Below are 57,671 nucleotides of genomic sequence, written 5' to 3' on the forward strand. Positions count from 1 at the left end.
TAATACATCGTAATTAATAATTTTATATGTTTCATAGTTTTTCAACATATAGTGAATGAAATTACTTCCAATACATCCAGCTCCACCTGTTACTAATATATTCATAAACAACTCTCCTACTTAAAAACTATCTTCATATTCCTGAAGTAATGGTAATATCCGATCCTTATCGGACAAAATAGGGTTTGTTACCGGCCATGGAATTGCTAATTCTCTATCTTCCCAAAGTACACCCGAATCGTGATCAGCACTATAATACTCATCTACTTTATACATAACAATTGTATGCGGAGCAAGCGTACAAAATCCATGAGCAAATCCTTTCGGCACTAATAATTGCCTATGATTATCCGCACTTAAAATATAACCTCTCCACTTTTTAAATGTAGGTGATTCTATTCGTAAATCAACGATAACATCATAAATCACACCTTGCATAACTTGAATGAGTTTCGTTTGTGCTTTCGGCTCCTTCGTTACATATATCTATAGAACTTCCGTCTCGGTTGCTGATTCAGTTGAAGATTTCCTAACGTCATTTCCAGTTATTTCGAGTAACACTTTACTTACCGTAACATTTCAAATATCATTCCTGATACACATGTACGTCTTTCTCATTGTTTGGATATAATTATAAAAGAGCTAAATCATTAGCCTATTCTACGAAAATAAAGTGAAACTTTAATCAGTGGGGGTTTTGTTCACCCCCCACTGATTATTAGCCTTCACCAATCGGGCTTTTACGGGCAGTTGATCTCCCACCTAACTAACTTCTGTGCTTTACAGCCGAATTTTGAGGTGGGAGTCTTACTGCCCACAAATAGCGGGATAAAAATATATGAGCGATATGTGAATCCACGTATAGCTCATGCATTCATTTTAAACTATGCGATACAACAACTAAAATCCACTAATATAAAGAGCAGTAGAAAGGAATACATACAGTGAAAGACACGAATCCTCAATATCAAATAGACTACATATTAATATTTATTTTATTTGCCATTGGGACTGTTAGTTGCTTCGCTATTGCAAGTGCGCAACCTTCTTTACCACCAATTTTGCAAAACATAAACTTTGTACTAAAACAAATCCAATGGTACATCATTGGATTTGTTGCAATCGCTGTCATTATGATTATCGATTTCGATCGCTATAAACAAATTGCATGGTATTTGTATGGATTTGCAATCGTACTTCTTATTGGCCTAGAACTTCAAGTTCCAGGTGCCGTTACAATTAAAGGGGCTACCGCATGGTACAGCCTTCCAGGCATCGGAAACTTTCAACCTTCTGAGATTATGAAATTATTCTTAATTATCGTCATTGGACGAATTATAGCGAATCATAATGAGAAATACTTTTTCCGGACAAATCGTGAAGATTTTATTTTACTCGGAAAAATATTCGCAGCTAGTTTACCTCCACTACTTCTAATCGCAAAAGAACCTGATTTAGGAAACACACTGGTTATTTCGGCGATGCTCGCAGCGATGGTTTTAGTTTCTGGTATACGTTGGCGCTTTATTTTCGGATTAACTTCCGGTGTTTTCGTCATAGGCTCTACCTTAACATATATTTATTTCACACATACAGAGTTCTTTAAAGGGCACATTCTAAAAGAATATCAATTAAACCGCTTCTACGGTTGGCTAGCACCTTATGAATATGACGCACAAGGATTCCAATTAAGACAAGCATTTTTAGCTGCGGGATCAGGAGAAATGCAAGGAAAAGGATGGGAAAATGGACAAGTATATTTCCCGGAACCACACACAGATTTTATTTTCACAAATGTCGCTGAACAATTCGGTTTTTTAGGAGCAAGTGTCATTATTTCACTTTTTTTCTTACTTATTTACCGAATGATTCATATCGCTTTAGAAAGCAATGAACCGTTCGGTAGTTACATTTGCGCTGGTACAATCGGAATGTTTACTTTCCAGGTATTTCAAAACATCGGGATGACAATCGGTTTACTCCCTATTACAGGGATAACGTTACCTCTTATGAGTTATGGTGGGAGTTCACTGCTCACATATATGATCGCTATTGGATTTATTTTAAACGTGCGGTCAAGAACTAAAATCTTTATGTTTAAATGAACCATATCGAAAAACGGTATGGTTTTTTTCTATGTCCATTTTAGATATACTAATAAAAAAATGAGTTGGAGGTTTAAATATGAAATATGACATTATAGGTGATATTCACGGGTGTTTCCAAGAGTTTCAAGATTTAACAACGAAACTAGGATATAGCTGGGATAGCGGTCTCCCCATTCATAACGCAAAACGAAAACTCGCATTCGTTGGTGATATTACGGACCGCGGCCCCCATTCACTACGTATGATTGAAATTGTATGGGAACTCGTAATAAATAGAAAAGATGCTTATTATGCTCCTGGAAATCACTGTAATAAATTGTATCGTTATTTCCTTGGGCGTAATGTTACAATCGCTCATGGGCTCGAAACAACGGTTGCAGAATATGAAGCATTGCCTTCTCATAAGCAACAAATAATAAAAGAAAAATTCATTACTCTTTACGAACAATCACCGCTATATCACATACTGGATGAAAAGAAATTAATCGTATGTCACGCTGGCATTCGGCAAGATTTCATAGGAAGACAAGATAAAAAAGTACAAACATTTGTATTATATGGTGATATTACAGGAGAAAAACATCCTGACGGCTCACCTGTCCGCCGAGATTGGGCGAAAGAGTATACAGGTGCAACATGGATTATATATGGACATACACCTGTCAATGAACCTCGCTTTGTAAATCATACAGTCAATATTGATACCGGCGCGGTTTTTGGTGGTAAGCTGACCGGACTACGTTATCCTGAAATGGAGGCAATTTCCATCCCTTCTTCTCTACCTTATGTCCCTGAAAAATTCCGCCCAATTTCATAATTCCCTTTACCTTTGTATAATTCATTCCCAGTACGTATAAAGGATGATTTCCAGGCGGATTTCTCTTTAAAAATTAGTAATACCGTAAGAAAAGGTGCCATAAAGTGCATCTTTTTTTTATTACACGGCATATACTGTCGCAGGAGGTGACGGAATGAAGAGAAAACCATCTAAACAAAACAGAAACTTTTTCCCTTTATACCAGCCCATGTACGGAATTAACAACTGGTGCAGCATACGAGCTGCGGCTATTGAAAAGATAGAAGAACGAGAGGAAATAAAGAAAGGAAAAACGAGAGAAATGTATATTTCTTTAGAGAGTGCTGTTATGAAACAAATTATCGAGAATAGAAAAAGAACGGCACTACAAAAAAAGAAACATCTTTCTCCTAACAATGAGCCTATACTTGAGTCAGGCAGTTCGCAAGAGAATATAAAAAAAGAAATTCCTGAAGCAATGAATGAAAAAATTCAAGCTGATATTCCTGAAACAATAAAAGAAAAAAAACAAGCTAATATTCCCAAAGTAATGAATGAGAAAATGCAAACTGATATTCCTGAAACAATAAAAGAAAAAAAACAAGCTAATATTCCCAAAGTAATGAATGAGAAAATGCAAACTGATATTCCTGAAGCAATAAAAGAAAAAAAACAAGCTAATATTCCCGAAGTAATGAATGAAAAAATACAACCCGAAATAACTTCTAATATTATACAGCAAGTAAAAAAAATAAAAGAAGTATTAACTTTAACCGATGACACAAAAAAAGAAGAGCCTACTATCACTCAATCTCACATACCTTCACCTACTCCTTCAAAGAATAAAAAAGTGGCGAGATATGCATTTAAGGAGGGCCTTCACTCTACAGCTGACGGAATCGCCTCACATGCCGAAGGATTTCTTACACAAGCAATGGGTCCCTTTTCTCATGCAGAAGGGACAAAAACAAAAGCAACTGGACATAGTTCGCATAGTGAAGGAAGTGAAACGACAGCAGGCGGCTCTTATTCTCACGCGGAAGGAAAACATATGATTTCTTTAGGCGAAGCAGCACATGCAGAAGGAACCGCAACTATCGCTAACGGGTTCTCATCTCATGCGGAAGGAAATCATACATCAACAGCTAATTTTGCCGGTAGCCATATTATGGGGAAATTTGGTACAGCCGAAGAGGCTTATTCATGGTTTATTGCAAATGGTACAAATGAAACCGCTCATAATATAGGTGCAAAATGGCTTGCTCATAATGGAGAAATGTATATCGATGGCGCTTCTTACAATGCAAGCGGAACTGATTATGCACAAATGTTTGAAACAGCAGATCATAACCCTATTGATGTCGGTTATTTCGTTACATTTAGTAGTGAAGAAAAAATTCGTATAGCTACTTCAAACGATTCATTCATATTAGGAATATCTAGTGCTACACCCGCTCTCATAGGAAATAGCGGTGCTTTAAGTTGGGCAAAGCGCTATAAAACAGATAGCTTCGGAAAACGTCAATATACACGTACGGACACGCAAGAAATACTGCCTCTTTTAAATACAGAATGGGATCCAGCTTGCAAGTATATATCAAGACGAAATCGCACCGAGTGGCTTCCTATCGGATTAATTGGACAAATGTTAGTACGTGATGACGGTACTTGCGAAACACACGGATATTGTCGTCCAAATGATGACGGCATTGCTACAAAAGCTGAAAGTGGCTTTTTCGTTATAAAACGTACTAGTGAGAATCAAATTCTAATATTATTCCGCTAAGAAAAAAGGGAACAAAATTCTTATTGTATTAAGAATTTTGTTCCCTTTTAATTGTTATGTAAAGCATGTTGCATATCATCTGGAATGCTGGAAGTAAAAGTCATTTCCTTTTCTAAAATAGGATGATAAAACGTCAAAGACGTACTATGAAGCGCTTGGCGTTTCATCACATCTCTTTGTCCCCCGTATAAATCGTCTCCAAGTAGCGGATGTCCTATATGCGCCATATGTACACGGATTTGATGTGTTCTTCCTGTCTCGAGCTCAAGCGCTACACGCGTCTTATTAGGAAAACTCTCCCTTACTTTAAAATGAGTAACAGCTCTTTGACCATCCTCACAGACAGTTCGCTCGATTATGCTATCCGCTTTTCGTCCGATTGGTGCGTCAATCGTCCCTACCTCTTCTAAAATCATTCCATGAACGATCGCTTCATACGTTCGTTTCACCCCTTTTTGTTGATGCTGCTTTGATAAAAGATGGTGAACGAATCGATTTTTCGCAATTAACATAAGCCCTGAAGTATCACGGTCTAGTCGCGTCACAATGTGCACTGTACTTGCGAGATGTTGTTTATCATAATGATATAAAAGAGCATTCGCAACACTTCCTGACGGATGCTCCCTAGACGGAATCGTTGACATATAAGCCTCTTTATTCATAACAAGCACTGCATCATCTTCATATACAATGCATAAAGGGATATTTTCCGCTATCATCCCTTCACTTCTTTCCTCCACTGGAAAGAAGACTTGTAACTCTTCACCTGCTTGTAACTTATGACGAACACTCGCATGTTCACCGTTCACTTCAATTGCTCCGCCATGAAACTTTATATCCGTTAATGCAGCTTTAGAAATCCCCTTTGTTTTTAAAAATTCTCTAACTAAGATTCCTTCTGCTACAGATTGTATAGTCCATTTCAATGTAAATCTGTTCAAATATATAAACCCTCTCTATTTATCTGCAACAAACGAGTCACGGACACGTTTCCAAAATGGGAACGGACGAAAACGAACAAACCGCACTTTCTCGTTCGCAACGCGATACTGGATTGATTTCACATCTTGATGAACCATCGTTAAATGATCCACCGTAATTTGCAAGTTCATTCCTGCAGCCGGCTTCAAAACGCATGTATGATGCTTCGGCAGTACGAGCGGCGAGCCTACTGTACGAAACACACGGTTGTTAATGGATGCCATTTCTGCAATTTGAATCGCTTCAATAGACGGGTGAATAATTGCTCCGCCAAGCGCTTTATTATACGCCGTACTTCCTGAAGGAGTAGAAATACAAAGACCATCTCCGCGAAACGTTTCAAAATACTCTCCGCGTATTTCCACTTCTGTTACTAATGTACCTTCTGCACTTTTTACAGTCGCTTCATTCATCGCCAAATACTGTGACTCTTTACTACCATTCACATAGCGAATAATCACTTCTAAAAGCGGGTATTCAACCACTTGGAATGGCGTTTTAGCGATTGCAATCACTAACTTTTCTACTTCTGTCGGTAACCAATCTGCATAGAAACCTAAATGACCTGTATGTACACCAACAAATGCGGTTTCATCTAATCGATTATAGTAACGATGAAATGCATATAAAAGCGTTCCATCTCCCCCAACAGAAATTACAATATCGGGTTCCTTTTCATCCATTATAAATCCAAAATCTAGCAAGTACTCTTTCATCGTACTTGCAAGTGTATCTGATGATTGATCTCCCTTTGACATAATTGCAAATTTCATCGCCCAACACCCTTTAGTTTATGATTCAGAATCTTTCGTTTCTTGCTTTCGTGAAAAAATCTTTTGCGCTTCTTGAATTTCAAGACGAATGGAAGACATTTCTTCATCTAATAAAAATGCCGCTTCCGCTGCACGTTGTAAGCGTATTTTAATATCTTCAGGAAAACGTCCACTATATTTGTAATTTAGAGAATGCTCAATCGTTGCCCAAAAATTCATTGCTAACGTACGTATTTGAATTTCAACTAATACTTTTTTTTCTCCCTGTATCGTTTGAACAGGATAACTAATGACAACGTGGTAAGAGCGATAGCCGCTGTCTTTCTTTTGCGTGACATAATCACGTTCTTCCACAATTTCAAAATCATTTCGTTTTCGAAGATATTCTACAACAGGCTTAATCTCATCAACAAATTGACACATCATTCGAAGGCCCGCGATGTCCTGCATATCTTCTCTTAGCCGATCAAGCGGTACATTTCTCTTCTCCGCTTTATCAATAATACTTGCAACCGACTTTACCCTTCCTGTTACAAACTCAATTGGAGAATGCTCCGTTAACATTGCAAATTGAGTACGCATTCCTTTTAGTTTCACTTTCAGCTCTGCCACCGCTTGATGGTAAGGCGCTAAAAATTCTTCCCAATTACGATTCATTTCAACCACCACCAAAATCAATCCATTTGCTTATAGAAACACTTTTTCTACAGCAGTTACTAATTCTTCTCCGTAATTCGCATTACCTTCAATATTTTCAACTAAATATTCTACTTCTTCTTTTAATCCTTCTAATTCCATTTCAACATCATTCACGCGAATAAACATCGCTGTATCTTTATTCATCGCTTCATGCATTGCTTCCCAGCATGTATGCGGAATGCTTACATAAATGAAAGATGTTTCGTTTTCTAAGATATATAAAAATGATAAATTGTCTGAGTCTACAAGTACGTGATTACGCGTACTTAACTCCTTTACCTCTATTTCAGTATTTTCCGCACAAAAAATAAGAGCATTCTCTCTCATTTCTACGCTCTTAACTTGGATTTTATTTTGCATGCTCGAACTCCTCCATCTCAACTTCCTGTCTTACTTAACAGTATTATTGTATCATAACATGGACGCAAACAAATAAAACATTGAACCAAATTTGTGAAAAAGCGATAATGTGTAAAGAATTATTTTTCAAAAGGAGCGCATACAATGACACAAGAGATTGAAATTGAATTTAAAAATATGGTTACAGAGGACGAATTCCAAACATTGTGCAAATCTTTTTCTATTGAAGCATTTACAAAACAAGTGAATCACTACTTTGAAACGCCTCACTTTTCTTTAAAAGATGCGGGCTCTGCACTTCGTATTCGTCATAAAGATGGAACTTATACATTAACATTAAAGCAACCTGCTGAAATTGGTTTATTAGAAACTCATCAGTCTGTAACAGAGAAAGAAGCTAACCTTATGATGGAAACAAACACAATTATTCAAGGCGCTGTAATGGATCAACTTCACAAATTACAAATCCCCGTTTCCTCTTTAACTTATATGGGTAGTTTAACAACAGAAAGAGCTGAAACATTATTTGAAGGCGGAACGCTTGTCTTTGATCATAGTTTCTATTACAATCACGATGATTATGAAATTGAATACGAAGTGCAAGATGAAAAGACTGGTAAAGCCGCATTTATGAGTTTACTAAAGCAACATAACGTACCAGTTCGTCATACAAACAACAAAGTAAAACGCTTTTTCCTTGCCAAACAAAACAAAGCACGCTAAAGTGAAAATTCCATTAGTGAAGAAACAATTCACCAGTGACTATGTTTCACCTTTTAGAAAAGAAAAAGATTTATTAGCAACTTATAGAATAAGCAAAGAATGTTATGAAGGCTGTTTAGTTGCTCTTCATAACATTCCATTGCTACAATAGATATACATTTCATGGAAAAAGGAGTTTATAAAGGATGAGCAAGCAACCGATGACACCATTTGAAGCAATTGGCGGTGAACAATGCATTGCAACATTAGTGGATACATTTTATTCCTATGTCAGTGAACACCCTGACTTATCTCCGATCTTCCCGGATGATTTAACAGAAACCGCTAGGAAGCAAAAACAATTTTTAACACAATATTTAGGTGGTCCTAATTTATACACTGAAGAACATGGGCATCCTATGCTAAGAGCACGCCATCTTCCGTTTGAGATTACTCCAAAACGAGCAGAAGCTTGGCTATCATGTATGGAGCAAGCAATGAATGATACAGGAGTGCACGGTCATATAAGAGAGTTTGTTTTTGAACGTTTAGCATTAACTGCTCAACATATGGTTAATACTCCAAATGAAACAGGTGAAGTGTAATGGATAAGCAGGAAGCTAAGCATATGAATATGCCTTCTCCTTCCACATGCGAACATAAATCTGTAGAAGCATATTTATTTATTGATCCACTTTGTAAAGATTGCTGGGATATCGAGCCATTTATTATTAAACTATGGCTTGAATACGGGAAATACTTCTCGATTCGTCATATAGTAACAGGAAAAGTGGACGGAGCAAATGCTTCCTCACACAAATGGAATAAACCTGCTAATATTCGATTTGTGTGGGAAAAAACAACAAGTTTACAAGGCTTTTCATGTGATGGAAAGGTACATATGCAAGATGCATCGTCAACACCGTATTTAGTTTCGATGGCAATTAAGGCGGCGGAGTTACAAGGCCGAAAAGCAGGTTCGAAGTTTTTGCGAAAACTCCAAGAATACATTTTGCTTAAAAATGTATCAAACCCTGACGGTGAATTATTACTTACATGTGCTAAAGATAGCGGTATTGATGTTGAGGAATTTAAAAAAGATTTACATTCCATTAGTGCAAAAAAAGCTTTCCAATGTGACCTGAAATTCACAAATGAGATGCACATTACAGAAATTCCTTCCCTCGTATTTTTCCATGCAAATTCAGATGAGGAAGGCATTAAAATCGCAGGGATTTATTCCTATGATGTATACGTACAGCTATTGAAAGAACTTGTGAAATGCGAGATTGAGCCAGAACCATTACCGCCTTTAGAGGTATTACTAGAAGCAACACAATTTATTTCTTCGAAGGAAATCTCATTTATATATGACTGCTCTCAGCAAGAAATAGAACGCGAACTAAAAAAATTACTACTAAAGCGAAAAGTACAAATGATTGAAGTAAAGTGCGAACGTTATTGGAAATGGATTACAAAAGAAAAAGACCTGGTGTAAACACCAGGTCTTTTTCTTTACGGCTTATAAAAATATTAAAGGGGATGGGAGAAATTTTCACGTTCAAACAAAGGGGTATATGTTTGTATGTGAATTCGTTCACGCTTATTATATTACAAGATTCGACGTCAGATGACAACCCCTTTTGTCGAATTTCACACTTTTGTCACATTCTAAACGTTTTCATTCCTGAATAAGCTATAGAAAAAGCAATTTAGGAGGTGTTCTTTATGAAAAAGTCTCATATTTTCCTTATCTTTCTAGGCGTTATTGTTTCTTTTCTCTTGTATATCCTCTCTCTATTACAAGCTTTTCCTAAAATTATTGCCTTACCTCTTTTATTCGGAGTTATCGTCATCGCTCTCTCTTATTTCAACCATAAAAAACGGTTCAAACGATTTTAACTACAAAAATAAGTCACGAAACCTCTTCTAATTTAGAAAAAAATAAGCGAAATCTCATCACTTTTCGACAAATAACGACAAATTCAACACATATCTGAATCAATGTTCAAAACAATACAAAAGACGAGGAATTTCATCCTCGTCTTTTTAATTACTTCTCTTCAAATAGTAGCGCTTCTAATTCGTTTAACTTTTCTTCAAATACTTGTAATGCTTCTCTTACAGGTTCTGGCGATGCCATATCTACTCCTGCTTTTTTCAACACTTCAATTGGATAATCAGAGCTTCCCGCTTTTAAGAATTCGTTAATGTAACGTTCTACTGCTGGTTGCCCTTCTTCTAATATTTGTTTTGATAAAGCTGTTGCCGCACTAAATCCTGTTGCGTATTGATATACGTAATAGTTGTAATAGAAGTGCGGAATACGAGACCACTCTAAACCGATTTCTTTATCAATTACTAAAGTATCACCGAAATATTTCTTATTTAAATCGTAGTAAATCTCCGTTAACATATCTGGAGTAACGGCATGTCCTTCTTGTACTTTCTTATGAATGATATGCTCGAACTCTGCAAACATTGTTTGACGGAATACAGTACCGCGGAATCCTTCTAAATAGTGATTTAATAAATATAGACGCTCTTTCTTATCTTCTGTCGTCTTCAATAAGTAATCATTTAAAAGTGCTTCATTACAAGTTGATGCTACTTCTGCTACGAAAATTGAATAATCACCATATACGTGCGGCTGTGTCTTTCTTGTATAGTAACTATGCACAGAATGACCAAACTCATGAGCAAGTGTAAATAAATTATTCACATTATCATGCCAGTTCATTAAAATATACGCATTTGTTCCGTATGCACCAGATGAATATGCACCACTTCGTTTTCCTTTATTCTCATACACATCTACCCAGCGATTTTCATATGCTTCTTTCAAAATTTCAACATATTCATCACCAAGTACATGTAAAGATTTCAATAACATTTCTTGCGCTTCTTCATACTTCACATTCATTTTCACTTCTGGTACAAGTGGTGTATATAAATCGTACATATGAAGCTCATCCAGACCTAGAGCACGCTTACGAATATCAATGTAACGGTGCAATAGGTGTAAATTATCATTTACTGATTCAATAAGTTGATCATATACCGCCTCAGGAATATTATTATTACTTAATGCAGCTTGACGTGCAGAATCGTATTTACGAACGCGTGCATTGAAATTATTACGTTTTACTGCACCACTTAACGTACTTGCAAATGTATTTTTATATTTTCCGTACGTTTCATAAACAGCTTCGAATGCATCCTGGCGAACACGACGATCATCACTTTCTAAAAACTGAATGTAACGACCATGTGTTATTTCTACTTCTTCTCCATCCTCACCTTTAATAGATGGGAATTTCAAATCTGCATTATTCAACATTCCGAATGTATTACTTGATGCACTCATCACTTCAGATGCTTCTGCTAATAAAGCTTCTTCTGCTTCAGATAATACGTGTGGACGTTGGCTTGTAATTTCTTCTAATGCATGCTCATATACACTTAGTTCTCTATTTTCTTGTAAGAAAGCTTGTAACGTATCTTCTGAAATGGATAAGATTTCAGGCACGATATACGCTGTGCTACTAGATACTTGTGAATATAAATTTGTCGCACGATCATTTAATGCTTGATACACAGAATTTGTTGTATCTTGATCGTAACGCATATGAGCATATGTATATAGCTTACCTAATCGCATTGAAATTTCATCTTCATATTGCAGCGTCTCAAGTAAATTGCTTGCAGATCCACCAAGTTTCCCTTTGAATTCAATTAACTTCGGTAATAGCTCTTTAATAGCCTGAAATTCTGTTTCCCATTCTCCATCTGTTTGGAAAATATCTTCTAATCGCCATGTGTTTGCTTCTTCAATCTCATTGCGATCTGGTAATGATTTTACTGTATTTTGTTCAGCCATTCTTTAAGCCCTCCTTTAAATATCTCTACTTAAGTACAATTCGATTTTTCTTATGTAATTCCTTCACGATCAGTCTTTATTATATCCACTTTTCCCTCTCTCATGTTGTACTTTGTCTCAAATAGAGATAGTGCATGCGCTAAGCAAATTTCATCATATTTCATAATTTCTTCCTCTGTTTTTAACATAACAACATCTCTTATTTTTCGATACTTATAAGTACCTACTTTATTTAACACACCTGCATAACATAAAAATGTCATATACTCTGCAACTGCTACCTTCCATATTTGTTGTGCAAAATACGGAAGTAGACGCCTCCTCGTATATTTTGCTACATAATTACATACGTATTGAAGGGAAATATACTCCCCTACCTTACGCTTACCTATGCACTTCATATAAAGAGAAGCTTGCCATATAAATGGATTTGATTGAAAAGCAAATGAGGATGGAAGAGGAACACCAATTTCAGAAGGAAAACTCGCTGGGGTAAATTTGAATTGATATAGAACTCGTAGTAGTGACTTATGATTATAATTCCAAATAGGTAAAGCATTCGTCCGAAAATATCGCTTTTTATGTGTCCATTCTTGTTCTAATCGTTTTTTTTGAAATGGAACTGGCTGAAGAAGATTTTCAAGACTAGTAGTACGAAGAGGTAAATAAATAGTATGTGAGAAATAAATATTTGAAGAAAATGCGGTTATAAATGCACATTTCATAAATGCTTTTTGCTTTGGACAAAAAAAGAAGAGTAATGGCTGAGGATAAGACTGTAAACAAAAAGAATGAAACGAAGATAACGAAAACCAATACGCGGAGTGCCTTTTCATTTGATTTCCGCCCAATATCCATATTACTTGTATACCTGCTCTCCAATACGATAAAGTTCGCTTTAATAATTGCTCCGTGCATAACGTAGCACATTGATATTCAATAGCAATCTTTCTCCCTCCTCTTTCTATAAACAGATCCGGACGCTGACGAATCTCTAGAAGGTAATGCTCAATTTCCACATCCCAACTTTGCGTCTTTAACCATTTATATAGCAACTCTTTACCGTGCATATGATACATAGATTCTGCTTCATAAAACGCAAGACATGAATCTACTTTCTTATGAGCAAAATGCCAGCTCTTCTGTTTTCCTAATTTCATTTGCACTTCCTTTCCGCAAGCTGTACAAAAAAATCTTTCTTGTTTACGCATATTGCGTAAACACTCTTCATCCCGGTTATATAATAGATGAATTTTTTCTCCGTTTTCTCTCCTTGCAATAAATATCGCAATCACACCCTTTCAGCTTCTTGTATTCTACAAATTACTACAAATTCCCTTCAAAAAAAGATGTCCTAATTTAGGACATCTTTTTCTATAACAAAGGCGATAATAACCGATACGTTGATTCAACAATTCGTCTATGAAGACGCCTTTTATGAAAGCGATCGACATGAATTTCACTTGATTCTTCTAAATCATCTTTAAAATCTTGAACGAGCTTTCGAATGCTATCTGTATCATATAAAAAGGCATTTACTTCGAAGTTTAAATGAAAACTTCTCATATCCATATTAGCTGTCCCAATTGAAGCAAGATCAGAATCAACGATGACAACTTTACTATGAAGAAAACCTTTTTCATATTCATATATTTTCACTCCTGCATCTAATAACTCTGGAAAGTACGATCTTGATGCATAAAAGACAGTGCGCTTATCTGGCTTACTTGGCATTAACAAACGAACATCAATACCAGCAAGTGCAGCTACTTTTAATGCAGATAAAATATCATCATCTGGAATAAAGTATGGTGTTGCAATCCAAATCGATTTCCGAGCAGAAGCAATCATTGCAAAATATAAATGTTTAATTGTTTCCCATTTATTATCTGGTCCGCCCGCAACTAGTTGCACTCCGCCCCAATGATCACCCTCAACTGCTTTCGCTTGTAAATATTCAGGCGCTAATACTGCCTCACCAGTCATATAAAACCAATCTTGAAGGAAAATCAGCTGTAAGCTTTGAACTGCTTCACCGCGCAAATATAAATGCGTATCTCGCCAAAAACCGAAATATTTATCCTTCCCTAAATATTCATCGCCAATATTTAATCCACCTACAAATCCTTCATTTCCATCAATAATAACGATTTTTCGGTGGTTTCGATAATTAATTTTATCGTTTAAAATCGGAAAGCGTACAGGGAAAAATGGAATCATTTCTACTCCTGCATCATTCAATTCTTCAATATACGAATTTGATAATTTAAAACTTCCAACCGCATCATATAAAAAACGAACGACAACGCCTTCTTTTGATTTTTTTATTAAAATATCTTTAATTTCTGTACCTAGCTTATCATCACGTACAATGTAATATTCCATATGAATGTGGTGTTTCGCTCGATTTAATCCATCTAAAATTGCCTGAAACGTTTCATCTCCATTTGTTAATGTCCTCGTTTCAGTTTGAAATGAAATATTTAAAGCACCCAGTCGATCTGCTAAGCGAAATAACAATTCTTGATGCTTATGGTTTCTCAAAATTCGTTCTTCGTGATCTTCGTGTCCCTTATATTGTAAAAACGCCTGTTCATCAAGTAATGCCTTCTTTTGGAACATTCTTTTCCTACGAAAGTTTTGTCCAAATAATAAATAAGCAAAGAAACCGAACACTGGAAAAATACCTAGTACGATTAACCATGTAAGTGTTTTAGACGGGTGGCGGTTTTCTAAGAAAATAACACACCCTATTAAAAACGCAGAAACCGTAAATATAATACTAATAATACCTAAAATCGAAATGTTTTCTATCCCAATTACATCCGAATAAAATGCTACATCAATAAACATACGTAACGAAACAAATAATGCGAACAATAATAGAAAAAAGAAAAGTAGTTTTAACGTATTTTTCATCTCTTACCTCCTTACAAAGACAACTTTCCTATGCTTCATAAAAAAAGCCGATTTCATACTATAGAAATCGGCCTACGTTTTAGAAGGAAAATGGTTTCGAATTGTCTCAAGCGCACGCTCTTTCACAACTTGTTTTCCATACTCACTTAAACGGTGAATCGTTAGAGTAGATTCTTCTCCATATTCTAAAATAATACTTAAAATACGATCAATCTCTTCCTCATCATGTAGCACTTCATCAAATTCCACATATACATAATAGCGGTCCTCAAATGAATACAGCTCATCTTTTATATCTTCAAAGATTAGACGATGACTTAATGAAATTACATCTTCAAAATCATTAAACTTTATTAAAAAGCCAAACGTGCCATCTTCATTAAAGTTTGTACCAGCTGGTTCTACTTCCTCTTCCTCTAATTCTTGCTGGAATAACGATTCGATTCCTTCATCTAGAGGAATATCTATAATTTTGTCTACACCTATTGGTAGTTCTAACTTTTGCCCATCCTTTGAAAGCTGTGCTTTCGTTACAAGCACTTCAATCCCTTTGTCAACTGCTTGCACTTGAATCCATAGTGGTCCATCAATAAAGAAATCGTCATGATCACGGGCTTCATCCATCATTTCCCAAAAAAGTTCTTCACTTCGTTCGCGGTCATACCAAATTTCTTCACGGTTAAATCCTCTATCCTCTATATCAATGTACGTAATAAAAAATTTCATTGTATGATCATTAATTCTTTCAATATCCAAAATACAACTCTCCCTTCCTGTTTGGAATTGTTATGAAGGGATCCCCCACTCATATGACAAATCAATAGATTCTTGTACTTTCATTTTATGATAAGATTCTCCAGAATGGAAATAAAATCGATTTATTTTACAAAAATAGTTATATGCCTACCTTCATTCAGCTGCTTACATAAAGTAAAACTTTAATCAGTGGGGGTTTTGTTCATCCTCAGATGATTAGCCCCCAGATAGCGTGACAAATATATCATGACACCAATTCACTGTTCACAAAAAATTTGGACATACATTTCCATATTCGCCCGTACACTGTAATAAAGTGAAACATCTATTAGAGGAGATTATTTAGTCCCCCAAGTACGCGGGAAAAACTAGACAAACTTTCTTCATCACATACATATATTTCGCTTATTAAAACATCATAAATGGAGGCAGACGAATGGACTTAGAGTTTTTAACATCTGTACTAATGATTGTCGGTATCGATGTTGTACTAGGTGGCGATAACGCAATTGTCATCGCACTAGCTAGCCGAAATTTACCTGAAGAAAAACGAAATAAAGCCATTTTGATTGGTACTATTTTAGCAATCGTGCTACGAATTCTCCTCACAATACTAGCCGTCTATTTACTCGATATCCCATTCTTACAACTCATTGGCGGAATTTTACTCACATTAATCGCGGTAAATTTACTAACTGATAATAACAATGACCTTTCTTCTATCCAAGGAAAAACGACTTTATTCCAAGCTGTACGTACAATTGTATTCGCAGATCTCGTTATGGGGTTTGATAATGTTCTTGCCATTGCAGGAGCAGCCCACGGAAGATTTTTACTCGTAATAATCGGTTTATTCATTTCTATCCCGATTATCATTTGGGGAAGCAAACTTATTTTAATACTCATGGAACGCTTTCCATTTCTCATTTATGGTGGGGCAGCCGTTCTCGCCTATACAGCAGGAAAAATGATTACACATGAAGACAAACTTGCAACGTTTTTCTATCATAATCCTAGTTTCACCGCAAGTATCCCTTATTTGTTCATTTTCACCGTTTTATGCATAGGCCTTATCGTTCAACAAGTGCGATTACGCAATGTTAAACAGTAAAAAAAAACCTTCTACTATATAATAGGTAGAAGGTTTTCATATTATTATAATTAATTTACAAGACGTTGTGCTTCACGTAATTGGAACGTTCTTACTGTACGTGGTAAGAAACGACGGATCTCGTCTTCGTTGTAACCTACTTGAAGGCGTTTTTCGTCAATCATAATTGGACGACGTAAAATACCTGGATAGTCACGAATCATCTTATATAAATCTTGAAGTGGTAAAGACTCTAAGTTCACATTCAATTCTTGGAAAACTTTTGAACGAGTAGAAATAATCTCATCCGTTCCGCTTTCTGTCATACGTAAAATTTCTTTAATTTCCTCAATCGTTAATGGATCTGAGAAAATATTACGTTCTGTATAAGGAATATGATTTTCCTCTAGCCATAATTTCGCCTTTCTACAAGACGTACAGCTTGGAGAACTATATAATGTTACCATACAAAGCTCACTCTCCTTAAAGAGTACAAATTCTGTACTAATTACAGTTTAAATTTCTAACTTCAGCAATTCTTCACAATAACTTGTCTTATAGCAAAGTAAAAAAATCGCAGTTCATGTAAGCAACAACTTATTACAAACAACAATTACTTTTAATAAGTAACTTCTATAATCATTATACAATAGTTTTTGCAAGAAATATACAGTAAATTTACTGCTAGTTGAGAAAACTCTTCCTGGTATTCCACTGCTATGTAACATGATTACACTCACTTTAACTGTCCTTTAACAACGATCCTCAACCCTTTTGACACTTGCTTTCCACAATAATTTTCACTTAATATACAATTACATTTTCATAATCTTCCCCTATAAAAAAGATAACGTCTTCTTACCTTTTTCCAACAAAACAATTGAGAAATGTAAGACTCTCAAGGTTAAAACAAAAGGAACGTTTGTTCTTACTTTAACAAATCTCTTCACTCATGTCCATACGATTTCTAAAGTAAATTAAATATTTTTCTGACATTTCTTTCTTTTTTATCTTTTATCTCATAAAATAAATATATACAGGCAAAGGGGGAATTTGCATATGATTGCTTATTTTGTTGATTTTGTCATTGTTGCTGCCCTCATCATCGGAATAACAGCATTGATTGGTGTCATTACAAATAGCATCGGTGAAAAACTCTTTGGTGGGAAAGAAAAAATGAAGTTTGTTAACAAAAGTTTAGATGTACAATCCGGCTGGAACCAAGTTGGTGGAAAAGGTATTTATAAAAAACGTACGTATTAAAAAAAAGCAGGTAATTACCTGCTTTTTTTCTTATTTCCCTACTGATGCCCATTTGAAGCTTACATCGGGGCCATATTTATGGTTGTACATATCTTTAATTGTTTCTCTTTGTAAATATGCTCTACCACGTTGATATACTGGAACAATCGCTGCGTCATCAAGTAACATTTTTTCTGCTTCAAGTAAGTTTTTCCAGCGAGCATTTACATCGCTTCCATCTTTTTTCGCTTTCATAATTATCTCATCGTACTTCGGATTAGAATACTTCATTTTATTTTGCGCTCCGTCAGTTACAAACATATCAAGGTATGTAATTGGATCTGGGAAGTCTGCACCCCAACCAGAGAATGACATTACATAATCGCCCGCATCTTCTAATTTTAATTTTTGCGCGAATGGTTGTTGTTTAATTTTCACTGTTAAACCTGGTAAGTTCTTTTCTAACTCACCTTTTAAATATTCACCAGTTTTCTTCGATAATTCAACGTCTTCATTTAATAGCTCTAATTCAATTTCATTTTTACCAAGCTCTTTTTTACCAGCTTCCCAATACTTTTTCGCTTCTTTCACATTCGGTTTTACAATATCTCCATTTTCAGCACGGAAATCTTTTTTATCCGGTCCTTTAATGAAATTGTCAGGAATTAATCCCGTCGCTGGCTTAGAACCGTTATTTAATAACGTATCAACGAATGGTTTACGGTCAAAACCAAGTGAAATTGCTTTACGAATATTTTTATTTGCTAAAGCTGGGTCTTTTTGATTTAAACGAAGGAAGAATACAGATGTATCCTCTACTGTTTTAAAATCTGGTTTTCCTTTATATTTATCGATGAATTCTGCTAATAATGTTGCTCGATCGATTGCGTTTGTTTCATATAAATTAATTGGCGTAGACGTATCTTTTACAATATTAAAGTTTACTTCCTCAAGCTTCACTTCTTTATTGTCCCAATATGATGGGCTCTTTGTCATCTTAAAGCTACGTTCATGTTGCCAATCACTTAATGTAAATGGACCGTTATAAAGTGTTGTATTTGCTTCTAAACCAAACTTCGTCCCTTGCTCTTTCACATACTTTTCATTAACAGGATAGAAGATCGGATAGACCATTAAATCAACAAGATATGGAATAGAATTATCCAATTCTACTTCTAATGTATGATCATCAATCGCTTTCACGCCTAATTGGTCTGGACTCATCTCTTTTTTATTAATTTTCTCAGCATTTTTTATATCGTACATAATATACGCTGATTTCGCAGCTGTATCTGGATTAATTGCTCTTTGCCATGCATACACGAAATCTTTCGCCGTTACAGGATCACCATTTGACCATTTTGCATCTTCACGTAATTTAAATGTATACTTTTTACCGTCTTCTGACTTTTGGAATTCTTTCGCTACACCTGGAACTAATTTATCATCTTTTCCAAGGCGGTATAGACCTTCCATCGTATTGTTCATTACTTTCGAAGAAACTGCATCAGCTGATAATGCTGGGTCCATCGTTGGAATTTCTTGTGTTTCAACTAAGTTTATAACTTGCTTAGCACCGCTTTTACCGCTATCCCCTTTTGCGCTTGCTTGCGGTTCATCTTTTTGATAACTACATGCCCCTAAAATCATGCTCATTGCTACTGTTGATGCTACAAAAACTGGTATCTTTTTTTTCATACTTCCACCCTCCAAAAAAATGTTAGCCCTTTCATTTTCAAACAGAAAGAAATATATGTATGTTCTAATAATTCATATTATACACACAAATATATTCTTTGTATATTTATATTTCTATTTTATTAAAATTTTCTGTTAACACTTGTTGTTTTTTGTAAACGTTTCATACTACGTTTTTATTGCACTTAAGTGTTAAAAATAACAAATTTTATAGTTTTTTAAATTATCAGAGAATAGCAAAATTTATATCTCATTATATCTTACGTATAATTATTCTTCTTTTTTTGTCATAAAATGAAGGTTCGTTCATATTGAAAATATGTAGGCTAAAATGAGTGCAAAGGATATGAAAGTGTGTTACGATACACTTTGCTAAAAATAGATATCGGTAAAGAGGGGACGGACATGACAGCAATTCGCGCAAAAAACGGGCCAACAGAAAAATTAAGTTTATTCTTATTAACATGGCCTATTTTTCTAGAAGTTTTTCTTTTTATGCTGATGGGGATCGCTGATACTTTCATGTTAAGTGCATTATCAGACGATGCTGTATCTGGGGTTGGTGCAGCAAATCAATACCTCCATATCGCTATTTTAGTACTAGAAGTCATCGGGAATGGCGCAGCTATCGTCGTATCTCAATACCTCGGTTCTAAACGCTTTATGGAAGCATCCAAAATATCAGCATTAGCAGTAACATTAAATTTAGGAGTCGGTCTCGTTATAAGTGCCGGTTTTCTTTTATTTTCAAAACATATGATGATGGCAATGAACTTACAAGGTGATGTATTAACGTACGCGCAAAGCTATTTATCCATCGTCGGGGGAGCCATTTTTCTTCAAGCTATTATTAACTCATTAGCTGCAATTATCCGCGTACACGGCTTTACAAAGCAAGCGATGTTTATTTCACTTGGAATGAATATTATTCATATCGCCGGAAACTACGTACTCATTTTTGGGAAATTCGGTTTCCCTGAACTTGGTGTGCAAGGGGCAGCTATTTCTTCCGCCGTCAGCCGGTTAATCGCACTTATTGTATTCTTCTGGTTACTGTATCGCGTTATGGAATATCGCGTGAAATTACAATACTACTTCACTTTATCAAAAGAATACGTTGGAAAAATTTTAAAGATCGGCATTCCATCTGCATTTGAACAAGTAATGTACCAAGCTTGCCAAATCGTCTTCCTATACTACGCAACATACTTAGGAACAGAATCGTTAGCTGCTAGACAATACGCTACTAACATTTCTATGTTCACTTATTTATTCGCCATTGCTATCGGTATGGGAACAGCTATTATCGTTGGACGCCTAGTTGGCGGAAATGAAAAGGATGAAGCGTACACACGTGTATGGAAAAGTGTACAATGGGCGATTGGTGTAACTTTATTTATGGTCATTCTCGTTGTTACATTCCGCACACAATTAATGGGACTATTTACGGATAATCCCCATATTATCTCTCTAGGGGCAAGCGTTCTTTTACTAAGTGTACTACTTGAAACAGGACGGACGATGAACATCGTCATCATTAATTCCCTTCGTGCAGCTGGTGATGCGAAATATCCAGTTTTAATCGGAGCATTCTCCATGGTGTTAATGAGCTTACCGCTCGGCTACTTTTTCGTCTTTCAATTAGATATGGGTCTCGTTGGTATTTGGCTAGCGATTGCTATCGACGAATGGACTCGGGCGATTATTATGTTCTTCCGTTGGAGAAGTAGAGCGTGGGAAAATTATGCACTTGTTAAACCGGATGAACAAGAAGATAGTGCTTCTGTTCAAGCGCGGTAGAAAATATAAAGGTGATACCCTATAAAACGTACGTTTTATAGGGTATCACCACAGTAAATGAAATTATATCAGCGGTTTTTCGAATATATCGACCGCAACTCGAAATATATCGACGATTTCCAAAATATATCGACCGTAACTCAATTTATATCAGCGGTTCTTTAAATATATCGATTTACCGACAAATATTGACAATAGAAATGTTTTATATAGTAGAAAAAGAACTCATAGAAAGTTCCTTTTTTAATAGTTTAAATTAAGTTAATTAGTAGTGACAGCAGTACACATCGAAAAATTACTTAATACTTTTTCATCTGGTTTTAAGAACCAATCCATTCCCTCATGAACAAGCCAAACCTTCTCAACATAACTACTATTAACTCATTTCTCTTACTTTTATCCCGCATTAACGGGCAGTAAGACTCCCACCTCAAAATTCGGAGAATGCGAGGAAGTTAGGTGGGAGATCAACTGCCCGTAAACGCCCGATTGGTTCAACTAATAATCAGTGGGGGATGAACAAAACCCCACTGATTAAAGTTTCACTTTATTACAAAAAATAGAGCCATCCTCCCGTAACAGAAGAATGGCTCTACTTTTTTATTGATAGATTTCTTTATATTTCTTATACTCTACTTCAGAACATAGTACGAAATGTCCTGGGCGAATTTCACGCATTGTTGGTACTTCGCTACCGTATTCATGCTGAGATGGATCGTATACGATACGTTTACGATTGCGCTCATAATCTGGATCTGGAAGCGGAATTGCTGATAATAGTGATTTTGTATATGGATGAATTGGATTCGCATATAACTCTTCACTTGTTGTCAGCTCAACGATTTGACCACGGTACATTACACCAATGCGATCACTAATGTATTTTACCATCGATAAATCATGGGCAATGAATAAGTATGTTAAGCCTTTTTCTCTTTGTAACTGTTTTAGCAAGTTTACAACTTGCGCCTGAATCGATACGTCAAGTGCTGAGATTGGCTCATCGGCAATGATAAATTCAGGTTCTACAGCAAGTGCACGAGCGATACCGATACGTTGACGTTGTCCACCTGAGAATTCATGCGGGAAACGGTTTGCGTGCTCTTTATTTAAACCAACTGTATTTAACAGCTCGTGAACACGGTCCATACGCTCTTTTTTGCTTTTCGCTAATCCATGAATATCAATACCTTCTGCGATAATATCCCCTACTGTCATACGAGGATTTAATGATGCATATGGATCTTGGAAAATCATTTGCATTTTACGGTTGAATTTCTTCAATTCTGCGCGTGATTTTTTACCATGTACATTTTCACCATCGAACAACACTTCACCAGCAGTTGCATCATATAAACGAATAATCGTTCTTCCAGTTGTCGATTTACCACAACCCGATTCTCCTACAAGACCAAATGTTTCTCCGCGGTAAATATCAAATGAAATATCATTAACCGCTTTGACAACACCACCACTCACGTCAAAGTGCTGCTTTACATTTTTCACTTCAATTAATTTCTCACGTTGTTTAGTCATGTTGTTCACCTGCTTTCATTTGAAGAATGCGTTTTTCAACGACTGCCGGCGGTTTTACTTCTGGAGCTTGCTCATGAAGTAACCAAGTTGCCGCATAGTGTGTATCACTTACTTTAAATAAAGGTGGTTCCATTTCAAAATCAATTTTCAGTGCCTGCGGGTTACGTGGTGCAAAAGCATCACCCTTTGGCGGTTTCAATAAATCTGGAGGCGTTCCGGGAATTGCGTATAACTCTTCCTCTGAGCCATCTAAACTTGGCATAGATGCGATTAATCCCCATGTGTACGGATGTTTTGGGTTGTAGAAAATTTCATCTACAGTTCCAATTTCAACAACTTTACCAGCATACATAACCGCAACTCGGTCAGCAACGTTTGCTACTACACCTAAGTCATGCGTAATGAAAATGATTGCTGCTTCTGTCTTTTGCTGAATGTCTTTCATAAGCTCTAAAATTTGCGCCTGAATTGTAACGTCTAGTGCTGTTGTCGGCTCATCGGCAATTAATAATTTCGGATTACAAGCTAACGCCATCGCAATAACTACACGCTGTCTCATACCACCTGAGAATTGGTGAGGATATTGTTTTAAACGCGCTTCTGGATTTGGAATACCTACAAGGTCGATTAATTCTAACGCAACTTTACGTGCGTCTCCTCTACTCATCCCTTGGTGTTTAATAAGACCTTCCATAATTTGATTCCCAATTGTCATCGTTGGATTTAATGATGTCATTGGATCTTGGAAAATCATTGCGATATCTTTACCACGAACTTGCTGCATTTCTTTTTCCGTTAATTTCGTTAAATCACGACCGTCAAATACAATCTCTCCATTTTTAATACGGCCTGGAGGATTTGGGATTAAACCCATTAGCGCTTTAGAAGTAACTGATTTCCCAGAACCAGACTCTCCTACAATCGCTAATGTTTCCCCTTTTTTTAAATCAAAAGTAACGCCGCGCACTGCTTGTACTTCACCTGCATGTGTATCAAAGGAGACTTGTAAATCTTTTACCTCTAACAATGTTTTCATTTTTGCCTCTCCCCTCTTTTACTTACGCATTTTTGGATCTAACGCATCGCGTAATCCATCTGCCATTAAGTTGAATGCTAGAATTAACATACTGATGACAACCGCAGGGATGAACATCATATGTGGATACGTTTGAATAGATTTATACCCATCATTTACAAGAGAACCAAGTGACGCAAATGGTGGCTGAATTCCTAAACCGATGAAACTTAAGAACGCTTCACCAAATACCGCTGATGGAATTGTAAACATTGTCATTACGATGATAGGTCCCATTACGTTTGGAATTAAATGTTTCACAATTAATTGTGTATTTGTTGCACCTAATGTACGAGATGCTAATACATATTCTTGGTTTTTTAACTTTAAGATTTGTCCACGAACAATCCGCGACATCCCTATCCAGCCTGTAATCGCCATCGCAAGTGTAATCGACCAAATACCTGATCCCATGATGATTACCATTAAAATAACGATGATTAAGTATGGAATACCGTTGATAATCTCCATAATACGTTGCATAATATTATCTACTCTACCGCCGTAGAATGCTGAAATACCTCCGTATGCAACCCCAATTACTAAGTCAATTGCTGCTGCTAATAGAGCGATATATAATGATACGCGTGTACCTTCCCATGTTCTTGTCCATAAGTCACGGCCAAGATCATCTGTACCAAACCAGAAGTACTCTTTAATATCACGTTTTGCATATTGGTCAACACCATATTGATCTGTACCGTCAAATGGTAACCAATGAACATTTTCAATAACTGGAATTTTTGGTGGTAATTTCGCACGACCTAAATCTTGCTCTTTATACGAGTGTTTACTTACCATCGGTCCAAAAATCGCTAATAGTGCAATGAGTACTAATAATACAAGGCCAAGCATCGCACCTTTATGTTGGAACAAACGTCTTCTTACATCTTGCCAAAACGTTAAGCTTGGACGGGCAATGACTTCATTATCAACATTATTTTGATTGGCTTGTTGAAATAAATCTGGAGATAATTTTTGTACATCTTTCATCATTTTTTCCCTCCCGCTAAACGAATACGAGGATCAATAATTCCGTATAAAATATCGACAATGAAAATAACTAAAATGAAGATTGCACTATAGAAAATCGTAGTTCCCATAATAACTGTATAGTCATTTAAAGTAATCGATTTAACGAATTGTTCCCCAAGTCCAGGTACAGCATAAATTTGCTCGATAACAAGTGTTCCTGTAATTAATGCCGCAACCATTGGTCCTAAAATTGTTACAACTGGAATTAACGCGTTACGAAGTGCGTGTTTTACAATGATAACGCCTTGACTAATCCCTTTTGCTTTCGCTGTTAAAATATAGTCAGACTGCATAACTTCAATTAATTCTGCACGAGAGAAACGTGCGATTGTTGCGATAACTGACATCGATAATGCAATTGTAGGCATTACAGTAAACTCTGGTCCTTTCCAGAATGCTACTGGGAACCAACCAAGTTTTACCCCTACGAAATATTGTAGTAATGCGGCGAATACGAATGATGGTACCGACATTCCGAGTACCGAAATAACTGTTGCACCATAATCCACCCACGTATTGTTACGAAGTGCCGCAACGATTCCTAAAATTAACCCGATAAATGATCCTAATATAATCGCTTGTAAACCAAGTTGTGCCGATGGTCCAATACGATCCACAATCATATCTGTTACTGGGCGGTTATCATATTGGAATGATACCCCTAAATCACCTTTTGCTAAGTTACCTAAATAACGTGCATATTGAACTGGCACTGGATCATTTAAACCATATTTTTCAAGAATGATTTCTTTTTGTGCCGGCGATAGTTTCTCCTGGTTTTTAAGCGGAGAACCCGGAAGCAATTTCATCAAGAAGAAAGTCAGTGTAGTAATTAAAAATAATGTCAAAGCCATGTACACGAAACGTTTTAATACATAACGTCCCATAGTCAAGCACCTCCCCGTTTTTCTCAAAAGCAATAAGATAGTTTTAAATATTCTTACTTTTATTTTTTTAAAATAAGAGCATATGCCCATCATAGGCATATACCCTTGTAAACGATGGAAAAAAGATTATTTTTGTTCAACAGATGCCCATTTGTAAGTTAATTTACCACCATAATTAATTGGGATAATATCTTTTACAGCACCTTTTACCACATATGCTGAACCTTTTTGGAAGATCGGAGCAATAACTGCATCCTCTTTAATTAATATTTTCTCTACTTCTAAAAGGTTGTTCCAGCGAGCTTGTAAATCTTTTGTATCTGTTTTTGCTTTTAGAATTAGCTCATCATATTTCGGATTAGAATATCCTGTTTTATTTTGTGAACCATTCGTAACAAACATATCTAAATATGAGATTGGATCTGGGAAGTCTGGAGCCCAAATACCAAACGCCATATCATATTGCTGAGAGTCTTCTAACTTATTTTTTTGCGCGAATGGCTGCTGTTTAATTTTAATCGTTAAACCAGGTAAGTTCTTTTCCATCTCACCTTTTAAGAATTCGCCAATTTTTTTAGCATCTTCATTATCAAAGCTTAAGAATTCTAGTTCGATTTTATCAGTGCCAAGCTCTTTCTTCGCTGTTTCCCAAAGTTTTTTCGCTTCTTTTGAATCCGTTTCAACTAGATTTCCATTTTCAGCACGGAAGTCTTTTTTATTCGGACCCTCAGCGAAATCTTTTCCAACAAATCCGTAAGCACCGATTGCACCGTTGTTTAAAATAACTTTTGCAATGTTATCACGGTCAAAGGACATCGAAATTGCTTTTCTTAAGTTTTTATTACTTAAATACTTATTATTTTGATTAAATCTTAAATAGGCAACTCCAGCTTCTTTTCGTGTTTGGAACTCTGGATTTTGTCTAAACTTATCAACAAATTCCGATGTTAGAACCGCACGATCAATCGCATTTGTCTCATATAAATTTACATCAGTTGATGTGTTTTTTACAATATTGAAATTAATTTCTTCAATTTTAACCGTTTTGTTATCCCAATATGATGGGTTCTTCTTAAATTGGAAGCTTTGTTCATGTTTCCAATCACTCATAACGAATGGCCCGTTATATAATGTTGTATTTGCCTCTAAACCAAACTTATCACCTTGTGATTTCACAAAATTTTCATTTAGTGGGTAAAATACTGGATAAACTGTTAAATCAATAAAGTAAGGAACTGGATTGTCTAATTCCACTTCTAATGTATAATCATCAATCGCTTTTACACCTAATTGGTCAGCTGGTAATTCTCTTTTATGAATTTTTTCTGCATTTTTAATATCGAACATAATGTACGAATACGTCGCCTTTGTATCTGGATTTACTGCTCTTTTCCATGAATACACAAAATCTTTCGCTGTTACAGGTTCCCCATTCGACCATTTCGCATCTTTTCTTAATTTGAATATGTATTTTTTACCCTCGTCCAACTTTTGTACATCTTCAGCAACCCCAGGCATTCTCTTTTGATCTTTGCCAGTACGATATAAACCTTCCATCGTATTATTTAATGCTGTTGAAGACGCAGAATCTGACGCTAACGATGCATCCATTGATGGAATTTCAGATAACTCTGTTAAATTAAGAATCTGTTTTCCGTTACTACTACTAGTAGCGGTTTCTTTTCCTTTTGCTTTAGCGTCCTCTTTCTGATAGCTACACGCGCCAAGCAACATACTTGCAGTTAAAGTTGATGCAAGTAATAACGGTATCTTTTTCTTCATGTTGTGTTGCCTCCCCTAATTGCACTTCCTGTACCCTCACTTGTAAAAAAGTAGAATTGAAAGAATAATCTCCAAGTTTCTACAATTTTCATTATACATATAATATGACGATTGTGAATATAGTTTTTTGTTTTTTTGTTAAAATTTTTAATAAAATGTTAATATTTTTATTTTTCCGTAAAGGAATACGTTAACATTGATACCATCATCTTGAAATTAGAACTTCAATTGCGTATAATTTTCAAAAAATTATTTATATTACTTATTATAACTTTTATAGTATAATAATTCTAGTAATATTTTGACGGAGGGGAATATTTTGAATAAAGTTTTTTTTCATACTTGTATACTATTTTTTGTAGCGATAATCGCTTCTAGTGTTGGCGCATTCCTCGTTTCTTCTCAGTTTTTGTTGAATTTTGTCAACATCTCATTCTATATCGCATTGTTTTTTATTCTTATAGGTGGTTTTTTATTCATATTTCAAAATGGATTTTTTAACGTAACAATTTACGCATTCCAAAGAGTATTTGGTACGAATAAAAAAATTGACTCTTTAATTGAAGAAGCAGAGGAACCTATCGATAAGAAAGAACGTATTTATAAAACATATTCATTCAAATGGACGTATCCGATTTGTATTACTGGTATCGTGCTTGGGTTGTTCTCGACTCTCATTAGCTTTACTATTTTGATGTAGTTTGCAAACACTATTCCATATGATATAATAATCAGCAAAACATTTTGTTATAAAACTTTAGTTCTTTCATATTAAAAGGGCTCAGTTAAAAATAAATAAATTTATATGTATGCGATGATAAAGAAGAGTACATATTGAAGCAATTTCAGAGAGCTTGTGGCTGGTGTGAACAAGTAATTGTACAATATGGAATGGGCTTTTGAGCACCAAACCGAACCGAGAGTAGTAGGCTTTGGCGTTATATCCAGACGTTATTATGGATCTGAGAGATTTCACAGCTGTGAAATAATTAGGGTGGTACCGCGGTCCATTCGTCCCTATGTAATTTGGGATGAATGGGCTTTTTTGTATGCCTTCTCTTCCCCATCACACATTCAATTTTAGGAGGAATTACTTATGTCAGTTATCTTTTCTGGTATTCAGCCAAGCGGAACGATTACACTTGGAAACTATTTAGGGGCTATGAAGCAATTTACAGAGCTTCAAAACGAACACGACTGCTATTTCTGTATCGTAAACCAACATGCAATTACAGTACCTCAAGACCCTGTACAACTTCGCAAAAACATCCGCAGTCTTGCTGCACTATATGTTGCATGCGGCATCGATCCTGAAAAAGCTACTTTATTTGTACAATCAGAAGTACCAGCACACGCTCAGCTAGGATGGATTATGCAATCTGTTGCATACGTTGGAGAATTAGAACGTATGACACAATATAAAGATAAATCTTCTGGAAGAGATTCAGTTCCAGCAGGATTACTTACGTATCCACCATTAATGGCTGCTGATATTTTACTTTATAACACAGAAATCGTACCAGTTGGTGACGACCAAAAGCAACATATCGAATTAACACGTGATCTAGCAGAACGTTTCAACAAACGTTACCGTGAAATCTTCACAATGCCTGAAATTCGTATTCCAAAAGTAGGAGCTCGCGTTATGTCATTAACAGAACCTACGAAAAAAATGAGTAAATCTGATCCGAATCCAAAATCAATGATCAGTATGCTTGATGAGCCAAAAACAATCGAAAAGAAAATTAAAAGTGCCGTAACTGACTCTGAAGGTATCGTTAAATTTGATAAAGAAAACAAACCTGGAATTTCTAACTTATTAACAATTTACTCTTCATTCTCTGGCAAAACAGTTGAAGAAATAGAAGCAATGTACGATGGAAAAGGATACGGCGACTTCAAAGGTGACCTAGCACAAGTAGTTGTGGAAGCAATTCGCCCAATCCAAGACAAATATAACGAACTAATCAACTCCCCAGAACTAGACGAAATTCTAGACAAAGGTGCCGAAAAAGCAAATCGAGTTGCATTCAAACAACTACGCAAAGTAGAAAACGCAATGGGACTAAGCAGAAAACGTAGATAACATATAAAGCGGGGGCGGCTCGTTCAGAATGTGAGGGGGATGGAGCTCCTGACGTGGAGGTGTTTTTTACCTCGCAGGAAGGCCGCGAAACCACCGAACATTCTTGCCGCCGGAGCTGGATTAAACTTATAAAGCGGAGGCGACTGTTTAGCCCTGACGGATAAGGTTCTTTCCCACAGGAGGTGCTTTTTGCCTTCTCGTGGGAAAGGCTCTTAGACGCGAAGGGTTAGGAGCCGGAGCTGGATTTCATTATAAAGCGGAAGCGGCTCGTTCAGCTCTGATTAGCTAAGGTTCTTTCGCATAAAAGACGCTTTTTGTCTTCTTATGCGGAAGGTTCTTAGACACGAAGAGCTTGCCGACTCCAAAAAAAAACCGCCAATTGGCGGTTTTTTAATTTACCTTCTGCTCATTTTCCATTTCCCATAACTTTTCAAAAAACGGCTGTCCTTTCACTAAGCGCTCACATAATTGCTCGTGCTTCTCGGACCATCCCGCTTTCGCTTCATCATAAAGCTTAGCCCAAACATCTTCAAACTCCATATGTTGGACCATTCCGTACGCTGATGGATCCCACTCTGTGAACCAATAGCGAATTTCAGCTGGATTTTTCGTTGTATGTAATTGATCTAACGCCATAAATAATAATTGTTTTAACTGTCGTTCTTTACGAGTTAGGCCGTTCATGATGAAAGGCGACGGCGATAAAATGTGATGTTCTTTTTCAATTTTTTCCACTTGGAACTCATACTTTTCTGCCTGCACATTTTCTACCATCTCATATACCATCTGTTCTTGACGAGGTATAAGCCTACTTTTTCTAATTGGCACATTATAGCCGATTGAATCAATCGCAATAATTCCTTTTCCATCTGTAACAACAAAACAATACTCTTGTTGCAAACGTTCGTGATTTTTACGAATATAAGCCTTATGATGTACGTCTTCCAATAATTTTTGCGGAAGCTCTAACAATTCGTTCTCGATGTAATGATATAATGTAGAATCTACTTTTAATAATGGCACTTGATCTAATAGCTCAATCGTATCATCTTTCCGCCATTCGTAAAAATGACAAACGTTATACCCATTCTCTTCACCTTCAAACCAATTTACCCATACATCATGCAGATATAACATTCTCTACCCCTCACTTCACTACTGTTTGTACCAATCATTATGTTCATTTTTGCTTAACTTTATTCCACTTTAGGAAATATATTCTAATTATTATTTTTTCTTCTATAATATTAAAAAAACAGGAGATATAGCTCCTGTTTTTTCATGAAACATGAAATGTATTTGCTTTACTCAATATTTCTTTCGCATCTATAGATAATAAAGAAAGTGTATCTTCTCCTTCAAACGCTACACAATCTTTTACAATATAAAATCCAAGTGCATAGCCAAGCATTTTCGGGTAGGAATGAAGTCCATTTAATAAAATGTCATGCTCCTTTGTTCCTCGTTTTATGCTTATTCTTTCTTGTACAACGTTTTGCCAATAATAAATCGCTTCTTCTTTTGAAAGATACGTCGTCCACGGTGCATTATTTTTTTCTGTATATCTTTCCGTTACTGCCTGCTCAGCTAATCCTTCCATAATCATCGTATCAAGTAATGTATATTCCGTTTCTTTCGTCTCAATTTGATGTAACCTGCATATGTGGTGATATTCATGTGTCAATAACACTTTTAATTCTTCCACCGAATTCCGTCCACATACGAATAAGAAAATAACGTGGCGCATAGATAAGCCAGCCTTCCCGTTATACTCTTCTTGTACAGTTCGATTATAGGAATCTGATAACAAAATAAAGATAGGGACATCTGGCCCTTTTAGCCAACTTTTCAATTTTTCATACTCCATGCTAAGTTCTTTCCAAATTTCTTTTTTCTCTAATTCTTTAATTTCCTGTTCTCCCCGCATTACTGGGCGATACATACCTTTAGAGATTAAAAAGCGATACAGCCTCTCTTTTGGCAATGGAATATACTTCGTAAATTTCTCACAAATCTTTTCTGGACGTCCATAATATAGATGTAACCACTCGGCTGTTTCAATAACCCCCATCTTTATCCCTCCTTTTTCTTATGTATATGCAAAAAGAGAAAAAGGCGTAAAAATAAATAAGGTGTTTTTTCGCAATATGTTACGAAAAAACACCTTATTTCATCTATTATTTATACGATTTAAATACTAATACTGCGTTATGACCACCGAATCCTAGTGAGTTACTTAATACTGTGTTTACTTCTTGTTGTCTCGCTTTATTCGGTACGTAATCTAAATCGCAATCTGGATCTGGCGTTTCATAGTTAATCGTCGGAGGAATCACTCCGTCTGTAATTGTTTTAATAGAGAAGATCGCTTCAACAGCACCAGCCGCTCCTAATAAGTGACCTGTCATTGATTTCGTCGAGCTAATTGCTACTTTATATGCATGCTCACCGAAAGTTTCTTTAATTGCCATCGTTTCATACTTTTCATTTGCATCTGTACTTGTACCATGTGCATTAATGTAATCAATATCTTCTGGCTCTAGACCTGCATCAGCTAAAGCTTGACGCATCGCACGAACTCCACCTTCACCGCCAGGAGCAGGCATTGTAATATGGAACGCATCACCAGTTGCACCGTAACCAGCGATTTCCGCATAAATGTGAGCACCACGTGCTAATGCGTGCTCTAATTCTTCAAGAATAAGAATTCCTGATCCTTCACCCATTACGAAACCGCTACGGTTTTTATCGAACGGACGGCAAGCCGTTGCTGGATCTTCATTAAATGTTAATGCTTTCGCTGAACAAAATCCAGCGAATGCCATACTTGTTAACGGTGCTTCTGCTCCCCCCGTTATCATTGCATCGGCATCACCGCGCTGAATGGCTTTAAATGCATCACCAATTGAGTTTGCCCCAGATGCACAAGCTGTTACAGAGCAAGTATTAATTCCTTTCGCTCCTGTAGCAATTGATACTTGACCTGCTGCCATATCTGGAATCATCATTGGTACGAAAAATGGACTCACACGGCGCGGACCTTTTTCAGTAAAAATCTTAAATTGTTCTTCGTATGTTTCCATACCACCAATACCAGAACCTACCCATACACCAATGCGTGGGGCATTTTCTTCTGTAATTTCAAGCTTCGCATCTGCAACTGCCATTTTCGCTGCTGCTACTGCATATTGCGTAAAACGGTCCATACGGCGAGCTTCTTTTTTATCCATATATTTTTCGACTTCAAAGTCGTTAATTTCTGCTGCTACTTTTGCTGGAAACAGTTCTGGATCTATTCTTGTAAGTCTTCTAATTCCAGATACACCGTTTTTAATATTTTCCCAAGCTGTTTCAACATCTGTTCCGATTGGTGTAACAGCACCTAATCCTGTAATTACGACCCTCTTTTTTTCCATACAAAATACACTCCTTTTTTCTCTCAGTCCTTATTTACCCCAACGAAGAGCTACTGCTCCCCATGTTAAGCCGCCGCCAAAACCGACTAGTATAATTAAATCACCATCTTGAATACGTCCATTTTGCAATTCCTCTACCATTGCAATTGGAATTGAAGAAGCCGATGTATTACCGAACTTTTCAATTGTCATACTCATTTTTTCTTTCGGTAAATTTAATCTCTCTCTTGCAGATTCCATAATACGAATATTCGCTTGATGCGGTACTAAAAAGTCCACATCCTCTTTCGTAAGTCCTGCTTTTTCTAACACGCGCAGACAAGAATCACCAAGTTGACGAACAGCAAATTTAAAGACTTCTCGTCCGTTCATCATAACATACTCGTCTTGATAAAGATGCTTACCGCCACTTCCGTCCGCTCCTAATTCGAATGAAAGTACACCTTTTCCTTCCGAAACAGCTCCCATTACGATAGCGCCTGCTCCGTCCCCAAATAGTACTGCTGTATTTCGGTCATTCCAGTCTACAATTTTAGATAGTTTGTCACTACCAACTACTAATATATTTTTGTAAGTTCCAGTTTGAATAAATTGCTGCGCTGTAATCATTCCGTACATAAAGCCCGCACACGCTGCGCTTAAATCCATTGCAGCTGCATGTTTTGCGCCAATCGCTTCTTGGATTACACAAGCAACTGCTGGGAATGAGCGATCCGGCGTTACTGTTGCCACTAAAATAAGATCGATATCCTCTCCGCTAACCCCTGCATCTTCAAGTGCTTTTTTAGAAGCCTCTACCGCCATATATGACGTATCTATTGTATCATCGGCAATGCGTCTTTCTGCAATTCCCGTTCTCGTACGAATCCATTCATCAGATGTATCTACGATTTTCTCTAAATCGTGATTTGTGACTACTTTTTCTGGCACATATCTTCCGATCCCTAAAATGCCTACGTTCACATCGCAGCCCTCCGTTTTATATCAATTATTATGACTTGGTACTAATTTTAAAACATAAATGTACTTTTGTCTAGAATATATTTCAGCTAAAAAAATAAAACCAACGTATTATCAACTTTATTTTTCATTAAAAGAAACGGAAAAATCCCTGTCCTTTCAAAAGATAAACTTCCCCATACTTTTGACCTTACTCCGCCCGAGACAAAAAAAGGCCCTAACCACTTCTTCTCACGGCTCAAGCCTCTCTCCCCTCAACTACCTCATCCCTCTGATTTTCCCCGCTCGAGACAAAAAAAGCCCTAACCGCTTCTTCTCACGGTTCGAGCCTCTCTCCCCTCCAAAAAAGAAGGTTTTGGTTTTATTCTTTATCCGCTTTCCCAAGCTCATATGCTTCGCTCATTACTTTCATCAATAACTCTAACACCGGCTGTGCTTTCTCCATATCAAGTGCAATTCCGTTATCATCTAAAATTGCCTTTGCTTCTGGTAAATGCTTCATCGCGATTTGTAAAAATTGCATGCTTTTTTCATTCATATTATGTCTTCCTCTCTATAAAAAGCTCTCATTCCATTATCCATACAATAGTGTAACACGTGTTTTAGCCCTCGTATAACTCTTTATATTTTTTCATATGTGCCAATTGTTTATTTAAACCGAATTCTAATGGTGTGTTTCTTTTAATAGAAATAATCTCTATAGCTTCATCTCTTACTTCCACATTTTTTTTATTTACTTTATCATCTGCATGCAACAGGGTCATACCTTTTTCCCATAATGCTTCTTTTCCACTAAGTAAATTATATACACCAAGATGCTTTATATTCGTTCCATTTTCCCATAAGTATTCACATACATCTTCAACGTAAAGTAAATCGCTTCCTTTTTCTTCATTCATACAATGACACTCTTTCTCATCGAGTTCTGATAAGATGAGCTGATGATACATCATAAATGATGGTTGCCACGGTCCATATAATGTAGGAACTCGAAATACACTATATTGCAGTTCTCTTTTCTTCAACCCTTCTTCTACTTTCGAAAATAGACGTTTATTTTCGGATTCTTCAGTGCTCCCTATTTCAATAGAAGAAATTAAATTTAACTTTATCTTATTTTTTTCACACAGCCTTACAATACGCTTTAAATATTGTAATATGACCCTTTCATTCCGAAACCCACTTTGCTGATTCGGCTCATACAAGCAAAAGTAAACCGTATCAAAACTATCTTCTTCTACTACCCGCCATCCGTCTTCATCCCTGATAGAATAGTACGTAAACAACGCATTTCGTCCAATTAAAAATAATTTCTCTTCATTAATTTTCGTCATACCATCTAAATCATCAAAATCAAGCCCATACACTTCCACTTCTTCTGCGATCATTTTATTCACAAGGTGATAACCTACAAACGTAAGTGCACCTATAATAAGCACGCGTTTCATATCACCAGCCCTTTCTCCTTTAAACAAATAGCTCCTCATTTATGTATATGGGAGCTTCACAATTCTTCTTCATATTTTTTAAAGAAATCACACGTTTGCCTAACCATTTTATATTTCACATCTTGTAGATGGAATAAGACAGAGGTATCACATTGTTTTAATTGCCTCATTTGCTCATATTTACGCAATAATTGTTTTCTCCCTCTTTTTTCTTGTGTGGATACGAAAATTTTAACCGGTACACAAGAAGGAAGATATGCAAATGATTTCTTATTTATTTTTGATTCCAACTCTGCTTCTTTTGACTCGTATGCCAAACTTAATTCTTTAACTAATCTTTTATAAAAAAACTTGTGTTCCTTCTCAAATTCCACATATTCTGGTAAATCTAAACAAGGATTTAACATAACGACAGATCGTATACATTCAGGGTATTTGTTCATCATCTCAAGCGCTACAAGCGCCCCCATACCATCTGCCATAATGTGCATTTTCACATTTAATGTCTCTTTTCTTAGAATGACATCATATAAACGCTTTGCCAGACGAACAGATTGATCGTTTCCCCAATGCCTTCCGTATAAATTAGATGAAAAGACCGTGTAGCCCCTTTCAATAAGGCCATTTAAAAAACAAGCTCTTCCCGCATGCTGTGTCCATAAACTTGTACCATTCTCAATGAAATAGTTATAGTCCCCAAGGAGTATAACAGAAAATCCATTTGGCTTCTCCGGTAAATAAATTACACATGGTTCTTTTTCTAAGTAAAAGAAACGTTCCGTAATACTCATTTTTCTCCCGCCTTATTTTCTAAACGTATAAAACCACTCTTTTATACTGTATGAACAGAATGCAAATTTGCGTTGAAAAATCTACAAATATTTTTCTATATTCTTTTTTCAATTGTGTTACAATAAGGACAGATTGAACGAATAGAGGTGTAAAATATGCGTTTTATTTGGGCATTAATTTGGTCGTTCTTGCTTGTACATATGATGAGCTATGTAATCGGCTCTATGACTGGCGGTGCATACGATTTTAACCAAGCGTCTATTTTCTCAGTTGTTCTTGCGGTATTAGTATTAGCGATTTCAGCTGCAATTCCAAACGAGCCAGTAGAACAACACTAAAAAGAGTCCGGATTTTATCCGAACTCTTTTTTTATTTCACATGAACGACTAATTCGTTATTTTCTACATCAACAACTACGTGACTATTGTCAGTAATCGTTCCTGCAATTAATTCTCGTGCTAATTTCGTTTCCACTTGACGTTGTACGTATCTTTTCAATGGACGAGCTCCGTACATCGGATCAAAGCCGGCTTCTACAACGAATTCTTTCGCAGAGTCTGTTAATTCTACAGTAATGTGACGGTCAGCTAAACGACCTTGTAATTCTTTTACAATTTTATCAACAATACCTTTAATTTCATTCGTTGTAAGAGGTTTGAATAAAATAATTTCATCGACACGGTTTAAAAACTCTGGTCGGAAATGTCCTCGTAATTGTCCCATAACAAGGTCTCTTGATTCTTCTTTAATAGAACCATCCTCTTCTAACCCTTCTAATAAATGCGCAGATCCAATATTTGAAGTCATAATAATGACCGTGTTTTTAAAGTCTACTGTGCGTCCTTGTGAATCTGTAATGCGCCCATCGTCTAGCATTTGTAATAAAATATTAAATACTTCTGGATGTGCTTTTTCGATTTCGTCTAACAAAATAACAGAATACGGTTTACGTCTTACTGCTTCCGTTAATTGACCGCCCTCTTCATATCCAACATATCCAGGAGGCGCACCGATTAAGCGTGACACCGCGTGTTTTTCCATGTACTCAGACATATCGATACGAATCATTTGCTCTTCGCTATCAAATAACGTTTGTGCTAACGTTTTTGCAAGCTCTGTTTTACCTACACCTGTAGGACCTAAGAATATGAAGGAACCAATTGGACGATTCGGATCTTTAATGCCAGCGCGAGCACGAAGAACTGCATCTGATACTAAGCTTACTGCTTCTTCTTGTCCGATTACACGCTCTGATAAAATTTGCTCTAAGCGTAGTAATTTCTCGCGTTCGCCTTCAACGAGTTTTGCGACAGGAATACCAGTCCATCGTGAAACAATATCTGCAATTTCTTCTTCACTTACTTCCTCACGTAATAAACGATTTTCTTGTTTATTATGCGCGCCCATTTCTTCCGCTTCTTTTAACTCTTTTTCGATAGCTGGAATTTTTCCGTGGCGAAGCTCAGCTGCTTTATTTAAATCGTAATTACCTTCTGCTTCTTCTAACTCACGGCGCAAACGTTCTAAATGTTCACGTAAGTCACGAACTTTGTGAATGTCTTCTTTTTCTTTCTCCCATTTTGCTCTCATGCCACTTGCAACTTCTTTTAAATCCGATAATTCACGTTGTAATGTTTTTAGACGTTCTTGGCTACCAAGATCCTTTTCTTTCCCAAGGGCAGCTTCTTCAATTTCTAACTGCATAATGCGGCGCGTTACTTCATCTAATTCTGTTGGCATAGAATCAATTTCTGTTCGAATTGTTGCACAAGCTTCATCAACAAGGTCAATTGCTTTATCTGGTAAAAAGCGATCTGAAATATATCGATCTGATAACACTGATGCCGCTACAATTGCACGGTCATGAATATTTACACCGTGATAAATTTCAAAACGCTCTTTTAAACCACGTAAAATTGAAATTGTATCCTCAACAGTTGGCTCTTCTGCTAATACTTGTTGAAAACGTCTTTCTAACGCTGGATCCTTCTCGATATATTTACGATATTCATCTAACGTTGTTGCCCCGATACAATGTAGTTCACCACGAGCAAGCATTGGTTTTAACATATTTCCTGCATCCATTGCTCCTTCTGTTTTACCAGCCCCTACAATTGTATGAAGTTCATCAATGAATAATAAAATGCGGCCTTCGCTTTTTTTAATTTCATTTAATACAGCTTGCAGACGTTCTTCAAACTCACCGCGGAATTTTGCTCCAGCTACGAGCGCACTCATATCTAAAGCGAAAATTGTTCTATCTTTTAACCCTTCTGGTACATCTTTTTTCACGATACGCTGCGCTAATCCTTCAACGATTGCCGTTTTACCAACACCTGGTTCCCCGATTAAAACAGGGTTATTTTTCGTTTTGCGTGAAAGAATGCGGATTACACGGCGAATTTCACTATCTCGGCCAATAACAGGGTCAATTTTCCCCGCTCTTACTTCAGCCACTAAATCACGGCCATATTTTTCTAACGCTTCATAAGTTGCTTCTGGATTTTGACTAGTCACTCTTTGATTCCCCCGAACTGTCATTAAAGACTGTAATAAAGTATCTTTTGTAATGTTACATTTTATAAATAATTGATTTATATCGCCCTTTTCTTCACAAAAGGCAAGTAATACGTGTTCTATTGAAATATAATCATCATGCAATTTTCCCGCTTCAGCCCCTGCCCTAACAAGCAGTTGTTGCAAAGCACCCGTTATATACAATTTCCCTGCTTCTGCCCCGCCTCCAGTTACAGAAGGCTTTTTCTTAATTAAACTTTCTACACCTGTTTTTAATGCTTCTATATCGACATTCATTTTTTGAAAAATACGTACTGCTAATCCATCTTGCTGCTCTAATAATGTAAGCAATAGATGAACAGTATCTACTTCTTGATGATGATGAGATACCGCTAAAGATTGAGCACTCATAATCGCTTCTTGTGTTTTCGTTGTCATTTGATTTAAGTCCATCTTTACAGCCCTCCAAATGTTTGACTTTCTTTGACCTTTGATTTGATTATACGCCAACTTACTTTTTTATACAATAAATTTGCTTATGTATTTCAAACTTATTATCGGAAAAAGAACAAGGTAACATTCATTTTCCAAATCAAAAAAGCCGCAATAACTATTGCGGCTTCTGTTACGGTTTTCTTTTATATGTCCACTGACGGTTATGATTTGTATTCTCTGGAAACCTTTCCCCGACAGTTAATTTCACCATTTGCGGATCCTTTACCATACTTCCCGTTTCACCAATTTCTACATAAATACCATCATTTGGTGCTTTTTGCCCAGAACGAAACCTACGATTTTGTCCCATTTTCATTCTCCTTCCATGACGTCTTGCCTCATTAGTATATCCATTTTAAAAGAAAGCTTTTCTGTCATGTTTAGGAAACAAGTACTACTGTTTATCCACTTACATATATATAATTACACAAGCTTAAGCAGGAATTTCCGTTATATTTGTTGAAAAAAAAGAAACCAACCTAACTTTAGGCTAGTTTCAAAGGAGAGTCAAACATATACGAGAAGATTACATGCTCATTATATGTCTCATCGTCCAAGCAATGTAACCCTTTTCACAAATTGTACATAATGAAAGAAACATTGTTTGAACTTTCTAAAAAGATGTTGACTTTTCCTAATTTCCAGCGAGAAATAGTGGACACCACCGCACTTTGCGACGTAAGATGGATATATAGTGAAACTTCCATCTACGGTGGTTTCACCTAGCCCAACCTCTTATTTCTGCATATTAAAAACGGAAATACAGATAGACACAAAAAAATTATTATAAGAGGTGAAATTATGAACAAACAACATTTAATCGCATTAGACTTAGACGGAACACTATTAACAGACAACAAAATAATTTCTCCAAGAACTAAAAGCACAATTGCAAAAGCAAAAGAACAAGGACATATTGTCGTTATTTCAACAGGGCGTCCATTCCGCGCTAGTTACGATTATTATAAAGAGCTTAGTCTTAATACACCAATCGTAAACTTCAATGGAGCTTATGTGCATCACCCTCTTGATTCAAGTTGGGGAACACACCACTCTCCTCTTGAACTTTCAACAGCGCAAGAAATCGTCCGAGCTTGCTTTGATTTTGGCGTGAAAAATGTATATGCCGAAGTCATGGATGATGTGTATGTTCGTGAAATTGATGAAGATAAAAAACATATTTTTGAATTCGGTTCTCCAAAGATTTTCACAGGAGATTTATTAAATATTTTAAACGACCATCCAACTTGCTTATTAATCGACGCACATGACGAGCATTCCGCTGCAATTCGTCAGCATTTAACAGATATGCATGCTGAAGTAATTGACCATCGAAAATGGGGTGCACCTTGGCCAATTATTGAAATTGTAAAAAGCGGACTAAATAAAGCTGTCGGATTACAAAAAATCTCAGGTCATTACAACATTCCAAAAGAGCGAATCATCGCTTTCGGTGATGAGGATAACGACTTTGAAATGATCGAATTTGCTGGTCATGGAATTGCAATGGGAAATGCGATCCCTGAATTAAAATCACTCGCAAACCACACAACGTTAACAAACGAAGAAGATGGTATCGCTCTATATTTAGAAGAGGTTCTTGGATTGTAATCTAAAAATTCCCTGCTTATAGTTTCTCGCAAAACGCTCATACTATTATTAGACGCGAAAAAGCGTGTCAATTGTTTTCAGTTAAATAAAGGGGGTTTTTCGAATGGGTAAAAAGAACAAATCAAAACGTTTTATCCAACAAGGAGCCGATGCTGTTATGAAGCATGCTGCAAGATTCCCGTACAGAGGTACATTAGCTGAGGCAGAAAAAGCAAGAAGTAACTCTTCTCTTGGAGGGGTTTAAATGGGGAACTTACTATTCCAACAAGCTAGAGACGCTGTTGCAAATGCCGTTTCTTGTTCAAGCGGTGCTGAACAACAGGAACTCGTTTATAGGGCAAAAAACGCTTTGCACTCTGCTTATGCAAACTCTTCAACTGCTGAAAAAGTTCAGCTACATGAAATGCAGGAGCAATTGCAAAACATTACGAATTCACATTAAAAAAGAGGACCAGCTTTGGTCCTCTTTAATCTTTTCTAAACAATCCAAACACTCCGACCGTTTGCAGTATATTTGTAAATGCACCTGGGTCCACTTGTTTAATGACTCTCTCTAATTCGTATAACTCGTAACGAGTAATAACAATCATTAACATTTCTTTATTTTCATTTGTATACGCACCTGTTGCTGGTATAGTTGTAATCCCTCTCACTAAACGAGAATGAATCGCTTTTCGCACATCCGCTCCATTCTTCGTAACAATTAATGCGGTAATCTTCACATGACGAGTATGAATTGCATCAATAATTCGCGTCGATACATACAAAGTGACCAAAGTATATAACGCTTTTTCCCATCCGTATACGTAACCAGCAGCGATAATGATAAGTGCATTAAAGAAGAAAAAATACGTACCGACAGGCTTATCTTTTATCTTTGATAAAATCATGGCGATAATATCTAATCCACCTGTAGAGGCGCCCCACTTTAAAGCAATTCCTACCCCAATAGCTGAAATAATACCACCAAAAATGGCATTTAATATTATATCGTTCGAAACCGCTCTAACTGGGATAATTTCTAAAAACAAAGTCATAAATATAACGCAAAGAAAACTAAAAAATGTAAAAGCCTTCCCAACCTTTTTCCAAGCCAAAATAACGACAGGAATATTAAATAAACTAAATAATACCCCCGTAGATATATGAATAGACAAAAAATCACCTAATATTTGTGATAATAACTGAGACAATCCAGCAAATCCACTCGCATATACTTTCGCTGGTGTTAAAAATAAATTCATTCCAATCGCATTTAATAAGCCTGCAACAATTACGACGACTAACTTCTTAATAAGTTCAGTATAATTCAGCTTCAAATCCATTTCTAATCCACCTTTATTATTCATGAATGCACCGCTATACATAGTCTTTACGAAAAAGGAAATGATAAACGTACAACGTTTAGAAATGGAGTTGATACATATGCCACATACGAGCGATAACGACAAAAAAGCACGCGATAATAATGCAAAGCGTACTCAAAAAAATGAACAAGAGCAAAAAAATATAGAACAAGGTAAGCGTGCATATTCTAAGAAAACAGATCATCTTTGATTACATCGTACATCAACATTAATGTTGATGTACTTTTTTTACATTTTACAGGGAAAAAACATTAAAAATTCACTTCATGTTCACTTCTATATTCTACAATAGCGATAACATATTCGGATGAGGTGTTAGCATGAGAGGGAAACATATATTCATTATCACTGCACTAATAAGTATATTAACGTTATCTGCTTGCGGACAAAAAAACGACTCGGCCACAATCGCTACAGCAACAGACTCAACGATTACGAAGGGCGATTTCGAAAAGCAATTGAAAGACCGTTACGGAAAAGACATGCTATACGAAATGATAGCACAAGATGTTATCACTAAAAAATATAAAGTATCTGACGATGCCGTGAATAAAGAAGTACAAAAAGCGAAAGATCAATATGGAGAACAATTTAAAGCAGTACTAGAAAACAATCGTTTAAAAGATGAAGATGATTTCAAGAAACAAATTAAATTCAAACTTGCAATGAATGAGGCTATTAAGAAAAGCGTTACAGAAAAAGATGTGAAAGACTACTACAAACCGGAGATTAAAGCTAGTCACATTTTAGTAAGTGACGAAAATGAAGCGAATGAAATAAAGAAAAAGTTAGACGCTGGTGCTTCATTTGAAGAATTAGCAAAAAAAGAATCTCAAGATATAGCATCAAAAGATAATGGTGGAGACCTTGGATACTTCGGGGCAGGCAAAATGACACCTGAATTTGAAAAAGCTGCCTATAAATTAAAGGTTGGGCAAATTAGCAATCCTGTTAAATCACCAAATGGCTATCACATTATTAAACTAACTAGCAAAAAAGATTTAAAACCTTACGATGAAGTGAAAGACTCTATACGTAAAAGCATAGAAGAAGAACGTCTTGCCGATCCTTCATACAGTCAAAAATTATTACAGGATGAATTAAAAAAGGCAAATATTAAAATAAACGATAGTGACTTAAAAGATACATTTTCTCATCTTTCTGAGCAAGGGAACTAAAAAGCGAGAGTACAAACTTTTTAAACAGTATGCATGAGTGTAAATGAAATTATATCAGCAATTTTTCAAATATATCGGTTTACCGACAAAAAATGACAATAAAAAAGAGGGGGCTGTTTCAAACAGCCTCCTCTTTTTTAATCCACTTTACTTCTTAAAGTAAGTCCAGCCTTCTTCTTGGTAAATCTTTTCTTCTTTCATCATTTTACCAAGCGCACGCTTAAATGCAGCTTTACTCATGTTGAAACGTTCTTTAATATCTTCTGGGTGGCTCTTATCCCAAAACGGCATTGCTCCGCCGCGGCTTTCCAGGTATTCATAAATAACCGCCGCATCGTCTTCCATTCCTTCTTCTTTACGAGGAAGAAGTGAAATGTTAATTGTACCGTCGTCTTTCACGTCAATAATACGACCCGTTACACGTTCACCAATGCGGACTTGTTCTTTTCTTTCAGTATGGTGTAAAAACGCACGGAAATGCTCATCTGTTAATACGAATGAACCTACTTGAAGTGAACGATACACACGTCCATTTACGTTTTTATTACGCATAGATGGCGTTGCTTCTACGACGATTTCTTGCATATCACTGTCTCTTGCTGGAAGAGCGATAAGACGATCACGATTCGTTAATTTTAACGTACAATATAATTCGTCGCCTTCTTCTGGCCATACTGGCATATAAATCGGGAACTCATCGGCTGGAATTAATATATCTTTTGATACACCAATATCAACAAACACACCTAAACTAGGAATAACTTCTACAACCTTTACCCAATTCCAATCATGTGTTGTAATAATTGGTTCCTTCATTGTTGCTGAAATACGATTTTGGTGATCAAGGTATAAGAATACATCAATTGTATCGCCTTCTTCAATTTCTCCAGCTACTTCGTTTTTATGTAGGAAGATTTCTTCCTCTTCGTTCCCAACCATATATCCGATTTCTGTTTCGCGTAAAACAGTTACCTGTTCAATCGATCCTAATTGCAAATACATATTTTTTAATTCCCTTCTATATATATAAAATTGTCTTTTTTATCATTCCAAACAAAAGTTAATTATAACACGATTTTTCCTTTATTTGTCCAACTGCCCAAAATTCACTATAATTAAGTGAGGTTCATTAATATGAGCATAAAACTCTTAAGTCTTAACACGTTTTCCGCTATACTTTAATATGTACAGTACATAGCTTGGCTTAGACGTAAAAAGATAAGAAATTTATTTGGAGGTGCTAACTATGGCAAAAGATAGTTCTTTTGACATCGTTTCGAAAGTAGAATTACCTGAAGTAACAAACGCAATTAACATCGCATTAAAGGAAATCCAAAACCGATATGACTTTAAAGGTAGTAAAAGTGATATTAAATTAGAAAAAGAAGTACTTGTTTTAACTTCTGATGACGAGTTCAAATTAGACCAAGTAAAAGACGTTCTCATTTCTAAACTTGTAAAACGTAACGTTCCAATTAAAAACTTGGACTACGGAAAAGTTGAAGCTGCATCTGGTAACACTGTTCGCCAACGTGCAACTCTACAACAAGGTATCGATAAAGATAACGCTAAAAAAATCAACAACATCATTAAAGAAATGAAATTAAAAGTGAAAACACAAGTTCAAGATGACCAAGTACGCGTAACAGCGAAAAGCCGTGATGACTTGCAAGCAGTAATCGCAGCCGTTCGTAGCGCTGACTTACCAATCGACGTACAGTTCATTAACTACCGCTAAGAAAAAAGGGTGTCCCATAAGTCGAAACTTTCGACTAGGTGATACCCTTTTTTAAAAAGTGGATTTTATCTTCTCTTTTTGGAACAGTACGATAGTAAATGAAATTTCATAAACTTATCGACAAAAAGAAACGTAGATGTGAGAACTCCTCATCTACGTTTCTTTTTAACCGCAATCAAAAATGTAATAAATAATACGTTAACACCAACGATTAAGGATATAAATAACCAATTCATACCCGTTTCTTCTCCAACTTTATACACATTCGCTTCTTCACGCTTTAAAACGAGATAAAACTGCCCGTTTTCTTCTCTTATAATTTCATCTTCTAATAACCCTCTTAACTCTTGCTTTTCTCCGATTGCACTTACAGGTAAGGAAACTTTTTGCGTTTCTTTCGTATTATTAATCGCTACTAGTGTTACTTCATCTTTATATTTTCTCTTTAACACACTCATTCCACTTTTATCATACAGAAGTTCAAACGTACCACGTCGTAAAGATGGTCTAGTTTGTCTAAGCTCACCTAACTTTGTTATGTGCTGCATAAATTTCTCATCTGATTTGAAATCCATTAATCGTCTATTATCTGGAGCATTCCCTCCATCTAATGCGATTTCAGTTCCGTAATAAAAATTCGGTATCCCCGGAGATGTATATAAATAAGTGAGCGCTAGTTTTAAACGAGACGGCGGATAATACATATTTTCTTTTGCAATACGTGCAAATCTCTCTGTTTCCTGATTATCTAAAAACGTAGCGAATTCTCCTTCTTTTTCACTCACATCATATAAAGGCTTCACAGACATATCTGCTTTTGAAAATGATTCTACTATTTTTTTATAGTATTCATTATCTTCTTTTGTCATAATGCGAAAATCTTTCTTTATCGCCTGCAAATCTTTTTGCACTTCATCCCAAAAAGCTCGCGGCTTTTTTTCACTATGTATAACATAACTTCCATCTAAATCGGCTTCTTTTATCCACCATTTCATCGAATCAATTAATTGTTGTTCATTTTCTCCAAATGGAAATTGAAATACAACTTTCATCCCTTTTCCGTGAGCCTCTTTTACAAGTTCTTTCACATCTGCTTCTGTTCCGAAATGTTCATTTACTTTTTGAAAATCACGCGCATCATATCCATCGTATTTTTGACTTTCAAAAAGTGGAGAAAGCATAACAGTAGTAAAATCCATTTCTTTTATGTAATCCAATCTTTTTATAATCCCTCGTATATCTCCGCCCTGGTACCCTTCTAAATTTCCAACATCCAATTGTTTATCATTTTTCGGCTCTCCGTTATTGAAGCGATCAATCATAATGGAGTATATAACTTCATCTCGCCATTCTCTTTTTTCTTCCGCAAAAGTATGTACTGGTACAAACAAAGCGACAGCTAAACAAAAACAAATGAATAGTTCCTTAGCCCATATTTTTTTCACACGCATCCCCCAAATTTATAATTGTAAGAATATTATACCAATTATTAGAACAAATCGCATACGGCTAATTTCCTTCATCAAAAATAACACATGTAAGGTTTCCTTACATAAAATATAAAATTATCTAAAAATTCAGTTGATTTTTATTTTAATTTCCAATATGATATGAAACATAACAAAATAATGTAATATTTTCTAACATTATAGGAGGAGGAAAAGAATGAATACAGGAGATACGGTTTTTATATTTGTATCTACAGTAATGGTCATGCTGATGACACCAGGATTGGCACTTTTTTATGGAGGTATGGTTCGCAGTAAAAACGTACTCAGCACGACAATGCACAGCTATAGTGCAATGGCTATCGTTTCAATTCAATGGGTTGTTATTGGTTACTCTTTATCATTCGGACCAGATTGGCACGGACTTATAGGTACGCTCGATTGGTTCGGCCTAAACGGAGTTACCTACGCACCAAATCCAGACTACTCATCTACTATTCCTCACAATTTATTTATGATGTTCCAACTCATGTTCGCTATTTTAACTCCAGCTTTAATTTCAGGTGCATTCGCTGAAAGAATGCGATTTTCAGCCTTTCTTATTTTTATCCTTCTCTGGACAACAATCGTTTACAACCCTGTCGCTCATTGGGTATGGGGCGTCGGTGGATGGCTAAAAGAACTCGGCGCATTAGACTTCGCTGGCGGTAATGTCGTTCATATCACATCTGGTGTTGCCGGTCTTGTATTAGCGATTTTCCTTGGAAAACGAAAAAACATAAGCGGCACCTCCCCTCACCATCTACCATTTACGATGTTAGGAGCGGGCTTACTATGGTTCGGCTGGTTCGGTTTTAACGTCGGTAGTGCATTATCCTTAAATGACGTAGCTTTAACTGCATTTATTAATACAAATATAGCCGCCGCTGCCGCCGCATTAACTTGGATGCTCTCAGAATGGTTCTTCCAATCAAAACCAACCGCAATGGGAGCCGCTTGCGGAGTGATTTCCGGTCTAGTTGCAATTACGCCAGCTTGCGGATTTGTTACACCTTTCTCCGCCCTTCTTATCGGGGCAATCGGGGGTATATTATGCTTCAGCGCTGTCTTCTTCTTAAAAAACAAATTCGGATATGATGACACACTCGATGCATTTGGATGTCACGGCATCGGAGGAACTTGGGGCGGTATTGCAACTGGACTTTTCGCGACAACGTCTGTAAATAGCGATGGCGCTAACGGATTATTTTACGGAAATGCAGCTCTTCTTTTCAAACAACTTATAGCAATTGGGGCAACATACGCATTCACGATCATTATGACGTATGCCATCATTAAAGCCATTAACTTCTTCCTCCCTGTTCGTGTAGATGAGCACGAAGAACAAATGGGACTTGATATTTCGATGCATGGCGAGAAAGCTTATGAGTATACAGAAAGATCCGTGAACTAAAACTTACCAACATACGAAAAAGGTGTACTCCGTTCTAACACGGGGTACACCTTTTTCGTATATTCATAACAACACAAATAATCCAAACTATTGGTATATAAATATCTTTATCTATCTATTCATATAAGTATCTTATCTTTTCAATAACAAATTTAAAACAAGTTGCACAGCAACAGCATCATCTAAATAACCGATAGGAAAAATGTAATCCGGAATCACATCGACTGATAGAATAAAATAGATGAGAGCACTTCCCATTAAAGCTAGTTCTACAGGTGTCCCCTTCTTTTTCGTAAATCTCTCATACAATTCTTTCAAATCATTAATAAATGGTCCAATACTACTTACCTTCAGAATCTTCTCAGTAAACCCCTTTTCAATCGTTTCTTTTCCTTCTTCTGTTTGCGAATATTGTTCGTAATTAGCCAATTGTTGCTCTACATTCGCGATACTAAACTTTTGATCATATAACTGTGAAGATTCAAGTAAATGTTCAATGTTATTAATGGATACTTGAATATCAGATTGTTCTTCCTGCTTTGTTTCAATAGAATAACCTGCCGCCACAAATAAATCTGCAATCGGAATACCAAGGCAATCTGCAAACTTTTGCAAATGCTTCGGATTTGCTTTTCGCTTACCATTTATAATCATTGAAATAGTAGCAGTATCAATTCCAGTAAGCGCACTCAGTTTTCGCATTGACAAAGACTTTTCCTTCAGTAATTCTTTTAATAACAACCCAAGATTACTTCTTTCAGTTCCTTCAGACATATTCCATTCCCCTCTATTCATGAGAATAATCATAGTTGACACACGCAATATAACTACAACTTCTATACAATTATATTAACAAATTTTTTTGCCAAGTTACAAGGCGGGAATTCGTAATATATGTTTACATTTTGTAAACATATATTACAATTCATAAAATAAAGCCACCTCAAAAAATCGAAATTTTTCAAGACAGCTTCTTCTGCAAAGTTTAATAGTGCAACTTATTGCAACCATTTTCTCAATAAAAAAAATATGCAACTACAAGCAATATAAGAACTAATAAAAATGAAAAATGCAGCTAGAAATGAATGGTGCAAGGAAAAAGTTAACACTGTTAATAACGAAGACAAAAAGAATATATCTAATAAAATAAAATATCCTGAACTTAAAACACTTTCTACTAATTGTAATTCAGCCTCAAGTTCAGAGTACTTCAACCTTTTATAAAGCAATCTCACTTTCTCTCACCTTCTATTCATCTGATGTTAAAACTATCATCCCTTTCTCTTTCTATAAAGTGAGACTTTAATCAGTGGGGGTTTTGTTCACCCCACTGATTATCAGCCCGAAAATAGTGGGATAAATCAATCAAAAAAAGGCAGCAAATGCAATAATTAATAGTAACGTTCCGCTGATCAATGTTCCAAATTGCCCTAAAGTAAATTTCCCAATACGAACGTGAGCTATCTTTCTCCCTAATGCAACTCCGCCCCAAACTGTTATGAAACTACCAATTGCCGCAGTAACACATATTGCTATCGGATTCAAACCGAATAAACCAGCACCTAATCCGTTCGTTAATGCATTAGCAGACAGACCAATGCCAAGAAAGATAGATTCTACAAATCCGATTCCTCCAGATTCACCTATATTTTTCGTTAAACCATTTATTTCCGTAGATGCTACTTCACCTTCCGCTCCTTCAGCTACCACCTTCCGCGGAATTGCTAATAATACAATTCGAAGACCAATGACAACTAATAAGAAAGAACCAATGACTACTGGCATAATCCCAGGCAAAATTTTTGAAAGCCATAATCCAAAATAAATCCCGGCCACACTAAACAAAAAGCAAATAACCGAAATGATAAGATTAGAAAAATGGCTAATTCGTATGTTGCGAATCCCATAAGAAATTCCTACCCCTAAGTTATCGATACTTGATGAAAACGTTAATGCTAATATCATCATCCATGCCGCCATTTAATTCTTTCACCCCTTAATGATTTTATAATTCTGAACATTCCGAAAATTAATGTGACATACATAGTATGGAATATGAATAAGGGAGTTAAAAGCTCCCTATATTCTTTCCATTTCGTACTCCGCCCTTAAAAGCGAGGAAGAGTGAACCATTTCATAATATTCATACGGTTTTCTTTTCCTTTTTCACGAACCGAGTGAAAAATCTCACCAGTGAATGAACCCATTTTCGTAGCAATTTCTTTTTGCATCGCTTTATTTTCCGATGCTGCTTTTATACTTAAATCTAATGCCTGTTCAAAGTGCTCTAACGCTTTTTCCAAATGGTGATCTACATCTTTTTCTACAGCTTTTTCTACAGCTTTATGCATCATGTTTAATCTCCTCCACTTCATCTTGCGCTTGTTCAGCTGCCGCTTCTATCACTTCTTGTTCATCAGTAATGTCATCTTCCACATAAGAAAGTTCTTTCTCAAATTGCTTTTGCATTCTATCCATTTTCGCTTCCACAATAATATCTTCTACTTCCTCTTTAATTGTTTCAAAAGTAGACTTCACACCCCTTGCCCCCGATTCAACAAGCGGACGAAGTGTATTTCTTACGACAGGTAATAAAGCGGCACTTGCTAGCGCTAAAGTAGATCCAATAACAACTTTTCGTATCATTTTCATTGCTCCTTTACACTGTTTTTAATAATGCAGATTCAGAAACTACTGGTTTTACTAAATCAGTATTCTTATATGAAACTAAATTAATAATAGGTTTCGCGATTTGAGACACTGTGCCCGCCACGAGAAGAACAGGTATCCATTGTGTGAGCGTTAACGGAACAGTATGGAATATACGAGCTAACGGAGGTACATATATAGCTGATAATAATACAAGCCAAGACGTTCCTAACGCTGTAATAAAGAACCGGTCTTTTGACCAATCGCGAACTGTTTCTTCTGATCCCTCTTGTCTCCAAGAGAAAGTTTGAATGAGCTGCCCGGCAACTAAAGCTGCAAATGCTGATGTTTGTGCTACTGGAAGAGGTACTCCAACCGCTAAACTAATACCAAATACAGCGAGCGAACCTACCCCAAGCAGTACTCCTCTTGTAATAACTTTTTTGTACAAATCTTTATCAACAATATCTTGACGTTTCGTTTGCTTCGTTTTGTTTCCAGGGTTTACAGCTAAAATCATCGCTGGTAAAGCATCGGTAATAAGATTCATTAATAAAATTTGAATTGGCACTAACGGAATCGGCATTCCCGCTATAACAGCAGCACTAGTCACTAACACTTCCGCTAAATTCCCCGTCAATAAACAACCAACTGCTTTACGAATATTTCCGATGATCGTTCTACCTTCTTTTACCCCTTCAACAATTGAACCGAAATGATCCTTTTTCAAAATCAAATCAGCGGCTTCTTTCGTAACTTCTGTTCCGGTTTGCCCCATCGCAATACCGATATTCGCCTTTTTTATAGCCGGTGTATCATTTACACCATCTCCAGTCATCGCGACGATTTGACCGTCGGATTGGAAGGCCGTTACAATTCGTAATTTGTGAGCCGGAGTCACACGAGCAAAAACAGATGTACTTTTCACAACTTCTTTTAATTCCTCATCTGTCATGTTATCAATTTCTAATCCCGTTAAAACACGATCTTCACGATTCCAAATTCCAGTTTGTTTCGCAATAGAAATCGCCGTAGTCGGATGATCTCCCGTAATCATTACTGGCTTCACACCTAACTCAATCGCTTCACGAATACTCTCTTCCACTTCAGGTTTTGGCGGATCGATCATACCGACTAATCCGACAAAAGTAAGATCATCACTTTCGCCATTGCTGTACGCAAAACCTAATACTCGTAATGCCTGTTTTGCAAACTCTTCATTTTGTTGTAAAATAACTTCTTTTTGCTTATCACATAACGGATATATTTGACCGTTATCTTGATACCATTTACAACGAGTAAGAATCGCCTCTACAGAACCTTTTGAGAACTTATATAACTCTTCAGCGTTACTCTCTTTACAAACAACACTCATAATTTTCGTCTCTGAATCAAATGGTTCTTCATGATGGCGTTCAAACGACGCCATACCTTCCTGTAATGCCCCTGCTTTAGAAGCCAAACTTAATAAAGCTCCTTCAGTCGGATCACCTTTTACAACCCATAAATCATCTTCCTGCTCTAATTTACTATTGTTACAAAGAATACCAATTTGAAGAATACGAGCTAAATCCGGATTTTCTAGCGGCACATTTTCCGTTTTATGATAAATAGCCTCTTCTATCTCCGTATCTACAGCAGCAGCAACTTTAGATGAAGTTACATCAGCAATCGTCCCTACTGGTTCATACCCATCACCGGTTACACTCCATAAACGATTCGGCGTAGCAATTACTTTAACCGTCATTTCATTTTTCGTAAGAGTTCCCGTTTTATCAGAACAAATAACCGTCGTTCTACCGAGTGTTTCTAAACTCGAAAGCTTTCGAACGAGCGCATTTTGCTTTTGCATACGGAATATACCCGCACTTAAAGCAATCGTAATCATAATTGGTAATCCTTCTGGAACAGCAGAAGCAGTAAGAGCAACCGATGTTGTAATCATTTGCGTAATTGGCAGTCCCCTAAGTAGCCCAGCCACAAGTACAAGACCGCCAGCTACAAACGCTCCTTTAATAAATGTTTTACTAATAGATGTCACCTTTTGCTGCAATGGCGTAGGCTCTGTTTCTTCCCCTTTCATTAAGGAGATCATATAGCCCATCTCTGTACGCATACCTGTTTCTACTACAATTGCTACCGCTTTACCTCGTGTTACAGACGTCCCCATAAAGAGCATATTGTTTCGCTCTGCTAACGAACACTCTTCTAACACAGCGTCCGCTTTCTTTTCAACTGGAAGTGATTCTCCCGTTAACATCGCTTCGTTAATTTCTAAGTTCCAAGAGTTAACAACGCGAAGATCAGCAGGTACACGGTCTCCCGCTTCAAGGCAGACAATATCTCCAGGAACGAGTTCACTACTTGATATTTCTATTTCCGCTTCTTCTCGTATTACTTTACAAATAGGGGCTCGGAATTGATTTAAAGCCTCAACTACCTTTTCCGCCTTCCGCTCTTGAAGCGTCCCAATTATTGCATTTACAACGAGAATTGTCCCCATCGCTAATCCATCGAACCAGCCACCAGATACAACAGATAATCCAGCTGCTCCGAGTAAAATAAGCGATGTAAATTCTTTAAATTGGCTCATAAACGATACAATCCAAGGAACTGACGGTTTCGGTTCAATTTGGTTCATTCCGTATTCTTCTTTTCGCATATTTACTTGTGCATTACTTAATCCATATTGCTTCTCAACTTGTAATCTATTCATTACTTTTTCTTGATTAAATGTATACCACGGAATTTGATCTTGTTTGGCAGGAATCACTTTTGGCTGAGAAGAATCCATTTTCGACAATTCTCCATAAGAAAATATCTTCTCGCTCATTCTTTTCGCCCTAGATACAAACATTAACGATAAAGCATTTGCAAATAAGGCGATTACAGGTGCTGTGAATATAGACCAAACCGCTAACATCTCTCCCACCACATTCCACACTTTCGCTGCGCGGAAATGCTCATTCACCAACATATTGATTCGGTTTGCATACGCTGTAGATTGAGAGATATTTTTTATTTCTTCAAATGATATAGACGGAAAATCGGTATTTTGATCAGTTGCAAATAATACCTCTTCTCCATTTGAACGAAGCAATTTTACCCGTTCGACAGCATCACCCTGCTGCCAGCTATCATCCACACCATAATGAGAAAGAATGTTACGATTTACATGTAAACTATTTTGCAAAACGCCTATACTCCATTTGTTTTCATGCAACCCATTCACTACTTCTTTGAATTCAGGAATAATAGTAACCTTTGATCCAACTAGTAGACCGAGGCATTCTTTATTTTTAGCGACGTACTGAACTTGGAATCCTTCTTTTTCAAGCCTCTTCGCTTCCAGCTCATACGCACTTATATCTACACCATTTCGCTCGGCAAAATCTTTACTTCCGAAAAAGGAAGTTATCCCTTGAATTTCACCTTTTATTCCTTCATTCTCTACTTGAACTTCAAATGCTTTTCTTAACGTTCTTCCAGTTTGCGCAGCCCGTTGCACGACTTCCTCTTTCCATACATGCTCACTTTTCTCAATAAGAGAAGCCACCGTGCACCAAACTTGCCCTTCATTTTCATCTTGCGAAATACAACTCATCTCCTCTGCTGAGGCCTGGAATATACGAGATGTATCATCTAATACTATCGTTTTTGTTCGAGACAATTGCGATAACGACCCACCGCTTGGAATGACATATCCTCTTTCTCTCGCGACGAGGTCACCTTGTCGCCACGCATATTCTGCCGATGAGACAGCTGGTTTCGGATTAGCCGCTAACAACACTGCCATTCCACGCAAAGGATTTCTAGTGAAAGCCCAAGTTGCTCCTCCAAAAATCATTCCCCACTTTGATTGTTTTTCACTATACGCTTTAATCTCTGGAGAGAGGAGATTTTCTTTATACGCTTCATTTTCTTCGTTTATGTTTGCTTGACTACGCTTCCAATTTAAGTAGTTTAATAGACTAAGACCGGCAAGCACGACAATATTCTCCCGCGCAAGCGCAAGTGCAAGAGTCCCTACACCAAGCACAAGATCAGAATTCACCTTTTTGCTAGCAACCATTTTCTTAAATCCTCGTTTAAGAAACGGATAACCCGTCACAACGGATAAAGCTCCGGATGCGTAAAAAAGACCCGGACTTCTAGCTAAAGCTGATCTACCCATAAGTAATTGTTTTATGCCGAAAGCACCTAACCCAACAACCGAAAGTGCTAGCGGTAACGGCACACCTTCATCCTTTTTTCTATGAACAGTGTCATTATTACGAGAAACTACACTAGATGAACAATCTATTAATTCCTTCTTTTCGTCACTGTTATTTGTACTACTTTTCTTTCGCTTCGTCACTTGTTCTTCTATAAGCTGAATTATTTTGCAAATGTTATGTAGAGATGTCTTGTTGATATCGTAAGTAATAAGGGCTCTTCCTGTAGAAATTGAGGGACTTACTTGATAAATACCTTCCGCTTGACTAAATCGGTCTAATATCAAGTTCGCCATATTCTTGTTGTATTTTAGCTTGTAAATTTCAATTCGAATTCTTCCAGGTAACGATCGTATAAATCTCGTTTTTAATGTTTTACTTTGCATCATCATCCTCCTTATCGTCTTGAAGGAAGTAAAAAGATTTATTGCTCATGTAGTACTTAAGGACTGACGGGCAAATTTTCATAATCTATATTTTGCTCAGAATGATACGCATTTACACGAGAAACCCATTTTTCCTGGAATTTAGAAATTGTATTTGGAACAGCTTCTACCGCTCCTATAATTGGTGATACTGTTTTCACAGCCACTTTACGTGCCGCTTCTTTCACTTTTGGCAAAGCTTCTTCCATTTCTGAACCAGCACTTTGCATTTGTTCTTTTGCACCAAGAAAAGCCGATACTGTTTTTACTGCAAGTTTTCGTAATCCCTTTCTCGCTTTTGGTGATGCCAATATTACCGCTGCTACCCCAACCGCTATACCGATTGGAGATTTCATAAATCGAAACATATTCATTTCTCCTCACTTAATTTTTTTCGAATCTGTAAAATGAATCAATCATATACCCCTAAGTAAAAGTGTAAATTACCCTATCACATCCTTATTTTGTAAAAAGTATATAACGAGTATATATTTTTGTTTGTATTATTTCAACAATTTATTTGTTTTTTGTAAATTTTATGTTAATTCTAAAAACTTTTTGTTAATACTCCTATTTCTATGTAACGGAACAGGTAATATATTCCATATTCTTTTCTTACTCAATTGTTGAGATTTTGTTGAGAATTTATTTTGTATTTTTACAAATTACAAACTAGGACATGCACTTTTACGAAACAATTTTTATATACTATAAAAAACGCTATAAGGAGGGATCTTCATGAGCTTATCCTACTGGAAATACGCTATCCTCAATCACATTACCGCAAATTTCCGTACTTTCTTATTCAATATCATTGTCGCTATTTTAGGTGAAATCGCACTCTTTCTTGTCTTAAGCTTTATTCCGAAACGATTTCATAAATTTTTCGCATAAAAAAGCCTGAGTTCCTATCAATGTAGAACTCAGGCTGCTTAACTCTATTAAATAAAGGAGGGATTGTTATGATTATCGTTTTTGCTTTATATCGGGATTGATACATATTATTTTTTTTAAGCCCGTGCATATCCCATCTAGTATTATGATGAATATATCAACGACTTTTCGAATATATTGACGATTTTTTAATTATATCGACGTTTCGCCACAACATATCGATTTACCAACAATTTCCGACATAACTGAAATGAACAATACTCCCGCATAAATTACAAATCACCGTACTTCCTTTTATTTGCGCTTAATATAATAAGAAACGCCACCGCTATTACAGCTAAAAAGCGAACTGGGTTAAACGGCGTTCCTACTGTTTCATTAAATCTATGATAAATAAACGGTATCATCTCAAGTACCATTAATCCCATAGCAATTTGGAATGTCTCAGCCATCGCTTTATTTTTTATAAACGTAGCACGTTCATCACCTTGTTTCCCGATTGCTATAAACATTTTTACAATAGCAAACACTACAAATAAAAAGACACATAACGCAATAATAAAAATAGCGACATTCATGAAATACACCTCTTATATGTAAAACTTATTCGACAAGATTACAACATATTTTACATAAAAAAAGACGACCGAGAATCGGACGTCTTTTCCTATTTATTTTGGAGTATTCCCTACATACTGCGTAATATCAACATTTAACGCTTGAGCTAAACGCATTCCGTAATCATGATCTGCACGGAAGAAGTTGCAAATAGCGAGTAGTTTTGTGCGTTCATTTACGTCTTTTAAGTCATTTGTTAAGTTTGCAATTAAATTGTCTTGCTCTTCTTTAGAGAATGAACGGTAACGCTCACCCGCTTGTTTGAAGTCATTTGGTTTCTCAATTTTTTCACGAGATACGTGGCCTTCTACTTTCATAGTTGAATCACGGTAAGCTGGGTCCTCAACTGGATTTTCAGTATGACGGCTCGGCTCGTAGTTTATTGTAGATGGGTTTTGATTAATTTGCATCGCACCATCACGTTGTTGATTACGAACAGCTGCGTATGGACAGTTTA

57 protein-coding genes, 3 pseudogenes and 1 other annotated feature (2 of these 61 only partly in view) are annotated in these 57,671 nt (G+C 36.4%); of the genes and pseudogenes, 22 read left to right on the top strand and 38 right to left on the bottom strand.

The genetic code is table 11. The features are described from left to right. Both ACTFQM_RS09395 and ACTFQM_RS09400 read right to left on the bottom strand, forming a co-directional pair. Positions 1-105 (bottom strand): annotated as a pseudogene (locus ACTFQM_RS09395) (dTDP-glucose 4,6-dehydratase); it reaches 564 nt to the left of the window's first position. Between the two features lie 15 nt (positions 106-120). Beyond that, positions 121-474: pseudogene (locus ACTFQM_RS09400) on the bottom strand (dTDP-4-dehydrorhamnose 3,5-epimerase family protein); the annotation flags it as partial. 470 nt (positions 475-944) lie between these two features. Here ACTFQM_RS09400 and ACTFQM_RS09405 point away from each other — a divergent pair. From ACTFQM_RS09405 to ACTFQM_RS09420, 4 genes and pseudogenes are all read left to right on the top strand, one after another. Continuing rightward, a complete protein-coding gene (locus ACTFQM_RS09405) occupies positions 945-2,105 on the top strand; it encodes an FtsW/RodA/SpoVE family cell cycle protein (RefSeq protein WP_440034135.1) in 1,161 nt (386 codons plus the stop codon). A gap of 79 nt (positions 2,106-2,184) precedes the next feature. After that, the gene (gene prpE / locus ACTFQM_RS09410) at positions 2,185-2,925 is read left to right on the top strand and encodes a bis(5'-nucleosyl)-tetraphosphatase PrpE (RefSeq protein WP_440034136.1); all 741 of its coding nucleotides are present in this window, start codon (positions 2,185-2,187) and stop codon (positions 2,923-2,925) included. Positions 2,926-3,079: 154 nt separating this feature from the next. Beyond that, a pseudogene (locus ACTFQM_RS09415) lies at positions 3,080-3,671 on the top strand (hypothetical protein); the annotation flags it as partial. A 401-nt stretch (positions 3,672-4,072) separates the two neighbouring features. Continuing rightward, positions 4,073-4,690 (top strand): peptidase G2 autoproteolytic cleavage domain-containing protein, encoded by a 618-nt coding sequence (locus ACTFQM_RS09420; RefSeq protein ID WP_440034407.1) that lies wholly within the window; start codon positions 4,073-4,075, stop codon positions 4,688-4,690. A gap of 47 nt (positions 4,691-4,737) precedes the next feature. Here ACTFQM_RS09420 and ACTFQM_RS09425 read toward each other — a convergent pair whose 3' ends face one another. From ACTFQM_RS09425 to ACTFQM_RS09440, 4 genes are read right to left on the bottom strand one after another with little or no spacing between them, the layout of a single operon-like run. After that, the gene (locus ACTFQM_RS09425; RefSeq protein ID WP_427349939.1) at positions 4,738-5,631 is read right to left on the bottom strand and encodes an RluA family pseudouridine synthase; all 894 of its coding nucleotides are present in this window, start codon (positions 5,629-5,631) and stop codon (positions 4,738-4,740) included. Positions 5,632-5,646: 15 nt separating this feature from the next. Continuing rightward, positions 5,647-6,444, bottom strand: a complete 798-nt coding sequence (locus tag ACTFQM_RS09430) for an NAD kinase (RefSeq protein WP_002170850.1) — start codon at positions 6,442-6,444, stop codon at positions 5,647-5,649. Between the two features lie 18 nt (positions 6,445-6,462). Then, positions 6,463-7,101: a GTP pyrophosphokinase gene (locus ACTFQM_RS09435; protein ID WP_002170849.1), complete on the bottom strand. Its 639-nt coding sequence runs from the start codon at positions 7,099-7,101 to the stop codon at positions 6,463-6,465. 30 nt (positions 7,102-7,131) lie between these two features. After that, positions 7,132-7,503 carry a hypothetical protein gene (locus ACTFQM_RS09440; protein ID WP_440034137.1) on the bottom strand — a complete coding sequence of 124 codons (372 nt, stop codon included), beginning with the start codon at positions 7,501-7,503 and terminating at the stop codon, positions 7,132-7,134. 144 nt (positions 7,504-7,647) lie between these two features. On the opposite strand from ACTFQM_RS09440, the gene ACTFQM_RS09445 reads away from it, so the two are divergent. The 4 genes from ACTFQM_RS09445 to ACTFQM_RS09460 all read left to right on the top strand — a co-directional run bounded on the left by ACTFQM_RS09445 (position 7,648) and on the right by ACTFQM_RS09460 (position 10,107). Further along, entirely contained in the window at positions 7,648-8,226 is a 579-nt protein-coding gene (locus ACTFQM_RS09445; RefSeq protein ID WP_002170847.1) for a CYTH domain-containing protein, read from the top strand. Between the two features lie 185 nt (positions 8,227-8,411). Beyond that, positions 8,412-8,810, top strand: coding sequence for a globin domain-containing protein (locus ACTFQM_RS09450; protein WP_002170846.1), 399 nt, complete (start codon positions 8,412-8,414; stop codon positions 8,808-8,810). Beyond that, on the top strand, positions 8,810-9,703 hold the full coding sequence (locus tag ACTFQM_RS09455; protein WP_033718811.1) for a ClpXP adapter SpxH family protein: 894 nt from the start codon (positions 8,810-8,812) through the stop codon (positions 9,701-9,703). The genes ACTFQM_RS09450 and ACTFQM_RS09455 overlap by 1 nt, the downstream gene beginning before the upstream one ends. 230 nt (positions 9,704-9,933) lie before the next feature. Next, on the top strand, positions 9,934-10,107 hold the full coding sequence (locus ACTFQM_RS09460; protein ID WP_440034138.1) for a hypothetical protein: 174 nt from the start codon (positions 9,934-9,936) through the stop codon (positions 10,105-10,107). Positions 10,108-10,258: 151 nt separating this feature from the next. On the opposite strand, the gene pepF is transcribed toward ACTFQM_RS09460, so the two are convergent. The 4 genes from pepF to mecA all read right to left on the bottom strand — a co-directional run bounded on the left by pepF (position 10,259) and on the right by mecA (position 15,760). Beyond that, positions 10,259-12,085: an oligoendopeptidase F gene (gene pepF, locus ACTFQM_RS09465; RefSeq protein ID WP_440034139.1), complete on the bottom strand. Its 1,827-nt coding sequence runs from the start codon at positions 12,083-12,085 to the stop codon at positions 10,259-10,261. 50 nt (positions 12,086-12,135) lie between these two features. Further along, positions 12,136-13,380, bottom strand: coding sequence for a competence protein CoiA (locus ACTFQM_RS09470; protein ID WP_440034140.1), 1,245 nt, complete (start codon positions 13,378-13,380; stop codon positions 12,136-12,138). Positions 13,381-13,459: 79 nt separating this feature from the next. Beyond that, positions 13,460-15,004, bottom strand: coding sequence for a cardiolipin synthase (locus tag ACTFQM_RS09475; protein WP_048369649.1), 1,545 nt, complete (start codon positions 15,002-15,004; stop codon positions 13,460-13,462). A 72-nt stretch (positions 15,005-15,076) separates the two neighbouring features. Next, positions 15,077-15,760, bottom strand: a complete 684-nt coding sequence (gene mecA, locus ACTFQM_RS09480; RefSeq protein WP_440034141.1) for an adaptor protein MecA — start codon at positions 15,758-15,760, stop codon at positions 15,077-15,079. Positions 15,761-16,196: 436 nt separating this feature from the next. On the opposite strand from mecA, the gene ACTFQM_RS09485 reads away from it, so the two are divergent. Continuing rightward, positions 16,197-16,871: a TerC family protein gene (locus ACTFQM_RS09485; RefSeq protein WP_440034142.1), complete on the top strand. Its 675-nt coding sequence runs from the start codon at positions 16,197-16,199 to the stop codon at positions 16,869-16,871. Between the two features lie 50 nt (positions 16,872-16,921). Here ACTFQM_RS09485 and spx read toward each other — a convergent pair whose 3' ends face one another. Beyond that, complete coding sequence (gene spx, locus ACTFQM_RS09490) at positions 16,922-17,317, bottom strand: transcriptional regulator Spx (protein WP_000258267.1); 396 nt, start codon at positions 17,315-17,317, stop codon at positions 16,922-16,924. 592 nt (positions 17,318-17,909) lie between these two features. On the opposite strand from spx, the gene ACTFQM_RS09495 reads away from it, so the two are divergent. After that, on the top strand, positions 17,910-18,113 hold the full coding sequence (locus ACTFQM_RS09495) for a hypothetical protein (protein WP_002170839.1): 204 nt from the start codon (positions 17,910-17,912) through the stop codon (positions 18,111-18,113). Between the two features lie 30 nt (positions 18,114-18,143). Here ACTFQM_RS09495 and ACTFQM_RS09500 read toward each other — a convergent pair whose 3' ends face one another. Then, a complete protein-coding gene (locus ACTFQM_RS09500; RefSeq protein WP_440034143.1) occupies positions 18,144-19,790 on the bottom strand; it encodes a peptide ABC transporter substrate-binding protein in 1,647 nt (548 codons plus the stop codon). A 354-nt stretch (positions 19,791-20,144) separates the two neighbouring features. Between ACTFQM_RS09500 and ACTFQM_RS09505 the strand changes: the two genes are divergently transcribed. Then, positions 20,145-21,590 carry an MATE family efflux transporter gene (locus ACTFQM_RS09505; RefSeq protein WP_440034144.1) on the top strand — a complete coding sequence of 482 codons (1,446 nt, stop codon included), beginning with the start codon at positions 20,145-20,147 and terminating at the stop codon, positions 21,588-21,590. A 600-nt stretch (positions 21,591-22,190) separates the two neighbouring features. Here ACTFQM_RS09505 and ACTFQM_RS09510 read toward each other — a convergent pair. The 5 genes from ACTFQM_RS09510 to ACTFQM_RS09530 all read right to left on the bottom strand — a co-directional run bounded on the left by ACTFQM_RS09510 (position 22,191) and on the right by ACTFQM_RS09530 (position 27,905). Beyond that, positions 22,191-23,126 (bottom strand): ABC transporter ATP-binding protein, encoded by a 936-nt coding sequence (locus ACTFQM_RS09510; protein ID WP_440034145.1) that lies wholly within the window; start codon positions 23,124-23,126, stop codon positions 22,191-22,193. Further along, positions 23,119-24,162, bottom strand: a complete 1,044-nt coding sequence (locus ACTFQM_RS09515) for an ABC transporter ATP-binding protein (protein WP_000854341.1) — start codon at positions 24,160-24,162, stop codon at positions 23,119-23,121. The genes ACTFQM_RS09510 and ACTFQM_RS09515 overlap by 8 nt, the downstream gene beginning before the upstream one ends. Before the next feature lie 18 nt (positions 24,163-24,180). Then, a complete protein-coding gene (gene opp3C, locus ACTFQM_RS09520; RefSeq protein WP_048369665.1) occupies positions 24,181-25,197 on the bottom strand; it encodes an oligopeptide ABC transporter permease in 1,017 nt (338 codons plus the stop codon). Continuing rightward, complete coding sequence (gene opp3b, locus ACTFQM_RS09525; RefSeq protein WP_071717628.1) at positions 25,194-26,123, bottom strand: oligopeptide ABC transporter permease; 930 nt, start codon at positions 26,121-26,123, stop codon at positions 25,194-25,196. The genes opp3C and opp3b overlap by 4 nt, the downstream gene beginning before the upstream one ends. A gap of 126 nt (positions 26,124-26,249) precedes the next feature. Next, positions 26,250-27,905 (bottom strand): peptide ABC transporter substrate-binding protein, encoded by a 1,656-nt coding sequence (locus ACTFQM_RS09530; protein WP_002170833.1) that lies wholly within the window; start codon positions 27,903-27,905, stop codon positions 26,250-26,252. A 319-nt stretch (positions 27,906-28,224) separates the two neighbouring features. On the opposite strand from ACTFQM_RS09530, the gene ACTFQM_RS09535 reads away from it, so the two are divergent. Together ACTFQM_RS09535 and trpS are read left to right on the top strand one after the other, a co-directional pair. Next, positions 28,225-28,605, top strand: a complete 381-nt coding sequence (locus tag ACTFQM_RS09535; protein ID WP_002170832.1) for a DUF3899 domain-containing protein — start codon at positions 28,225-28,227, stop codon at positions 28,603-28,605. Positions 28,606-28,710: 105 nt separating this feature from the next. After that, positions 28,711-28,927: a binding site (T-box leader), on the top strand. Positions 28,928-29,001: 74 nt separating this feature from the next. After that, positions 29,002-29,991, top strand: a complete 990-nt coding sequence (trpS, locus tag ACTFQM_RS09540; protein ID WP_002170831.1) for a tryptophan--tRNA ligase — start codon at positions 29,002-29,004, stop codon at positions 29,989-29,991. Between the two features lie 390 nt (positions 29,992-30,381). Here the strand turns inward: trpS and ACTFQM_RS09545 are convergent, their stop codons facing one another. From ACTFQM_RS09545 to ACTFQM_RS09575, 7 genes are all read right to left on the bottom strand, one after another. Then, positions 30,382-31,128 carry a YjbA family protein gene (locus ACTFQM_RS09545; RefSeq protein ID WP_002170829.1) on the bottom strand — a complete coding sequence of 249 codons (747 nt, stop codon included), beginning with the start codon at positions 31,126-31,128 and terminating at the stop codon, positions 30,382-30,384. Between the two features lie 142 nt (positions 31,129-31,270). Beyond that, entirely contained in the window at positions 31,271-32,062 is a 792-nt protein-coding gene (locus tag ACTFQM_RS09550) for a DUF2268 domain-containing protein (protein ID WP_048369674.1), read from the bottom strand. 106 nt (positions 32,063-32,168) lie between these two features. After that, on the bottom strand, positions 32,169-33,407 hold the full coding sequence (gene fabF, locus ACTFQM_RS09555; protein WP_440034146.1) for a beta-ketoacyl-ACP synthase II: 1,239 nt from the start codon (positions 33,405-33,407) through the stop codon (positions 32,169-32,171). Positions 33,408-33,437: 30 nt separating this feature from the next. Beyond that, positions 33,438-34,370 carry a beta-ketoacyl-ACP synthase III gene (gene fabH / locus ACTFQM_RS09560; protein WP_002170826.1) on the bottom strand — a complete coding sequence of 311 codons (933 nt, stop codon included), beginning with the start codon at positions 34,368-34,370 and terminating at the stop codon, positions 33,438-33,440. Positions 34,371-34,728: 358 nt separating this feature from the next. Beyond that, the gene (locus tag ACTFQM_RS09565) at positions 34,729-34,905 is read right to left on the bottom strand and encodes a ComZ family protein (RefSeq protein WP_001003336.1); all 177 of its coding nucleotides are present in this window, start codon (positions 34,903-34,905) and stop codon (positions 34,729-34,731) included. A gap of 64 nt (positions 34,906-34,969) precedes the next feature. Further along, positions 34,970-35,842, bottom strand: coding sequence for an NAD-dependent epimerase/dehydratase family protein (locus ACTFQM_RS09570; RefSeq protein WP_440034147.1), 873 nt, complete (start codon positions 35,840-35,842; stop codon positions 34,970-34,972). A gap of 29 nt (positions 35,843-35,871) precedes the next feature. After that, positions 35,872-36,606 (bottom strand): alpha/beta fold hydrolase, encoded by a 735-nt coding sequence (locus tag ACTFQM_RS09575; protein WP_440034148.1) that lies wholly within the window; start codon positions 36,604-36,606, stop codon positions 35,872-35,874. Between the two features lie 156 nt (positions 36,607-36,762). Between ACTFQM_RS09575 and ACTFQM_RS09580 the strand changes: the two genes are divergently transcribed. Next, positions 36,763-36,945 (top strand): YjzD family protein, encoded by a 183-nt coding sequence (locus tag ACTFQM_RS09580; protein ID WP_002170822.1) that lies wholly within the window; start codon positions 36,763-36,765, stop codon positions 36,943-36,945. A 31-nt stretch (positions 36,946-36,976) separates the two neighbouring features. Here ACTFQM_RS09580 and clpB read toward each other — a convergent pair whose 3' ends face one another. After that, the gene (gene clpB, locus ACTFQM_RS09585; RefSeq protein ID WP_440034149.1) at positions 36,977-39,577 is read right to left on the bottom strand and encodes an ATP-dependent chaperone ClpB; all 2,601 of its coding nucleotides are present in this window, start codon (positions 39,575-39,577) and stop codon (positions 36,977-36,979) included. Between the two features lie 172 nt (positions 39,578-39,749). Beyond that, on the bottom strand, positions 39,750-39,929 hold the full coding sequence (locus ACTFQM_RS09590) for a YjzC family protein (protein WP_002170820.1): 180 nt from the start codon (positions 39,927-39,929) through the stop codon (positions 39,750-39,752). A gap of 491 nt (positions 39,930-40,420) precedes the next feature. Between ACTFQM_RS09590 and ACTFQM_RS09595 the strand changes: the two genes are divergently transcribed. The 3 genes from ACTFQM_RS09595 (at position 40,421) to ACTFQM_RS09605 (ending at position 41,672) form a co-directional block, all read left to right on the top strand. Next, entirely contained in the window at positions 40,421-41,230 is an 810-nt protein-coding gene (locus ACTFQM_RS09595; RefSeq protein WP_440034150.1) for a Cof-type HAD-IIB family hydrolase, read from the top strand. Positions 41,231-41,333: 103 nt separating this feature from the next. Next, entirely contained in the window at positions 41,334-41,474 is a 141-nt protein-coding gene (locus ACTFQM_RS09600) for a hypothetical protein (protein WP_025150364.1), read from the top strand. Continuing rightward, entirely contained in the window at positions 41,475-41,672 is a 198-nt protein-coding gene (locus tag ACTFQM_RS09605) for a DUF3813 domain-containing protein (RefSeq protein WP_002170818.1), read from the top strand. Between the two features lie 25 nt (positions 41,673-41,697). On the opposite strand, the gene ACTFQM_RS09610 is transcribed toward ACTFQM_RS09605, so the two are convergent. After that, a complete protein-coding gene (locus ACTFQM_RS09610) occupies positions 41,698-42,555 on the bottom strand; it encodes a YitT family protein (RefSeq protein ID WP_025150362.1) in 858 nt (285 codons plus the stop codon). A gap of 100 nt (positions 42,556-42,655) precedes the next feature. On the opposite strand from ACTFQM_RS09610, the gene ACTFQM_RS09615 reads away from it, so the two are divergent. After that, on the top strand, positions 42,656-42,787 hold the full coding sequence (locus ACTFQM_RS09615) for a DUF3941 domain-containing protein (RefSeq protein ID WP_001120850.1): 132 nt from the start codon (positions 42,656-42,658) through the stop codon (positions 42,785-42,787). A gap of 130 nt (positions 42,788-42,917) precedes the next feature. Next, positions 42,918-43,775, top strand: a complete 858-nt coding sequence (prsA, locus tag ACTFQM_RS09620) for a peptidylprolyl isomerase PrsA (RefSeq protein ID WP_400527040.1) — start codon at positions 42,918-42,920, stop codon at positions 43,773-43,775. Positions 43,776-43,922: 147 nt separating this feature from the next. Here the strand turns inward: prsA and ACTFQM_RS09625 are convergent, their stop codons facing one another. Continuing rightward, the gene (locus tag ACTFQM_RS09625) at positions 43,923-44,777 is read right to left on the bottom strand and encodes a CvfB family protein (protein ID WP_440034151.1); all 855 of its coding nucleotides are present in this window, start codon (positions 44,775-44,777) and stop codon (positions 43,923-43,925) included. A gap of 244 nt (positions 44,778-45,021) precedes the next feature. Here ACTFQM_RS09625 and ACTFQM_RS09630 point away from each other — a divergent pair, with 244 nt between their 5' ends. Then, positions 45,022-45,513, top strand: a complete 492-nt coding sequence (locus ACTFQM_RS09630) for a YajQ family cyclic di-GMP-binding protein (protein ID WP_002170814.1) — start codon at positions 45,022-45,024, stop codon at positions 45,511-45,513. Between the two features lie 149 nt (positions 45,514-45,662). On the opposite strand, the gene ACTFQM_RS09635 is transcribed toward ACTFQM_RS09630, so the two are convergent. Next, positions 45,663-46,964: an alpha-amylase family glycosyl hydrolase gene (locus ACTFQM_RS09635; protein WP_440034152.1), complete on the bottom strand. Its 1,302-nt coding sequence runs from the start codon at positions 46,962-46,964 to the stop codon at positions 45,663-45,665. Positions 46,965-47,178: 214 nt separating this feature from the next. Here ACTFQM_RS09635 and ACTFQM_RS09640 point away from each other — a divergent pair, with 214 nt between their 5' ends. Beyond that, positions 47,179-48,414 (top strand): ammonium transporter, encoded by a 1,236-nt coding sequence (locus tag ACTFQM_RS09640; protein WP_327915778.1) that lies wholly within the window; start codon positions 47,179-47,181, stop codon positions 48,412-48,414. 132 nt (positions 48,415-48,546) lie between these two features. On the opposite strand, the gene ACTFQM_RS09645 is transcribed toward ACTFQM_RS09640, so the two are convergent. From ACTFQM_RS09645 to ACTFQM_RS09675, 7 genes are all read right to left on the bottom strand, one after another. Next, positions 48,547-49,188: a helix-turn-helix domain-containing protein gene (locus ACTFQM_RS09645; RefSeq protein ID WP_097830016.1), complete on the bottom strand. Its 642-nt coding sequence runs from the start codon at positions 49,186-49,188 to the stop codon at positions 48,547-48,549. Positions 49,189-49,412: 224 nt separating this feature from the next. Beyond that, positions 49,413-49,649 carry a hypothetical protein gene (locus ACTFQM_RS09650; RefSeq protein WP_002170809.1) on the bottom strand — a complete coding sequence of 79 codons (237 nt, stop codon included), beginning with the start codon at positions 49,647-49,649 and terminating at the stop codon, positions 49,413-49,415. Between the two features lie 130 nt (positions 49,650-49,779). Continuing rightward, positions 49,780-50,394 (bottom strand): sporulation membrane protein YtaF, encoded by a 615-nt coding sequence (gene ytaF, locus ACTFQM_RS09655; RefSeq protein WP_033718808.1) that lies wholly within the window; start codon positions 50,392-50,394, stop codon positions 49,780-49,782. A 128-nt stretch (positions 50,395-50,522) separates the two neighbouring features. Continuing rightward, positions 50,523-50,768 (bottom strand): hypothetical protein, encoded by a 246-nt coding sequence (locus ACTFQM_RS09660; RefSeq protein ID WP_097830014.1) that lies wholly within the window; start codon positions 50,766-50,768, stop codon positions 50,523-50,525. Beyond that, positions 50,758-51,060, bottom strand: a complete 303-nt coding sequence (locus tag ACTFQM_RS09665; RefSeq protein WP_002170806.1) for a hypothetical protein — start codon at positions 51,058-51,060, stop codon at positions 50,758-50,760. The genes ACTFQM_RS09660 and ACTFQM_RS09665 overlap by 11 nt, the downstream gene beginning before the upstream one ends. 13 nt (positions 51,061-51,073) lie before the next feature. Further along, complete coding sequence (locus ACTFQM_RS09670; RefSeq protein WP_440034153.1) at positions 51,074-55,663, bottom strand: HAD-IC family P-type ATPase; 4,590 nt, start codon at positions 55,661-55,663, stop codon at positions 51,074-51,076. Between the two features lie 56 nt (positions 55,664-55,719). Then, positions 55,720-56,070, bottom strand: coding sequence for a YtxH domain-containing protein (locus tag ACTFQM_RS09675; RefSeq protein WP_048369714.1), 351 nt, complete (start codon positions 56,068-56,070; stop codon positions 55,720-55,722). Between the two features lie 370 nt (positions 56,071-56,440). Between ACTFQM_RS09675 and ACTFQM_RS09680 the strand changes: the two genes are divergently transcribed. After that, positions 56,441-56,596 (top strand): hypothetical protein, encoded by a 156-nt coding sequence (locus tag ACTFQM_RS09680; RefSeq protein ID WP_002170803.1) that lies wholly within the window; start codon positions 56,441-56,443, stop codon positions 56,594-56,596. Between the two features lie 272 nt (positions 56,597-56,868). Here ACTFQM_RS09680 and ACTFQM_RS09685 read toward each other — a convergent pair whose 3' ends face one another. Both ACTFQM_RS09685 and katB read right to left on the bottom strand, forming a co-directional pair. After that, positions 56,869-57,174, bottom strand: coding sequence for a hypothetical protein (locus ACTFQM_RS09685; RefSeq protein ID WP_440034154.1), 306 nt, complete (start codon positions 57,172-57,174; stop codon positions 56,869-56,871). Positions 57,175-57,267: 93 nt separating this feature from the next. Then, positions 57,268-57,671: the end of a catalase KatB gene (gene katB / locus ACTFQM_RS09690; protein WP_440034408.1), read on the bottom strand. The gene runs 1,063 nt beyond the window's last position; the window shows 404 of its 1,467 coding nt (coding positions 1,064-1,467); its start codon lies beyond the right edge, outside the window; the stop codon is at positions 57,268-57,270.

This window comes from Bacillus cereus group sp. MYBK30-2, from assembly GCF_051915945.1.
Taxonomy (GTDB): domain Bacteria; phylum Bacillota; class Bacilli; order Bacillales; family Bacillaceae_G; genus Bacillus_A; species Bacillus_A paramycoides.

What these genes read in the sequence shown, in the direction of transcription:
- ACTFQM_RS09685 (WP_440034154.1), bottom strand. Translation starts at nt 57,174, where the DNA reads ATGAATGTCGCTATTTTTATTATTGCGTTATGTGTCTTTTTATTTGTA.
- ACTFQM_RS09530 (WP_002170833.1), bottom strand. Translation starts at nt 27,905, where the DNA reads ATGAAGAAAAAGATACCGTTATTACTTGCATCAACTTTAACTGCAAGT.
- pepF (WP_440034139.1), bottom strand. Translation starts at nt 12,085, where the DNA reads ATGGCTGAACAAAATACAGTAAAATCATTACCAGATCGCAATGAGATT.
- spx (WP_000258267.1), bottom strand. Translation starts at nt 17,317, where the DNA reads ATGGTAACATTATATAGTTCTCCAAGCTGTACGTCTTGTAGAAAGGCG.
- prpE (WP_440034136.1), top strand. Translation starts at nt 2,185, where the DNA reads ATGAAATATGACATTATAGGTGATATTCACGGGTGTTTCCAAGAGTTT.
- ACTFQM_RS09475 (WP_048369649.1), bottom strand. Translation starts at nt 15,004, where the DNA reads ATGAAAAATACGTTAAAACTACTTTTCTTTTTTCTATTATTGTTCGCA.
- ACTFQM_RS09500 (WP_440034143.1), bottom strand. Translation starts at nt 19,790, where the DNA reads ATGAAAAAAAAGATACCAGTTTTTGTAGCATCAACAGTAGCAATGAGC.
- ACTFQM_RS09430 (WP_002170850.1), bottom strand. Translation starts at nt 6,444, where the DNA reads ATGAAATTTGCAATTATGTCAAAGGGAGATCAATCATCAGATACACTT.
- ACTFQM_RS09680 (WP_002170803.1), top strand. Translation starts at nt 56,441, where the DNA reads ATGAGCTTATCCTACTGGAAATACGCTATCCTCAATCACATTACCGCA.
- ACTFQM_RS09630 (WP_002170814.1), top strand. Translation starts at nt 45,022, where the DNA reads ATGGCAAAAGATAGTTCTTTTGACATCGTTTCGAAAGTAGAATTACCT.
- ACTFQM_RS09590 (WP_002170820.1), bottom strand. Translation starts at nt 39,929, where the DNA reads ATGGGACAAAATCGTAGGTTTCGTTCTGGGCAAAAAGCACCAAATGAT.
- ACTFQM_RS09580 (WP_002170822.1), top strand. Translation starts at nt 36,763, where the DNA reads ATGCGTTTTATTTGGGCATTAATTTGGTCGTTCTTGCTTGTACATATG.
- ACTFQM_RS09460 (WP_440034138.1), top strand. Translation starts at nt 9,934, where the DNA reads ATGAAAAAGTCTCATATTTTCCTTATCTTTCTAGGCGTTATTGTTTCT.
- trpS (WP_002170831.1), top strand. Translation starts at nt 29,002, where the DNA reads ATGTCAGTTATCTTTTCTGGTATTCAGCCAAGCGGAACGATTACACTT.
- ACTFQM_RS09510 (WP_440034145.1), bottom strand. Translation starts at nt 23,126, where the DNA reads ATGACTAAACAACGTGAGAAATTAATTGAAGTGAAAAATGTAAAGCAG.
- opp3b (WP_071717628.1), bottom strand. Translation starts at nt 26,123, where the DNA reads ATGGGACGTTATGTATTAAAACGTTTCGTGTACATGGCTTTGACATTA.
- ACTFQM_RS09575 (WP_440034148.1), bottom strand. Translation starts at nt 36,606, where the DNA reads ATGAGTATTACGGAACGTTTCTTTTACTTAGAAAAAGAACCATGTGTA.
- clpB (WP_440034149.1), bottom strand. Translation starts at nt 39,577, where the DNA reads ATGGACTTAAATCAAATGACAACGAAAACACAAGAAGCGATTATGAGT.
- ACTFQM_RS09645 (WP_097830016.1), bottom strand. Translation starts at nt 49,188, where the DNA reads ATGTCTGAAGGAACTGAAAGAAGTAATCTTGGGTTGTTATTAAAAGAA.
- ACTFQM_RS09615 (WP_001120850.1), top strand. Translation starts at nt 42,656, where the DNA reads ATGCCACATACGAGCGATAACGACAAAAAAGCACGCGATAATAATGCA.
- ACTFQM_RS09600 (WP_025150364.1), top strand. Translation starts at nt 41,334, where the DNA reads ATGGGTAAAAAGAACAAATCAAAACGTTTTATCCAACAAGGAGCCGAT.
- ACTFQM_RS09515 (WP_000854341.1), bottom strand. Translation starts at nt 24,162, where the DNA reads ATGAAAACATTGTTAGAGGTAAAAGATTTACAAGTCTCCTTTGATACA.
- ACTFQM_RS09435 (WP_002170849.1), bottom strand. Translation starts at nt 7,101, where the DNA reads ATGAATCGTAATTGGGAAGAATTTTTAGCGCCTTACCATCAAGCGGTG.
- ACTFQM_RS09660 (WP_097830014.1), bottom strand. Translation starts at nt 50,768, where the DNA reads ATGATGCATAAAGCTGTAGAAAAAGCTGTAGAAAAAGATGTAGATCAC.
- ACTFQM_RS09605 (WP_002170818.1), top strand. Translation starts at nt 41,475, where the DNA reads ATGGGGAACTTACTATTCCAACAAGCTAGAGACGCTGTTGCAAATGCC.
- ACTFQM_RS09565 (WP_001003336.1), bottom strand. Translation starts at nt 34,905, where the DNA reads ATGAATGAAAAAAGCATGCAATTTTTACAAATCGCGATGAAGCATTTA.
- ACTFQM_RS09670 (WP_440034153.1), bottom strand. Translation starts at nt 55,663, where the DNA reads ATGCAAAGTAAAACATTAAAAACGAGATTTATACGATCGTTACCTGGA.
- opp3C (WP_048369665.1), bottom strand. Translation starts at nt 25,197, where the DNA reads ATGATGAAAGATGTACAAAAATTATCTCCAGATTTATTTCAACAAGCC.
- ACTFQM_RS09610 (WP_025150362.1), bottom strand. Translation starts at nt 42,555, where the DNA reads ATGGATTTGAAGCTGAATTATACTGAACTTATTAAGAAGTTAGTCGTC.
- ACTFQM_RS09625 (WP_440034151.1), bottom strand. Translation starts at nt 44,777, where the DNA reads ATGTATTTGCAATTAGGATCGATTGAACAGGTAACTGTTTTACGCGAA.
- ACTFQM_RS09595 (WP_440034150.1), top strand. Translation starts at nt 40,421, where the DNA reads ATGAACAAACAACATTTAATCGCATTAGACTTAGACGGAACACTATTA.
- ACTFQM_RS09550 (WP_048369674.1), bottom strand. Translation starts at nt 32,062, where the DNA reads ATGGGGGTTATTGAAACAGCCGAGTGGTTACATCTATATTATGGACGT.
- ACTFQM_RS09485 (WP_440034142.1), top strand. Translation starts at nt 16,197, where the DNA reads ATGGACTTAGAGTTTTTAACATCTGTACTAATGATTGTCGGTATCGAT.
- ACTFQM_RS09450 (WP_002170846.1), top strand. Translation starts at nt 8,412, where the DNA reads ATGAGCAAGCAACCGATGACACCATTTGAAGCAATTGGCGGTGAACAA.
- ACTFQM_RS09445 (WP_002170847.1), top strand. Translation starts at nt 7,648, where the DNA reads ATGACACAAGAGATTGAAATTGAATTTAAAAATATGGTTACAGAGGAC.
- prsA (WP_400527040.1), top strand. Translation starts at nt 42,918, where the DNA reads ATGAGAGGGAAACATATATTCATTATCACTGCACTAATAAGTATATTA.
- fabF (WP_440034146.1), bottom strand. Translation starts at nt 33,407, where the DNA reads ATGGAAAAAAAGAGGGTCGTAATTACAGGATTAGGTGCTGTTACACCA.
- ACTFQM_RS09675 (WP_048369714.1), bottom strand. Translation starts at nt 56,070, where the DNA reads ATGTTTCGATTTATGAAATCTCCAATCGGTATAGCGGTTGGGGTAGCA.
- ACTFQM_RS09640 (WP_327915778.1), top strand. Translation starts at nt 47,179, where the DNA reads ATGAATACAGGAGATACGGTTTTTATATTTGTATCTACAGTAATGGTC.
- ACTFQM_RS09495 (WP_002170839.1), top strand. Translation starts at nt 17,910, where the DNA reads ATGATTGCTTATTTTGTTGATTTTGTCATTGTTGCTGCCCTCATCATC.
- ACTFQM_RS09440 (WP_440034137.1), bottom strand. Translation starts at nt 7,503, where the DNA reads ATGCAAAATAAAATCCAAGTTAAGAGCGTAGAAATGAGAGAGAATGCT.
- ytaF (WP_033718808.1), bottom strand. Translation starts at nt 50,394, where the DNA reads ATGGCGGCATGGATGATGATATTAGCATTAACGTTTTCATCAAGTATC.
- ACTFQM_RS09635 (WP_440034152.1), bottom strand. Translation starts at nt 46,964, where the DNA reads ATGCGTGTGAAAAAAATATGGGCTAAGGAACTATTCATTTGTTTTTGT.
- ACTFQM_RS09455 (WP_033718811.1), top strand. Translation starts at nt 8,810, where the DNA reads ATGGATAAGCAGGAAGCTAAGCATATGAATATGCCTTCTCCTTCCACA.
- ACTFQM_RS09545 (WP_002170829.1), bottom strand. Translation starts at nt 31,128, where the DNA reads ATGTTATATCTGCATGATGTATGGGTAAATTGGTTTGAAGGTGAAGAG.
- ACTFQM_RS09665 (WP_002170806.1), bottom strand. Translation starts at nt 51,060, where the DNA reads ATGATACGAAAAGTTGTTATTGGATCTACTTTAGCGCTAGCAAGTGCC.
- ACTFQM_RS09420 (WP_440034407.1), top strand. Translation starts at nt 4,073, where the DNA reads ATGGGGAAATTTGGTACAGCCGAAGAGGCTTATTCATGGTTTATTGCA.